49 protein-coding genes, 4 tRNA genes and 1 pseudogene (2 of these 54 cut by a window edge) are annotated in these 57,671 nt (G+C 60.7%); 32 read left to right on the top strand and 22 right to left on the bottom strand.

The genetic code is table 11. The features are described 5' to 3' along the window. The 4 genes from HMPREF1531_RS00500 to HMPREF1531_RS00485 form a co-directional block, all read right to left on the bottom strand. Window positions 1-43 carry the 5' end (the start) of a carbamoyl-phosphate-synthetase gene (locus HMPREF1531_RS00500; RefSeq protein WP_232210203.1) on the bottom strand. Its footprint begins 917 nt before the window's first position, so 43 of the gene's 960 nt are visible here — the first part of the coding sequence; the start codon lies at window positions 41-43; its stop codon lies beyond the left edge, outside the window. Between the two features lie 574 nt (window positions 44-617). Continuing rightward, window positions 618-693, bottom strand: a tRNA-His gene (locus tag HMPREF1531_RS00495). 61 nt (window positions 694-754) lie between these two features. Continuing rightward, complete coding sequence (orn, locus tag HMPREF1531_RS00490; protein ID WP_016667925.1) at window positions 755-1,366, bottom strand: oligoribonuclease; 612 nt, start codon at window positions 1,364-1,366, stop codon at window positions 755-757. Between the two features lie 58 nt (window positions 1,367-1,424). Continuing rightward, window positions 1,425-2,648 carry an MFS transporter gene (locus HMPREF1531_RS00485; protein ID WP_232210202.1) on the bottom strand — a complete coding sequence of 408 codons (1,224 nt, stop codon included), beginning with the start codon at window positions 2,646-2,648 and terminating at the stop codon, window positions 1,425-1,427. Window positions 2,649-2,685: 37 nt separating this feature from the next. On the opposite strand from HMPREF1531_RS00485, the gene HMPREF1531_RS00480 reads away from it, so the two are divergent. The 8 genes from HMPREF1531_RS00480 to ettA all read left to right on the top strand — a co-directional run bounded on the left by HMPREF1531_RS00480 (window position 2,686) and on the right by ettA (window position 12,670). Next, entirely contained in the window at window positions 2,686-3,633 is a 948-nt protein-coding gene (locus tag HMPREF1531_RS00480; RefSeq protein ID WP_232210201.1) for an alpha/beta fold hydrolase, read from the top strand. A gap of 229 nt (window positions 3,634-3,862) precedes the next feature. Further along, window positions 3,863-4,498: a GNAT family N-acetyltransferase gene (locus tag HMPREF1531_RS00475; RefSeq protein ID WP_016667922.1), complete on the top strand. Its 636-nt coding sequence runs from the start codon at window positions 3,863-3,865 to the stop codon at window positions 4,496-4,498. Window positions 4,499-4,645: 147 nt separating this feature from the next. Then, window positions 4,646-4,718 (top strand) — tRNA-Arg (locus tag HMPREF1531_RS00470). A gap of 77 nt (window positions 4,719-4,795) precedes the next feature. Beyond that, on the top strand, window positions 4,796-6,352 hold the full coding sequence (locus HMPREF1531_RS00465; RefSeq protein ID WP_016667921.1) for a PrsW family intramembrane metalloprotease: 1,557 nt from the start codon (window positions 4,796-4,798) through the stop codon (window positions 6,350-6,352). A gap of 71 nt (window positions 6,353-6,423) precedes the next feature. Then, window positions 6,424-8,310: a hypothetical protein gene (locus tag HMPREF1531_RS00460; protein WP_016667920.1), complete on the top strand. Its 1,887-nt coding sequence runs from the start codon at window positions 6,424-6,426 to the stop codon at window positions 8,308-8,310. Then, the gene (locus HMPREF1531_RS00455) at window positions 8,297-9,925 is read left to right on the top strand and encodes a GTPase (protein ID WP_016667919.1); all 1,629 of its coding nucleotides are present in this window, start codon (window positions 8,297-8,299) and stop codon (window positions 9,923-9,925) included. The genes HMPREF1531_RS00460 and HMPREF1531_RS00455 overlap by 14 nt, the downstream gene beginning before the upstream one ends. A 162-nt stretch (window positions 9,926-10,087) precedes the next feature. Continuing rightward, window positions 10,088-10,711 carry a riboflavin synthase gene (locus tag HMPREF1531_RS00450; RefSeq protein ID WP_036896872.1) on the top strand — a complete coding sequence of 208 codons (624 nt, stop codon included), beginning with the start codon at window positions 10,088-10,090 and terminating at the stop codon, window positions 10,709-10,711. Window positions 10,712-10,984: 273 nt separating this feature from the next. Next, window positions 10,985-12,670: an energy-dependent translational throttle protein EttA gene (gene ettA / locus HMPREF1531_RS00445; RefSeq protein WP_016667917.1), complete on the top strand. Its 1,686-nt coding sequence runs from the start codon at window positions 10,985-10,987 to the stop codon at window positions 12,668-12,670. Window positions 12,671-12,718: 48 nt separating this feature from the next. Here ettA and HMPREF1531_RS00440 read toward each other — a convergent pair whose 3' ends face one another. Together HMPREF1531_RS00440 and HMPREF1531_RS00435 are read right to left on the bottom strand one after the other, a co-directional pair. Beyond that, window positions 12,719-15,523, bottom strand: a complete 2,805-nt coding sequence (locus tag HMPREF1531_RS00440) for an FAD-binding and (Fe-S)-binding domain-containing protein (RefSeq protein WP_232210252.1) — start codon at window positions 15,521-15,523, stop codon at window positions 12,719-12,721. A 2-nt stretch (window positions 15,524-15,525) separates the two neighbouring features. Further along, window positions 15,526-16,041: a MarR family winged helix-turn-helix transcriptional regulator gene (locus tag HMPREF1531_RS00435; RefSeq protein WP_232210200.1), complete on the bottom strand. Its 516-nt coding sequence runs from the start codon at window positions 16,039-16,041 to the stop codon at window positions 15,526-15,528. Window positions 16,042-16,145: 104 nt separating this feature from the next. Between HMPREF1531_RS00435 and HMPREF1531_RS00430 the strand changes: the two genes are divergently transcribed. Both HMPREF1531_RS00430 and HMPREF1531_RS12620 read left to right on the top strand, forming a co-directional pair. Next, window positions 16,146-18,020, top strand: a complete 1,875-nt coding sequence (locus HMPREF1531_RS00430; protein WP_016667914.1) for an AMP-dependent synthetase/ligase — start codon at window positions 16,146-16,148, stop codon at window positions 18,018-18,020. Then, complete coding sequence (locus HMPREF1531_RS12620) at window positions 18,017-18,877, top strand: acyl-CoA thioesterase (RefSeq protein ID WP_016667913.1); 861 nt, start codon at window positions 18,017-18,019, stop codon at window positions 18,875-18,877. Before HMPREF1531_RS00430 ends, HMPREF1531_RS12620 begins: the two co-directional genes overlap by 4 nt. A 202-nt stretch (window positions 18,878-19,079) precedes the next feature. Here the strand turns inward: HMPREF1531_RS12620 and gndA are convergent, their stop codons facing one another. Then, on the bottom strand, window positions 19,080-20,522 hold the full coding sequence (gene gndA, locus HMPREF1531_RS00415) for an NADP-dependent phosphogluconate dehydrogenase (protein ID WP_016667912.1): 1,443 nt from the start codon (window positions 20,520-20,522) through the stop codon (window positions 19,080-19,082). Window positions 20,523-20,748: 226 nt separating this feature from the next. Here gndA and HMPREF1531_RS00410 point away from each other — a divergent pair, with 226 nt between their 5' ends. The 3 genes from HMPREF1531_RS00410 to HMPREF1531_RS12615 all read left to right on the top strand — a co-directional run bounded on the left by HMPREF1531_RS00410 (window position 20,749) and on the right by HMPREF1531_RS12615 (window position 24,308). Then, a complete protein-coding gene (locus HMPREF1531_RS00410; protein ID WP_036896869.1) occupies window positions 20,749-21,774 on the top strand; it encodes a LacI family DNA-binding transcriptional regulator in 1,026 nt (341 codons plus the stop codon). 390 nt (window positions 21,775-22,164) lie between these two features. Continuing rightward, window positions 22,165-23,607, top strand: coding sequence for an APC family permease (locus HMPREF1531_RS00405; protein WP_016667910.1), 1,443 nt, complete (start codon window positions 22,165-22,167; stop codon window positions 23,605-23,607). A 2-nt stretch (window positions 23,608-23,609) separates the two neighbouring features. Beyond that, on the top strand, window positions 23,610-24,308 hold the full coding sequence (locus tag HMPREF1531_RS12615; RefSeq protein ID WP_016667909.1) for a M15 family metallopeptidase: 699 nt from the start codon (window positions 23,610-23,612) through the stop codon (window positions 24,306-24,308). Between the two features lie 37 nt (window positions 24,309-24,345). On the opposite strand, the gene HMPREF1531_RS00395 is transcribed toward HMPREF1531_RS12615, so the two are convergent. Continuing rightward, complete coding sequence (locus HMPREF1531_RS00395) at window positions 24,346-25,620, bottom strand: lactate racemase domain-containing protein (RefSeq protein ID WP_016667908.1); 1,275 nt, start codon at window positions 25,618-25,620, stop codon at window positions 24,346-24,348. 149 nt (window positions 25,621-25,769) lie between these two features. Between HMPREF1531_RS00395 and uxaC the strand changes: the two genes are divergently transcribed. Together uxaC and HMPREF1531_RS00385 are read left to right on the top strand one after the other, a co-directional pair. Further along, entirely contained in the window at window positions 25,770-27,194 is a 1,425-nt protein-coding gene (gene uxaC, locus HMPREF1531_RS00390; RefSeq protein ID WP_036897842.1) for a glucuronate isomerase, read from the top strand. Continuing rightward, window positions 27,191-28,579: a mannitol dehydrogenase family protein gene (locus HMPREF1531_RS00385; RefSeq protein ID WP_016667906.1), complete on the top strand. Its 1,389-nt coding sequence runs from the start codon at window positions 27,191-27,193 to the stop codon at window positions 28,577-28,579. Before uxaC ends, HMPREF1531_RS00385 begins: the two co-directional genes overlap by 4 nt. 25 nt (window positions 28,580-28,604) lie before the next feature. Here HMPREF1531_RS00385 and HMPREF1531_RS00380 read toward each other — a convergent pair whose 3' ends face one another. The 3 genes from HMPREF1531_RS00380 to pepN form a co-directional block, all read right to left on the bottom strand. Next, window positions 28,605-28,838 carry a hypothetical protein gene (locus HMPREF1531_RS00380; protein ID WP_036896866.1) on the bottom strand — a complete coding sequence of 78 codons (234 nt, stop codon included), beginning with the start codon at window positions 28,836-28,838 and terminating at the stop codon, window positions 28,605-28,607. A gap of 232 nt (window positions 28,839-29,070) precedes the next feature. Continuing rightward, on the bottom strand, window positions 29,071-30,348 hold the full coding sequence (locus HMPREF1531_RS00375) for a dihydroorotase (RefSeq protein ID WP_016667904.1): 1,278 nt from the start codon (window positions 30,346-30,348) through the stop codon (window positions 29,071-29,073). Beyond that, entirely contained in the window at window positions 30,341-32,938 is a 2,598-nt protein-coding gene (pepN, locus tag HMPREF1531_RS00370; protein ID WP_016667903.1) for an aminopeptidase N, read from the bottom strand. Before pepN ends, HMPREF1531_RS00375 begins: the two co-directional genes overlap by 8 nt. A 124-nt stretch (window positions 32,939-33,062) precedes the next feature. Here pepN and HMPREF1531_RS00365 point away from each other — a divergent pair, with 124 nt between their 5' ends. From HMPREF1531_RS00365 to HMPREF1531_RS00350, 4 genes are all read left to right on the top strand, one after another. Then, the gene (locus HMPREF1531_RS00365) at window positions 33,063-33,674 is read left to right on the top strand and encodes a mycothiol-dependent nitroreductase Rv2466c family protein (RefSeq protein ID WP_016667902.1); all 612 of its coding nucleotides are present in this window, start codon (window positions 33,063-33,065) and stop codon (window positions 33,672-33,674) included. A 106-nt stretch (window positions 33,675-33,780) separates the two neighbouring features. Beyond that, the gene (locus HMPREF1531_RS00360) at window positions 33,781-34,572 is read left to right on the top strand and encodes a hypothetical protein (protein WP_016667901.1); all 792 of its coding nucleotides are present in this window, start codon (window positions 33,781-33,783) and stop codon (window positions 34,570-34,572) included. Beyond that, window positions 34,569-36,755: an NAD-dependent DNA ligase LigA gene (gene ligA, locus HMPREF1531_RS00355; RefSeq protein WP_016667900.1), complete on the top strand. Its 2,187-nt coding sequence runs from the start codon at window positions 34,569-34,571 to the stop codon at window positions 36,753-36,755. Before HMPREF1531_RS00360 ends, ligA begins: the two co-directional genes overlap by 4 nt. A 49-nt stretch (window positions 36,756-36,804) precedes the next feature. After that, a complete protein-coding gene (locus HMPREF1531_RS00350) occupies window positions 36,805-37,260 on the top strand; it encodes a ribose-5-phosphate isomerase (RefSeq protein ID WP_156860115.1) in 456 nt (151 codons plus the stop codon). 420 nt (window positions 37,261-37,680) lie between these two features. On the opposite strand, the gene HMPREF1531_RS00340 is transcribed toward HMPREF1531_RS00350, so the two are convergent. Further along, the gene (locus tag HMPREF1531_RS00340; RefSeq protein ID WP_016667897.1) at window positions 37,681-37,992 is read right to left on the bottom strand and encodes a thiamine-binding protein; all 312 of its coding nucleotides are present in this window, start codon (window positions 37,990-37,992) and stop codon (window positions 37,681-37,683) included. A 124-nt stretch (window positions 37,993-38,116) separates the two neighbouring features. Here HMPREF1531_RS00340 and HMPREF1531_RS12610 point away from each other — a divergent pair, with 124 nt between their 5' ends. Further along, on the top strand, window positions 38,117-38,878 hold the full coding sequence (locus tag HMPREF1531_RS12610) for a MerR family transcriptional regulator (protein ID WP_016667896.1): 762 nt from the start codon (window positions 38,117-38,119) through the stop codon (window positions 38,876-38,878). Between the two features lie 269 nt (window positions 38,879-39,147). On the opposite strand, the gene HMPREF1531_RS00330 is transcribed toward HMPREF1531_RS12610, so the two are convergent. From HMPREF1531_RS00330 to HMPREF1531_RS00305, 5 genes are all read right to left on the bottom strand, one after another. Continuing rightward, the gene (locus tag HMPREF1531_RS00330; RefSeq protein ID WP_016667895.1) at window positions 39,148-39,600 is read right to left on the bottom strand and encodes a GNAT family N-acetyltransferase; all 453 of its coding nucleotides are present in this window, start codon (window positions 39,598-39,600) and stop codon (window positions 39,148-39,150) included. Between the two features lie 109 nt (window positions 39,601-39,709). Next, window positions 39,710-39,780 (bottom strand) — tRNA-Gly (locus tag HMPREF1531_RS00325). Between the two features lie 148 nt (window positions 39,781-39,928). Then, window positions 39,929-41,293, bottom strand: coding sequence for an amino acid permease (locus HMPREF1531_RS00320; protein WP_016667894.1), 1,365 nt, complete (start codon window positions 41,291-41,293; stop codon window positions 39,929-39,931). Continuing rightward, window positions 41,286-42,260 (bottom strand): polysaccharide deacetylase family protein, encoded by a 975-nt coding sequence (locus HMPREF1531_RS00315; protein ID WP_016667893.1) that lies wholly within the window; start codon window positions 42,258-42,260, stop codon window positions 41,286-41,288. The genes HMPREF1531_RS00320 and HMPREF1531_RS00315 overlap by 8 nt, the downstream gene beginning before the upstream one ends. A 1,037-nt stretch (window positions 42,261-43,297) precedes the next feature. Next, window positions 43,298-43,903 (bottom strand): TetR family transcriptional regulator, encoded by a 606-nt coding sequence (locus HMPREF1531_RS00305; protein WP_016667891.1) that lies wholly within the window; start codon window positions 43,901-43,903, stop codon window positions 43,298-43,300. Between the two features lie 87 nt (window positions 43,904-43,990). Between HMPREF1531_RS00305 and HMPREF1531_RS00300 the strand changes: the two genes are divergently transcribed. The 3 genes from HMPREF1531_RS00300 (at window position 43,991) to HMPREF1531_RS00295 (ending at window position 47,055) form a co-directional block, all read left to right on the top strand. Beyond that, window positions 43,991-45,238 carry an MFS transporter gene (locus HMPREF1531_RS00300; protein WP_198010952.1) on the top strand — a complete coding sequence of 416 codons (1,248 nt, stop codon included), beginning with the start codon at window positions 43,991-43,993 and terminating at the stop codon, window positions 45,236-45,238. Then, complete coding sequence (locus HMPREF1531_RS13760) at window positions 45,235-45,537, top strand: hypothetical protein (protein WP_016667889.1); 303 nt, start codon at window positions 45,235-45,237, stop codon at window positions 45,535-45,537. The genes HMPREF1531_RS00300 and HMPREF1531_RS13760 overlap by 4 nt, the downstream gene beginning before the upstream one ends. A gap of 1,161 nt (window positions 45,538-46,698) precedes the next feature. Then, window positions 46,699-47,055: a hypothetical protein gene (locus tag HMPREF1531_RS00295; protein WP_156860114.1), complete on the top strand. Its 357-nt coding sequence runs from the start codon at window positions 46,699-46,701 to the stop codon at window positions 47,053-47,055. Window positions 47,056-47,479: 424 nt separating this feature from the next. Here the strand turns inward: HMPREF1531_RS00295 and HMPREF1531_RS00290 are convergent. Both HMPREF1531_RS00290 and HMPREF1531_RS00285 read right to left on the bottom strand, forming a co-directional pair. Continuing rightward, window positions 47,480-47,555: transfer RNA gene (locus HMPREF1531_RS00290), tRNA-Pro, on the bottom strand. 27 nt (window positions 47,556-47,582) lie between these two features. Next, window positions 47,583-48,182: a GNAT family N-acetyltransferase gene (locus tag HMPREF1531_RS00285; RefSeq protein ID WP_016667886.1), complete on the bottom strand. Its 600-nt coding sequence runs from the start codon at window positions 48,180-48,182 to the stop codon at window positions 47,583-47,585. A 134-nt stretch (window positions 48,183-48,316) separates the two neighbouring features. Between HMPREF1531_RS00285 and tig the strand changes: the two genes are divergently transcribed. The 8 genes and pseudogenes from tig to HMPREF1531_RS00250 all read left to right on the top strand — a co-directional run bounded on the left by tig (window position 48,317) and on the right by HMPREF1531_RS00250 (window position 54,737). Further along, a complete protein-coding gene (gene tig / locus HMPREF1531_RS00280; RefSeq protein ID WP_016667885.1) occupies window positions 48,317-49,786 on the top strand; it encodes a trigger factor in 1,470 nt (489 codons plus the stop codon). 89 nt (window positions 49,787-49,875) lie between these two features. Further along, window positions 49,876-50,982: an AI-2E family transporter gene (locus tag HMPREF1531_RS00275; protein WP_016667884.1), complete on the top strand. Its 1,107-nt coding sequence runs from the start codon at window positions 49,876-49,878 to the stop codon at window positions 50,980-50,982. A gap of 193 nt (window positions 50,983-51,175) precedes the next feature. Beyond that, window positions 51,176-51,298 (top strand): annotated as a pseudogene (locus tag HMPREF1531_RS14345) (class II aldolase/adducin family protein); the annotation flags it as partial. Window positions 51,299-51,490: 192 nt separating this feature from the next. Continuing rightward, the gene (locus HMPREF1531_RS00270; RefSeq protein WP_051123386.1) at window positions 51,491-52,060 is read left to right on the top strand and encodes a ClpP family protease; all 570 of its coding nucleotides are present in this window, start codon (window positions 51,491-51,493) and stop codon (window positions 52,058-52,060) included. Between the two features lie 8 nt (window positions 52,061-52,068). Continuing rightward, complete coding sequence (locus tag HMPREF1531_RS00265) at window positions 52,069-52,746, top strand: ATP-dependent Clp protease proteolytic subunit (protein ID WP_016667882.1); 678 nt, start codon at window positions 52,069-52,071, stop codon at window positions 52,744-52,746. A gap of 90 nt (window positions 52,747-52,836) precedes the next feature. After that, on the top strand, window positions 52,837-54,105 hold the full coding sequence (gene clpX, locus HMPREF1531_RS00260; protein ID WP_016667881.1) for an ATP-dependent Clp protease ATP-binding subunit ClpX: 1,269 nt from the start codon (window positions 52,837-52,839) through the stop codon (window positions 54,103-54,105). A gap of 24 nt (window positions 54,106-54,129) precedes the next feature. Next, the gene (locus HMPREF1531_RS00255; RefSeq protein WP_016667880.1) at window positions 54,130-54,426 is read left to right on the top strand and encodes a YbaB/EbfC family nucleoid-associated protein; all 297 of its coding nucleotides are present in this window, start codon (window positions 54,130-54,132) and stop codon (window positions 54,424-54,426) included. After that, entirely contained in the window at window positions 54,426-54,737 is a 312-nt protein-coding gene (locus tag HMPREF1531_RS00250) for a hypothetical protein (protein ID WP_016667879.1), read from the top strand. Before HMPREF1531_RS00255 ends, HMPREF1531_RS00250 begins: the two co-directional genes overlap by 1 nt. A 9-nt stretch (window positions 54,738-54,746) precedes the next feature. Here the strand turns inward: HMPREF1531_RS00250 and HMPREF1531_RS00245 are convergent, their stop codons facing one another. Both HMPREF1531_RS00245 and HMPREF1531_RS00240 read right to left on the bottom strand, forming a co-directional pair. Next, window positions 54,747-55,388 (bottom strand): hypothetical protein, encoded by a 642-nt coding sequence (locus HMPREF1531_RS00245; protein ID WP_016667878.1) that lies wholly within the window; start codon window positions 55,386-55,388, stop codon window positions 54,747-54,749. Then, window positions 55,385-55,672, bottom strand: coding sequence for a hypothetical protein (locus tag HMPREF1531_RS00240; RefSeq protein WP_016667877.1), 288 nt, complete (start codon window positions 55,670-55,672; stop codon window positions 55,385-55,387). Before HMPREF1531_RS00240 ends, HMPREF1531_RS00245 begins: the two co-directional genes overlap by 4 nt. 64 nt (window positions 55,673-55,736) lie before the next feature. Here HMPREF1531_RS00240 and thrC point away from each other — a divergent pair, with 64 nt between their 5' ends. After that, window positions 55,737-57,176: a threonine synthase gene (thrC, locus tag HMPREF1531_RS00235; RefSeq protein WP_016667876.1), complete on the top strand. Its 1,440-nt coding sequence runs from the start codon at window positions 55,737-55,739 to the stop codon at window positions 57,174-57,176. A 151-nt stretch (window positions 57,177-57,327) separates the two neighbouring features. Here the strand turns inward: thrC and valS are convergent, their stop codons facing one another. Next, on the bottom strand, window positions 57,328-57,671 hold the end of the coding sequence (gene valS / locus HMPREF1531_RS00230; RefSeq protein WP_016667875.1) for a valine--tRNA ligase. 2,236 nt of this gene lie beyond the right edge of the window; the window shows 344 of its 2,580 coding nt (coding positions 2,237-2,580); the start codon falls outside the window, past its right edge; the stop codon is at window positions 57,328-57,330.

The following is a 57,671-nucleotide window of genomic DNA, read 5'->3' as shown; positions in this document are numbered from 1 at the left end:
CTGCAGCGATCAACCAGGCCTGCTCATGAGTGGGAAGAATCACGTGATAATCCGAGGCAATTTCCCCTAATGCGTGTAGATACGCCAGTGGATCGGTGGCCGGAGCGGGTAACGCCATCATATGTCGACGCCACCTGCTGAACCGCCCGATGGTCAACTCACCAGTGGACACAACGTCCGCGCCAAGGCCACCACGACCCAGCACCGTCAACGTTTCCCGGCACGTGAGACTAGCGCTCTCCGTCAACAACAACCGCACATCACGAGCCTACGAACCAAACGAGGCGGGGCCCATCTTCGACCAGACATTCCCTACGTGTGCTCATCGGCATGTGCGTGAAACAAGCTGGTGACATGCGGAGGACTCTGGGTGGCGATCTTGCCGTCGTCCCGGAGCGGAGTTCCGCCGCCTGACCCGCAATGCCGGGAGCGTCTCGGCAGTTGACGACGACCGCAGCGGATATACCGCGCAACCAGAGCGCGTGTTCGGTGCTCACTACTGTACCGAGCGGAGCGACTCCCAGGTATCGGCCGTGCGAAGCTGCAGTGCCAGTGAAGGCGTCTGTGGGTCTTTGGAGTCGTGATGGTGATGATGCGTGCGGTGAATCCGGCACGCGTGGGGTGGCTGACGGGACTTGAACCCGCGACCACCTGGACCACAACCAGGGGCTCTACCAACTGAGCTACAGCCACCATTGCATGCCCATTGGGCAGCCCGAGTAGCTTAACGGCATCTGCGCTGATTTGTGAAATCTCAGTCTTGGTGGCCGAAGCCGGTGATCACACCTTGGTGGTGGGTGGCGATCTCACGGGCTTGGTCGGTGCTCGGTGCCTCGGTGACGAAGACGGCCTCTCGGTAGTAGCGCAGCTCCTCAATCGACTCCTGGATGTCGGCCAGGGCACGGTGGTTCCCGTTCTTGTTGGGAGCGTTGTAGTAGGTCTTCGGATACCAGCGCTTGGCCAATTCCTTGATCGTTGAGACATCTACGTTGCGGTAATGCAGCCATTGCTCCAATGTGGGCATGTCCCGGGCGAGGAAGGAGCGGTCTGTGCCGATCGTGTTTCCGGCCAGCGGGGTTTTGCGGGGCCCGGGCACGTACTGCTGGATATGGGCCAGGATCTGCTTCTCGGCCTCGGCTACCGTCAGGGTCGCGGATTCGAGATCGGCGAGCAGCCCCGAAGTGGTGTGCATTTCCCGCACGAAGTCACTCATCTGCTTCAGGGCTTCTGGTGGGGGAGAGATCAGCAGGTCCAAACCCTCATCCTTGATGTTCAACTCACCATCGGTGACGAGCACGGCCACCTCGATGAGGGCATCCTTTCCGAGATCCAGGCCGGTCATCTCGCAGTCGATCCACACCAACATGTCGTTCACGACTCTCCACCCTAATCGCGTCGCACGGCCGGTGCATCTCGTGTGGAATTCAGTCGTCGGGGGCCAAGGTGGCCAGTTGTTCTGGAGTGCGCGGCACCCAGCGGGATAGCCAGGCCACGCCCAGTATGCCGAAACTTCCCACGACCAGGGCTGCGGCACCGAGCCCGGCTATCGTGCTGGCAAGCGAGATCATCAAGGGGCCCAGCGCGCTGCCGGTATCGGCCAGCATTCGCCAACCGGCGAGGAACTGGGTCCTGCCGAAACGCGGGGCGGTATCCGCCCCAAGAGTCAGCACGATGCCGGAGGACACTCCGTTGCCCAACCCGATGAGACAGGCCACCAAGGTGATCGCCAGTTGCGTGTGAGTGAGAGGCAGCACCAGTACTCCCACCGACATCACGAACATCGACGGCACACACACGAACCATCGTCCGAAACGGTCCATGATCGCCCCGCCGGGGAAAAACAACAGGATGTCGAAAGACATGGAGATGGCATAGATCAGCGAGGTTGTTGAGGCCGAGAGCCCGGATGCCTCCGCCCACAACGGAATGACGGTCTGCCGCGAGGAACGGATGACCATCAATGCCAAACAGCCCAGCCCGATAGTCAACAAGGAATGGCGGTGTGTTCGCAGCACATGAAGGGTGCGGGGTTTGGCGGAGGCATTTTTGTCCGAGGGATTCTGCTCACCGGGTAAATCCTTCGTCGCCAGAGTGACCAGGGCCGCGGTCAGTGACATGATGGCGGCGAAGATAAAGGCATGCTGGATCTCACCGCGGGCGATGATCGCCGACGAAGCGAGTGGGCCGATGAACCAGCCGACGCGGAACACCCCACCCAGCGAGGACATGCCGCGTGCCCGGTGGCGCAGCGGCAACACGGTCGTCAGATAGGTGGACCGAGCCAGGCCGAAAACCGAACCGGTCATCCCGTGGACAAAGACGCAAACCCCTAGCAGTACCAGGGAGTGGGAAACCGAAACGATTCCGAAGATCACCACATCGGTGAGGCATGCGGCGACGATGGAGCGCTTCTCACCAAGACGCGCCGCGATCACTCCTGCGGGAAGATCAAAAGCCAGCGTGGCAAGGCCGGACAAGGAGGTGATGAATGCGGCGAGTCCAGCACCGGCCCCTAGCTCGATGGCTCGCAGGGCAATCATCGGAATCACCGCACCGAACCCGATTGAGGCCAGCAGGGTGGGGCCGTAGACGGCGGTGATGAGAGGAAACCACGTGCGCCGGGGTCCTGGAGAATCAGCTGGGCTCACCTGTCGATTCTCCCACCCGCCGCATGAAATGGATCGTGTGATCAAGGCGCGACCCGCGTTGTTCGCCTGCGTGGCATGGCGGGTGGGCTCGGTTAGGGTGGAGCCGCAGTCTCGTGCGAAGGAGCGCATCGTGGATCTGGCAATCGTCGAAAGTGGCGCCGAAGTCGACGGAGTCGTCATCGCCCTCCATGGGGTGACGGATTCGGCGGCGACCATGGCCGATCTGGCCGCCCACTGGGGATCGAGATGGAAGGTCATCTGCGTCGACCTTCCGAGCCATGGGTTGTCCCCGAGGCTCGACGCCGAAGCGTTGGCCGATCCGATTGGTTCGGCGGTCGCTGAGGTGCGTCGTGTCGTGGCCCGCTGGCTGTACTGGTCTCGCGATCACCAAGTGGTTCTCTACGGACATTCCATGGGAGGTGCCATCGCCACGGCGTTGGCGATCAAGCATCCTCAATGGGTGCGGGGACTGGTGCTTGAAGATCCGGCGATTCTCGCCCCCGAGCAGGAGGAGCGGTACCGGGCCGAGGGTGCCCAGCGCAGTGCCCGCAACGCTCGTGCTCTGGCCGACCCGATCGCCGAGGCGCGTGTCCAGCTGACCGAGCACCCGAACTGTTCCACCGCAGAGTTGGGGGGATGGTTGCAGGCGAAGGCACAGTTCGATCCCGCCTTCACCAATGCTGGCAAGGTGGGTATCACCGGGCGCGAGTTGCTGATGAAACTGACCATGCCGACCCTACTGGTCACCGGCGACCAGGCCGATTGTCTTTTCGACGAGGCCGCACTGACCGCAGCACGCGAGGCGAACCCAATGATCACCACAGCCGTCGTCCACGGCGCTTCGCATGTTGTCCACCGCGATGACCTGACGGCCTTCCTGCAGGTCTGCGACGACTTCATGGGACACCTGCCTCCGGTCATTGGGGAACAGGTGGCCGAGGCCGGGCAGAGCTCCGAGACCGGAAACCCTGCCGCCGAATCCTGATCCGCCACGCTGATCAGCTTCGGTAGGGCGTCGCAGTAGCCGCCCGGTCAGCGCCGTTATGGGAAGTCGGCGCTGCTTCGCGATACAAAAAATTTGTCGTAAGGTGTGGCGGATTCACTCACGAACTGGGATGCTTTGATGTATCGGGAGTTACGGGGTGTATCGGGGTATATCGGGTGTGCTCTGTACTCATGGAACTGTCTGCCGTTATCGGCCCCCAGGAGTAGTCATGTCTGAATTGATCATCAGGGAGTTCGTTCCTTCGGACACAGAAGCCCTCAAACGGATCCTCGATGAGTCCTTCATCGTCGATGAGTTCGTCACATCCACGCCTCCGCTGGACTCTGTACTTGAAATCTACCTGCGAGGGAAGATCATCGCATCGACTCTGGCCTTGGTCGTTGAGAAGGACGAGGAGGTCATCGGCACGATCATGCTCCGGGTCAACGACCGCCCTCGCATCCGATCCCCGTTCGACGACGTCGCGACAATCCTCCGACGGTTGCTGGGGCTGTTCATCGTCGACACCTCGGACGCAAAACTGTGGAAGGAATATCTTCGTTACGAAGCTTCCTACGCCAGACTGCGGCATAGGACGAAAGTTTCGCTGGAACACGAGATAACGCTGTTCATGATGGCTGCCGCTCACCGAGGCCAGGGCATCGGAAGCCAGCTTTTCGCCAAAGCGAAGGAACATATGAAGGAGCACGGCGCGCGTAACTTCTTCCTGATCACTGACACCGACTGCACCTGGCAGTTCTACGAGGCACGAGGAATGGACCGTGAGGTTTCGGACAGTTTTTCGATGGACCTGCGTCGTGGACAGCATGATCTGACCACTTATCTCTATTCCGGCACTTTGTGACACGAGAGACACCTCACACCCCACCGGCCCCGGTCCTGAGCGGATCAGGGGCCGGGGCGTTCCTCGTCACCCAACCGGGGTCCAGGTCTATCGATCGGTTGCGATGACCGGTGACAGGCATGGGGCAGGGCACTGTAGTGTGTACCTGCCTCCGTAGCTCAGTGGATAGAGCATCCGCCTTCTAAGCGGCTGGTCGCGAGTTCGATCCTCGCCGGGGGCGCTAACAGCCATCGGATGGTTGCCGTGCGTGGCCGCGGATGAACAGGGTGTTGACCAGTGCCGGGTAGTCTTGCGGCCATGAGTGGTGATGCGGAGGTCTGGCGTCCACCCGCGGCCGAGACACCCCGGCGTGCCCGCGTCGTCGCGTCGACGGGGCGAGGTGCAGCTGACCGGTTGGCTAGGACGCCGGAGGGGCAGGGAAGAGCTGGGGTGGACCATGCCTCGCAGCGGCGTCGCTACCGCAACGGGATGGCCATCAAGCGTGACATGTCCCTGGGCTGGTGGCAGCGCAATGTTTTGCGCTCCCGGCGCTTCTGGGTGGTCACCGTGATGACCCTGATCTACGGCGGGCTGGTCTGGATGGTGTATCGCAACATCGGTGATTCGTTGATCGCCGAGGTCGCAGCGGTCACCGAGGAAGCCTACGGTACCCCCACCAAACTGACATGGCCGCAGCTCAACGAGGCATTCATCACCGTCAGCAAACCGGCGCTGATCACCCTAGGGGTGTACGTGGTGGCGCTCATCGCCTTCGATCGGCTCCGTCCCACCACGTGGTCGATGAAGTGGCTGGCATTGGGATGGGGAGGGGCTGTTGCCATCTTCGTATCCCTGCACGTCAACACGTGGGCCGGAGAATTGATGAAGGCCGACGGCCCGGTTGATGCCGCGACATCGGCCCGGGCTGCGATCTACTCCGCACCCTTCGTGGAGGAGGCCGCCAAGGCCACCGTGTTGTTCTGGTTGGCGGTGTGGATGAGGCGCCGCATCGCGGCCATGCACCAGATGGTGACCCTTGCTGCGCTGTCCGCCTTGGGATTCGCATTCTGCGAGAACATCGTCTACTACGTGCGTACCTACATGTACGCGGTTTCGATTTACCAGACCGATGCCGACGCCGAGCTCTCGTCGCTCGTGTTGTTGCGCGGGGTGCTCACCTCTTTCGGACATCCGTTGTTCACCACTTTCACTGCCTTGGGGCTCATCGTGGCCCTGTCGAACCGGTCAAAATTTGTGCGGGTGCTGGCTCCGGCAGCTGGTTATCTGATGGCCTGCTTCGGGCACATGGCATTCAACGGTTTCGCGACCGTGGGTGCCTCATCCATCGTGATGGCGGTCGTCGGTTGGGGGGCCGTCTTGGCACTCACCATCTACTCGGTCCTGCGCTATGTCACCCAAGTGCGCACCATCAAGGTGCGACTCACCGAGTTTGTTCACATGGGATGGCTGGAGCCTTCCGACCCCGTCGAGTTCTCCAAATTCTTCGGGCGCTGGCGGATGGCGCTGTGTGCGCTGCTGCGTGGCCCACGCACCTTGGCAGCCACCTTGCACATGCAGCGGGTTCTCACCGAGCTGGCCTATTTGCGTGGCGCGGAGTTACGGGGGCTGGTTGATGCGATGGCAATCGAACGTGAGCGTGAGCTGGTGATTCAGGCAGATCAGGCCCGTTCGAAGGCCGTGTGCCGCACCAAGGGGGTGCCGGTCATTCCCGAGACCTGGGGACCCTGGATCAAGGCTCAGATGTCTAAAGCGAAAGCCTGGCGCATGCGGCGTCGCCAGGGTACCGGCCAGCAGTTGCCGCCCCCGGTCGGGGTGCCTGTGGCGGCCGGTGCTTGGGCTCCGCCACGTCCCTGACTCCCACCCGGGTGTCTCCTCGGGTCGATCCGTGCCAGAGTTGTGCCGTACATCGATGTTCGGGAGGACACATGGGGTTGGCTTATTCCCTGACGCTGCTGCGTGACGCACTGGGCGCGGCACGATTCCCACTTCGGCTCCCTGATGCCGAGGAAGGGCAGGACACGGCCCGCCAGATCGTGACCCAACTCGACGACTACATCCTCCCGCGTCTGGCCAATCTTGAGGCCCCGGTGCTCGCGGTTGTCGGTGGATCCACGGGAGCAGGAAAATCGACCCTTGTCAGTTCGCTCATTGGGAGGGTCGTCACCCGTCCCGGGGTGATCCGGCCCACCACCAAGTCACCGGTTCTGGTGCACAACCCAGAAGATGCCCACTGGTTCGAGGACGACCGGATCCTGCCTGGGATGGTACGTACCCGCACTGTCGCCAACGACCGGGCAACCCTCCAACTCGTGGTCGAACCCACCCTCCCGCAAGGGCTGGCCATTCTCGACGCCCCCGATATTGACTCGGTTGAATCCGCGAATCGGATCCTGGCAACCCAACTTCTTGACGCCGCAGATCTGTGGCTGTTCGTGACGTCGGCTGCTCGCTACGCCGACGTCGTGCCATGGGGATTCCTTCAGACCGCCGTCGAGCGAGGGGCTTCCATCGCTGTGATCTGTGATCGGGTACCGCCGGGTGCGATGCATGTGATACCCGCCGACTTGGGGCGCATGATGATCGAACAAGGCCTGGCCCAGGCACCGCTGTTTGCCGTCCCCGAGACCCTGGTTGATGCCGAAGGTCTCCTGCCGGACACGGCGGTCGCGCCGATCCGTTCATTCTTGGCCGGTCTAGCCGCCGACAACAAGGCACGTGGACAGGTGGTGCGCAAGACCCTAGACGGGGCGATCAATTCGGTGATCGAACGCACCCCTCAGGTGACCGGTGCCCTGCGATCCCAGATCTCCGCACTCATGCAACTCGACAAGGACGCCACAGGCACTTGGGCGGAGGCAACCCGCGCGGTGCAGGTTGCCTCCGCCGATGGCACCCTGTTGCGCGGCGAGGTGCTCACCCGGTGGCATGACTACGTGGGCACCGGCGATCTCATGCGGAATCTGGACAAGCGGGTCGGCATGATCCGTGACCGGATCGTCGGCTGGTTCACCGGCAATCCAGAACGCGGAGAGCAGGTCGGTGTGGCCGTCGGCAACGGATTGGAAGCCCTGACCAACGGTGAGGGCCAACAGGCCGCCGAGCGGGTCGCATCCGTGTGGCGATCCCATCCCGCTGGCCGTGAGTTGATGGCCGCCCATCCCGAACTGGCCACTCCTACCCCGGACTTCGCCGAGGCCGTGGCCCGGACCATTCGGCAGTGGCAGTCTGACGTCTTGGATCTGGTATCCGAGGAAGGCAGGGGTCGGCGTTCCGCTGCCCGCATCGCAGCTTTCGGGGTCAACGGTGTGGGGGCCGCACTGATGTTGTTCATCTTCTTCTCCACCGGTGGCATCACCGGGGCCGAGGGCGGGGTCGCCGTTGGCTCGGCAGTGGTGGCACAGCGTCTTCTCGAAGCCGTGTTCGGCGATGAGGCGGTGCGTAGGCTGGCCAAAACAGCCAAGGATTCCCTGGACGCTCGCATTGAGGGGCTGTTCGCATCCGAACTTGCTAGGTACACCAAGGTGCTCGCCGACTTCGGAATGGCCCCGGAACGCACCGATGCCATCATCTCGGCGGTGACCATGGTCCAAGCTGAGCGGGATGCGGAACTCCTTCCGGAAAATCAGGGGTCGACCACGGAGCCGAAGCGCGGGATCATTGGTGCACGTGCAGAACTGGGGGCCGGTGGGGCAGCCGACCAGCCGGTGGGGCAGGCCGAGCTGGAGCCCGGCGTTGTTGGTGATCTGCCCCGATCCGAAACAGTCGTGTACGAGGCCGAGTTCGTCGAAGGAGACAACCATGGGCAGGCGTGACTCGCTCAATGATCGGGTGTCCGATCTGGAGGAGGCGGCTGAGTTCGCCCAATGGCGGCTTGACGCCACCCTCATAGACGAAGCCTTGGCAGTGGCCTCCCGGATCGACCGGCGATTGGCCTTTTCCACAAACCACACCGTCGTCGCCTTGGCGGGGGCCACCGGATCAGGGAAGTCCTCCCTGTTCAACGCGATCTCTGGTACCAGGCTGGCGGAACCCGGCATGAAGCGACCGACCACTTCCAGGGCGATGGCGGCCAGTTGGGGATCCGGTGGTGATGTTGCCGGCCTGCTCGACTGGCTCGACGTGCCCCGCCGCCACCAAGTGAAGGGGGATGACGTCGCTCTCGACGGGTTGATCTTGATGGACCTTCCCGATCACGACTCCACCGTCGTCACCCACCGGTTGGAGGTCGACCGGCTGTTGGAACTTGTCGACATGTTCATCTGGGTGGTTGACCCGCAGAAATATGCCGACGCCATGCTGCACGACGAGTACCTGAAGCCCATGGCCGCCCATGCCGAGGTGATGTTGGTCGTCCTCAACCAGATCGATCGGCTCACCTCGGATCAGGCCTGCGATGCGATGGCCGATCTACGGCGGCTGCTCGATTCCGAGGGACTCACCAAGGCCAAGCTACTGGGAGTCTCCGCTCTTACCGGGCAGGGCGTTGAGGGTCTACGTAAGGCCATTTCCCGGGCCGTGCAGTCGAAGCGCAGTGTGGCGGCCCGGCTGAATGCCGACGTGCATCGCGTCGCCGATCGTCTCAACCAAGCCTACGGGAACGCCAAGGTGGCGGAGAAGGTGCCGGAAGCCCGGGCCCGGGCTCTCAACGAATCCTTGGCCCAGGCGGCCGGGCTCGGTCTTGTGCGGGAGGCGGTGCTTCGCTCAATGCGGCATCGCGGAGTCAGCGCCACCGGGTGGCCGGTACTGGCTTGGATCAACCGCTTCCGCCCCGACCCGTTGCGCATGTTGCGGCTGGATAAGGGGGTGACCAAGGCAGACCGGGCTGGAGAGATCGCTCCGGTGTCAGTGCAACGCACTTCCCTGCCCAGACGTGCCCAAGGAGTGCAGGATGCGCGGGTGGACACCGCACTACGAGAACTCGCCGCAGTTGCCTCGCAGGGGCTGCCCCAGGGCTGGGTTGATGAGATCAGGGCCAAGTCGTTGACGAACCGGGCGGTGCTGGCCGACAAATTGGACACGGCCGTCGCGACCGCCGATCTAGCGATGGACAGCGGACACAACTGGTGGTCGGCGGTGAGGATCCTGCAATGGGTCATCTTCTTCACCGCCGCATTCGGTGGGTTGTGGCTGTTGATTGACGCGCTGCTGGCATACATGCAATTGCCCCATCTGCCTCGCATACTGATCGGCAAGGTCCCGTTGCCCACCGTGCTGCTCATCGGAGGGGTCATCGCCGGTCTGGCGACTGCCGGATTGGCCCGGATTGGCGTGGAGGCCGGGGCCCGTGCCAAGGCACTGCGTGCCGAGCGTGTGCTCACCAAGGCGATGGCCGAGGTATCCGACGAGTTGGTGATCGCTCCGATCAACGCCGAGCTGACCCGCTACCACGAAGGTCGGTCACGCGTCAGGCGAGCAGCTGCGGGCTGACAATCCGCGCATCCGGCGGCGTCGGAATCCTGCGCGGGGAAGACATCTGGGTTGGGATCGGGGCTGGCGTTGTGCAGCACTCTCTTGATGTCCGGATTGACCATTTCGCGAGACACGGCACTGATGTCGTGCCCTGGCTCACCCTGGGAAAGGAAAACACCAGTGTTCACAGGAATAATCACCGCTACCGGCCGGGTCGTCGCCGTGCTGCCCGACCATACCCCCGGAGTTACCCGGTTGCATATTGACCCGGATCATGCTGCCGACGATCTTGTCCCAGGAGGATCGATGGCCGTCAACGGGGTGTGCCTCACCGCGCTCAGCGATCCTGGATTGCCTGCAGGTTTTGCCGCCGATGTGATGGGGGAGACCCTTGAACGCACCAACATCGGTTCCCTGAGCCCCGGTGATGTCGTCAACCTGGAGCGTTGCACCAAGCTTGGCGAACGCCTCGATGGACACATCGTTCAAGGACACGTGGATGCCACGGGAATGGTGGAAATCATTGAGCCACAAGGGGAATGGACCAGGATGCGGATCTTGGTACCTGACAGATTGGCTGATCAGATCGCCGAGAAAGGATCAATCACCGTCGATGGGGTCTCTCTGACCGTCACCGCAGTGAACCAACCAGGGACCAGCGCATGGTTCGAGGTTGGGCTGATTCCGGTCACCTTGACTTCCACCCGGCTCGGTGGGCTTCATGTGGGCGATCGGGTCAACGTGGAAACCGATGTCCTCGCCAAATACGTCGCACGTCTGCTGGCCGTTGGAGGCGCCCGATGAACGTGACCATCGAAGAGCTCCCGCTCACATCTGTGCCGGTGGGTAGCGGGCTGTTTGCCAGCAACACCGACGAACGTCATTGAACCTGGGGGATTGCCGGGATCTAGCGAGGACAAGGGATACGAGGCTGCCAGTGCCGTGATCCGGATGGCACCCATGCTGGTTGGGCCCGACCGGGCACCGGGTGATGGCATCGTCGCGGCGGGGAAGTGAACAGATGTCCGGCATAATTGACGAGGATTGTCCGGTCTACTCAAGGGAGCATGCGCCGCAATGGCAGAGTTCATCTACACAATGCACAACGTCCGCAAGACGATCGGTGAGAAGCTGATCCTTGATGACGTGACCCTGTCCTTCCTTCCCGGGGCCAAGATCGGTGTCGTCGGCCCCAACGGCGCGGGCAAGTCGACCATGCTCAAGGTGATGGCCGGCCTGGAGCCGATCAACAACGGCGACGCGATGCTGGCCAAGGACGCCAGTGTCGGGATCCTGCTGCAGGAGCCTCCACTGACCGAGGGTAAGACCGTCCTGGAGAACGTCGAGGAGGCGGTTGCCGAGACCAAGGGCATGTTGAACCGGTTCAACGAGGTTTCTGAGGCGATGGCTGATCCCGAGGCCGATTTCGATACACTGCTCGCCGAGATGGGAGAGTTGCAGACCGAGCTCGATGCCCGCGACGCCTGGGATATCGACTCGAAACTTTCCCAGGCCATGGACGCCCTGCAATGTCCCCCGCCGGACACGGTCGTCGACGTGCTGTCGGGTGGTGAGCGCCGACGGGTGGCCTTGTGCAAGCTGCTGCTGGAGCAGCCCGACCTGCTGCTGCTCGACGAGCCCACCAACCACCTTGATGCCGAATCGGTCAACTGGCTGGAGGGCCACCTCAGGACCTATCCGGGTGCGGTGCTGTGCATTACCCACGACCGTTATTTCCTGGACAATGTCGTCGGCTGGATCTGTGAAGTGGACCGCGGGCGGCTGTACCCCTATGAGGGCAACTACTCCACTTACTTGGAGACCAAGCGTAAGCGTCTGGTCATTGAGGGCCAGAAGGATGCCAAGCGGGCCAAGATCTTGGAGCGTGAACTCGAATGGGTGCGTTCCTCGCCTAAGGCCCGGCAGGCCAAGAACAAAGCCCGTTTGGCTCGCTACGAGGAATTGGCGGCCGAGGCGGAGCGCAACCGTAAGATCGACACCGCCGAGATCAACATCCCACCTGGCCCGCGCTTGGGCAATGTCGTGCTCGAGGTAAACGGGCTGTCGAAGTCCTTCGACGAGCGGGTGCTCATCAAAGAACTCACCTTTGACCTGCCACGGGCAGGCATCGTCGGTGTCATCGGTCCCAACGGGGTGGGCAAGACCACCTTGTTCAAGATGATTGTTGGTGAGGAGACCCCGGATGCCGGTGAACTCAAGCTTGGTGAGACGGTCCAGGTCTCCTATGTCGATCAGCGTCGTGGTGGGTTGGATCCAGATCGCACCGTTTGGGAGGTGGTCTCCGATGGGCTCGACCACATCAAGGTCGGCAATTTCGAGATGCCCTCGCGTGCCTATGTCGCATCCTTCGGTTTCAAGGGCCCCGACCAGCAGAAGCCCTCGGGGGTGCTTTCTGGTGGGGAACGCAACCGACTCAATCTTGCACTGACCCTGAAGCAGGGCGGCAACCTGCTACTGCTCGACGAGCCGACCAACGACCTCGACGTCGAGACCTTGCAGTCGCTGGAGGATGCCTTGCTGGAGTTCCCTGGTTGTGCCGTGGTGATCTCTCACGACCGCTGGTTCCTGGACCGCGTCGCCACCCACATCCTGGCCTGGGAGGGCGAGGATGCCGACGGGGTGCCTCGGTGGTTCTGGTTCGAGGGCAACTTCGCCGACTACGAGAAGAATAAGGTGGAGCGTCTTGGTGAAGAGGCCGCGCGGCCGCACGCATCGAAGCACCGCCGTCTGATGCGCGACTGAGCTCTCCACCGGCTCCGTGAGTTCATCGGCGCCCGGTTTTTTGGGGGCTCACCCCATGTACTTGATGAGCAGTTCGGGCAGGGTGAGCGCAGTGCGGTTTTCCAAGTCCTTGACCTGTTTGCGGCAGGAGAAACCGTCGGCCAGGATGATCGCTTGCTGCCCGGCCTCGTGGATTGCGGGCAGAAGATCGTGCTCGGCGACCTTCACCGAGGTTTCGTAGTGGCCGCGCTCCACACCGAAATTGCCGGCCAGCCCACAACACCCTCCCAAGATGATGACCTTCGCCCCGGTGCGTTCCAGCACCCGCTTGTCGGCGGCATGACCGAGCACCGAGGTCTGATGGCAGTGGGGCTGGGCGACGATGGTGAGCCCGCTCAGATCCGGTGGTATCCAGTCGTCGAGTCCATCCAACAACTCACCCAAGGTGGTGATGGCATCCCGCACCACTGCCACTCGGGGTTCATCGGGCAGCAGCTCAGCGGCGTCTGAACGCCATACCGCCATGCAGGAGGGCTCCAGGCCGATGATCGGCACCTGCTGCTCGGCGATCGGGGCAAGCACTTCCAGAGCATGTCGCAGCTGGCGGCGGGCCCCGTCCAATTGCCCGGTGGTGATCCAGGTCAGCCCGCAGCAGGCATCGCCGGAAACCACCTTCGGTTCGAAGCCAAGCGATACCAGCAGGTTGAGCAGGGCGACCACCTGACCGCCTTCGAATGCGTCGGAGAAGGAATCCACCCATACTGCGACCCGCCCACGACGCGCGGTGCCGCCAGTTAATTCGTGATGCTGGTGGGATGCAGCCGCTCCAGTGCGGAATCGAGGCATCGGGCGACGCTGGTCCACCCCCGCCACCCAGCGGGCGATGTGTTGCAATCCCGGGGTCTGGAGCACGAAATTCATCAGCACCCCGATCCGCAACCTGGTGGTTAGCCGTCCCCATCTGGGCAACCAACCCATCGCGTAGTGGCTCGTCGGTCGCAATCTGCCGCGGTACTTCTCGAACAGTACCCGTGACTTGAAGGCCGCCATGTCCACCCCGGTTGGGCAGTCTCTGCGGCATCCCTTGCACGATAGGCACAATTCAAGTGCCTCGGTGACTTCGGGGGAGGCCCATCCGCCGGTGATCAGGGTGCCGTTGATCATCTCCTGCAAGATGCGTGAACGGCCTCTGGTGGAATCCTTCTCATCCCCGGAGGCTTGGTAGGAGGGACACATCACCGAGCCCACTTTCGTCGAATCGGAGCGGCACTTGCCGACTCCGGTGCACGAGTGGACAGCCTTAGCGAATTCGGGGTGGGACATCGTCAACGGCGAATTGCGGGCCAGGAATGGGCGCACATTGTGGTTAAGGGGCTCCGGATCGACCAGCACCCCGGGGTTCAGCAGGTTGTTCGGATCGAAGATCTGCTTGACCGCCGCGAACAGGTTGAGGGCTCCGGTCGAGTACATCAGGGGCAGTAACTCGGAACGAGCCCGCCCATCACCATGCTCACCGGACATCGAACCCCCGTGGGATGCGACGAGTTTCCCAGCTTCGGTGATGAACTCGTGCAGCACTTGAGTACCGTCGTCGCGGGTCAACGGCACGTCGATACGGCAGTGGACACACCCTTCACCGAAATGACCGTAGGGCAGCCCATGAAGCCCGAATCTCTCCAACAAGGCGTCGAAATCGCGCAGATAGGCGCCGAGCCTGTCAGCAGGTACCGCGGCATCCTCCCACCCGGCCCATGCCGGTTCATCAAGGGCAACCGAGGCCAAGCCAGCGGCATCGGTGCGGATGGTCCACAACCGGGCGGCCTGCGCAGGGTCGGTGACCACCCACCCCTCGGTGCATCCGGAAACGTCGACCATGCCATGGGCGCGGGTGAGCATCTCGTCCATGTCATCGCCCACGAGTTCGATGAACACCCATCCGTCGCCATCGGGCAGATCCGGCACTGCCGATGCCCCGAGACGCTCGGCCACCACATCGGACAGCCGGCGGTCCATGCCCTCGCAGGCGGTGGGGGAGAAAGGAAGGATGAGGGGCATTGCATCGGCGGCATCTGCCATCGTCGGATAGCCCAGGGCGATTGTCAGCTTCAGCGGGGCGTCCTTGACGAGCTTCACCACCGCCCGGGTGATCACCCCCAAGGTGCCCTCGGTGCCAGCGAAGAATTTGGCAGCGTCGAAGCCTTTCTCCGGGAGCAGATGTTCCATCGAATACCCGGAGACCTGGCGGGTGAATGTGCCGAATTCGGTGCGGATCACCCCCAGCGATTCGCCCACCACCTGGCGTAACCGGTCAAGGGTCGGTCCGTGGGCGTCCTGGGTAAGAGTGAGGCATTCCCCAGTGCCGGTGATTACCTCCAGTTCGACGATGTTGTCTGCGCTGCGCCCGTATCCCAGGGCCCGGGGCCCGCAGGCGTTGTTGCCGATCATTCCGCCTACCGTGCAGCGGTTCGCAGTCGAAGGATCGGGGCCGTAGCGCCAACCGAGCGGGGTAACCGCGGCCTGGAGTTGTGATTGGATCACCCCGGGTTCGATCTCGGCGGTTCCGGAAACCTCATCAATGGAGATGATCCGGTTCAGATGCCTGGATGTATCGATGATCAGCCCAGTCCCCACCGCATTACCCGCACACGAGGTGCCTGCTCCACGAGTCGTGATGGGCAGGCCCACCTCCAAAGCGGCGCGCACTAATTCAACCAATTCCTTACGGGTCCGGGGGACCGCTACGACGCTGGGCACCAGTCGGTAGATCGAGGCATCCGTCGAGTACAGGGCGCGGGCCAGGGTCGAGGAATCCAGAATGCCCGGATCGCTCAACCGTGCGGCGAGCGCATCCAGAACCGAAGCGGTCGTGTCGATACTCACTTGTCAGAGTCTGCCACCGACAGGATTGCCCCGAGCGCACGTCCCATCGCTTCGAGGTCGGCGGGGGTAACCGGGTCGATGAAGATGCGACGCACTGCCGAGACATGGGAGCTCGCGGCGCGCTCCAGCAGGGCGAAGCCCTCGGCGGTGAGTCGTGCGATGACCCCACGACGGTCATCGGCGGCGGGTTCCCGGACGATGAGCCCAGCGGCCTCCATCCGTCCCACCGTATGGGTGAGCCGGGATCGGGACTGGTTGGCTCCTTCAGCCAATGCCGACATCCGGATCGAATGGGCTGGCGCCTCGGAGAGCACGACGAGTACCTCGTACTCGTTGAGATCGAGATTGAACGGGCGCAGATCGGCAGTGAGCAGATCATCGATCCGGGCCGTTGCGGTGAGCCATGCCCGCCACACCTCTTGTTGTTCCATGCTCAGCCACTGCGGCTCGTGGTGGCTCTCCCCATCTTGATGCGCCTCGGGCATCGTCGTTGGTGTCTCTCCCCTGGGCATGGCCCAAATATAGCGAATCCGTTGAATTCTGAAGAAAGGTCTGTGGGCTGCTTCCCGGTAGAATCACCGTGGATCACAGGGTCCATTCCCCATTGAGGAGATACATGACGTCCGGAGCACCAAGCATTGCGGCCGAGATCATGGCCGGTGGTGCCAGCAGCTACCCTGGCCTGTTTCGTAGACGGGTCGCCGATACCCCCGAGCGAGTCGCCTTCCTGACCCCTCCCGATGAGCCGGAGCAGCCTTGGGGAGAGATCACCTGGCGGCAGGTCGGGGCTCTCGCCGATGCTGCCGGGGCAGGTATGGTCGCTCTGGGACTGATACCCACACAGCGGGTCGCCATCGCCTGCTCCACGAGGATCGAATGGGTGCTCGCCGATTTGGGTATTGCATTGGCGGCCGGGGTGACGACGACTATCTACCCCAACACCAATGCCGACGACGTGCGGCACATCGTCACCGACTCGGAAACTTCCCTGATGGTGGTCGAGGATGCCGCCCAACTGGCCAAAGTCCGCTCTCTGCCCGAGTTCACCGAGCAGGTTCGTCACGTGGTGGTTATCGACGACGACCTCGACGAGGCCCAACGATCCGATCCCCGGGTGCTCACATGGCAGGAACTGCTCGACCTGGGCCGGGACCGTCTGGCTGCCGATCCCGGGTGCCTCGACGAGCGGATCGCCGCGCTGGGACTCGACGATTTGTCCACTCTCATCTATACCTCCGGCACCACTGGCGCCCCTAAGGGAGTCGAATTGCTGCACCGGGCGTGGTTGTACGAGGGTGCCTGCATAAAATATTTGAATTTCGTCTTCCCCGACGACCTGCTTTATCTGTGGCTTCCGCTGTCCCATGTCTTCGGCCGGGATTTGCTCTCGGTGCAGTTGGCCATTGGCTTCCGGGCAGCTATCGACGGGCGGGTCGACCGCATCGTGGAGGGCCTGGGCGCTACTCACCCGACGGTTTTCGTGGGGGTGCCGCGGATTTTCGAGAAGGTACGTGCCGCGGTGATGACCGCCTACCCGCAGAACGGATTGAAGGGGAGGATATCCCGATGGGCTTTCGCCGTCGGTCGTGATTCGCGTCCCTTCCGGCTCGCCGGGCGTCCACTGCCCCCGCTGTTGCGGATCGCCTATGCTATCGCCGACCGGTTGGTCTTTTCCCAGCTCAAGACCAGGTTGGGCGGCAATCTTCGAATGCTCATTTCGGGTTCGGCCAAGTTGTCGAGCCAGGTCCAGGAGTGGTTCTACTCGGCAGGGTTGACGATCATTGAGGGTTATGGTGCCACCGAGACCGCCGCCATCACCTTCCTCAACCTGCCCGACCGGCCTCGCTTCGGCACTGTCGGCCCGGTTATTCCCGGATTGGAGACCAAACTTGACGCCGACGGAGAGGTGATGGTCAAGGGGCCGACCATCGCCCAGCGTTACCACAATCTTCCCGAGGAGACAGCCGAGGCCTTTGTGGACGGTTGGTACCGTACCGGCGACATCGGCGTGCTCGACGCCGACGGCTATCTCACCATCACCGACCGCAAGAAGGACCTGTTCAAGACCTCGAACGGAAAATTCGTCGCCCCGCAGAAGGTGGAGAACACAGTGATGGCGAATATCCCTTATGTCTCTCAGGTGGTTGCGATCGTCGAGAACCGCAAATACGTCACTGCTTTGCTCGCCCTTGACCCGGCCAGCCTCGCCAAATGGGCTGCCCGGCGCGGCAAGGACGGGTTGTCCCATGCCGAGTTGGTGGCGCTGCCCGAGGTCCGGGAGTCGATCGATCGCCGGATGCGCAGCGTCAACAATCGCCTGGAGCGATGGGAACAGATCAAGCGTTACACGATCCTGCCGCATGAGCTCACCTTGGCCGACGGCACGCTGACCCCGAGTCTCAAGGTGCGCCGCGGCGCGGTCCACGAGAAATATGCCGAGGAAATCGAGGCTATGTACTCCGATGCTTCCCACTCGGACTTGGCCCAGTGAGATTCACCGCCAGGGTCCAACAGCGTTGGGCCGATATGGATGTCCAGGGCCACGTAAATAACGTGGTCATCGCCGATTACCTGCAGCAGGCCCGCTCTCAGTTTATGGAGGCGGGCGGGGCTACCACCAGCCAAATGCTGGCCGACGGGGTGGTCGTCGTTCATCATCGCATTATCCACCGCAGGGCGTTGGACTACCGGGGTGAGGTGGAGATCGAACTGTGGGTGGCCCAGCTGGGTGGGGCGCGGATTCGCATCGATTACCGGATCATGCAGGATAGCCAAGAAGCGGTTCTTGCCTCGACGGTGGTCTGTCCCTTCGATTTCGACGCTCAGGTGCCACGTCGGCTGCTTGCCGCTGAGCGGGATTGGTTCGAAATGCACCGTGACGCCAAACTTGGCATCCGTTGCCTGGACCGGGTGGAGTTGCGCGGCAGGGGATTGCCCTATTTGGTGGAACCGCGTTGGTCCGATGCCGACCGTTATGGGCATGTCAACAATGTGCGGACCTTGGACTATGTCATGCAGGCCCGGATCGTTACCACCACCGAGATCGATCCATCGATGGCCCGGATGGGAACAGGGGATGGCGATGAACTGCGCTGGTTGATTGCCCGGCAGGACATCGACTACATGGCTCAGCTCTCCGTGCGCCCGGAACCCTATTTGGTGCTCACTGCTCCGATCCGGGTGGGAACCTCCTCGGTGGTGCTGGGAACAGAGATCATCGACCGGGCGAGCGGAGCCATCTTGGTCACTGCCCGTGCGGTGCTTGTGTGCGCTGAGACCGATGGCGTGAAGCGGGCGCTCCCGGATTCCGCTCGGCAATCGCTTTCTGAATTGTTGGTAGGTGACTGAAGGGGTACTGGGAATCCCTGCGGTCACGCAGAGATGGCGGAGCAACCCCCCCTGCACATCACCAAAGACGCGATCATCTCGTCGGCTCCCGGTTCCGTGAAAGCTTGGGCCTCATGCCGGACTGGAGCACCTGCATACCAGGCCACTTATATGAAAGAGGGCAGGTCGGGAACTTTCCCTCCTGCCCCTTTCGGTTCTGGTCTCAGTCTTCGGAGATCTTTGTCTCCGAACGATCACCGGACCACTCCAGGTGATAGTGCCCAGGGGTATCGATGCGCTCGTAGGTGTGCGAGCCGAAGAAATCACGCAGCCCCTGGGTGACGGCGGCATTGTTGCGGGGCGCGCGAGCCATGTCGTAGTAGGCCAGCGAAGATGCGAAAACCGGGGCTGCGATCCCGGCCTGGGCTGCAGCTACCACCACACGACGCCACGCGGCGTTGTATTCGCCGAGCTTTGGGGCGATGGATGGGGCAGCCATCAGTGACACCAGCTGCGGGTCGGCTGAGTACTCCTGGCGAATGTCTTCGAGCAGCTTGGCGCGGATGATGCAGCCATCGCGCCAGATCTTGGCGGCATCGGCCACCGAGATGTTCCACCCGAACTCCTCGCCACCAGTGCGGATCTCGTCGAAACCCTGGGAATAGGCGACCACCTTGGAGGCCCACAGCGCTTGTCGGACATCTTCAATGAAGGACTCGCGGTCGGCGACTTCAAGCACCCGGTCCGGGCCGGTGAGCACCGAAGCGGCAGTGCGCAGGTCGTCGTGGGAGGACAAGGCGCGGGCGAATACCGATTCGGCGATGCCGTTGACCGGCACACCGAGCTCCAGAGCGGTCTGAACCGTCCAGGTACCGGTACCTTTCATGCCTGCGCGATCCTTGATCACATCAACCAGCGGGGCCCCGGTCTGCGGATCGGCTTGGGCCAGCATCTCGGCGGTGATTTCAATGAGGTAAGAGGACAGCTCGCCCTCATTCCACTTCCTGAAGGTCTCGGCGGCCTCAGCCACACTCAGCCCGGCCGCGCGCAGCAACTCGAAGGTTTCGCCGATTACCTGCATATCGGCGTATTCGATGCCGTTGTGGATCATCTTGACAAAATGACCGGCGCCATTGGGGCCGATCCAGGTGCAGCAGGGCTCGTCGCCGACATGTGCGGAGATTGCCTCGAGCATGGGGCCGAGGGTTTTGTAGGATTCCGGTGTGCCGCCGGGCATGATCGCAGGGCCGGTCAGCGCCCCATACTCACCGCCGGAGATGCCGGTGCCGACGAAATGGAAGCCCTTGGCCGAGATCTCGGCTTCACGCCGGATAGTGTCGCGGAAGTTGGAGTTTCCACCGTCCATGATGATGTCGCCCTCGTTGAGGTGGGGCAGCAACTCGGCGATGGTGGCATCCGTGCTGGCACCGGCTTTCACCATGAGGATGATGGAGCGTGGACGGTCAATGGAGTTGACGAAGTCCTGGATGGACTCGGAGCCGATGAAGGTACCCTCATGCCCGTGATCGGCGAGGACTTTCTCGGTCTTGGCATGGGTGCGGTTATGGATCGCCACGACATACCCGTGGTGTGCCAAATTGCGGGCCAGGTTCGAGCCCATCACCGCCATGCCGACGACGCCGATGTTGGCCTTGGGTTTCGTCATAGGTGCTTGTCTCCTTCGATCGCCGACACACACATCGTGTCGGATCTGCACCGCCCATCATGCCTGACAGAGCTATGAGCCAGCGAGCAGATCCAATACCCGGGCAGTTGGCCCCTTCGGTCGGAGGCATTCCGACGAGGAAAGACACCCGGTGAACGCGGTGAATCCCGGTCTTCTCCGGAGTTCCGATGCAATTTGTTGCCAAGTTGCCCTAGGATTGGTTGGCGTGGAACATCAATCACCGTCGACCAAGGCAGCCACCATCTACGACGTGGCGGCTGCCGCAGGGGTGAGCCCCTCAACGGTTTCGCGTGCCTTCTCTCGCCCAGGTCGGGTGAGCGCGAAGACATCGGCCCGTATTCATCAGGTGGCTGCGGATCTCGGCTATCGGGCGCCGCAGGTGGCGCGTGCCGACGCGGCCAAGCAGTCCAAGTTGCTCGCCATCTCGCTGACAGACATCACCAATCCGTTCTTTTTCTCCATCATCCGCGGGGCCGAGCATGTCGCAGTGTCTGAGGGGTACTCGATCTTGCTCATCGATTCCGAGGAATCCGAAGAATTGGAACGGCGTCTCTACGACCGGACCATGCCTTTGGTCGACGGAGTAATCATCGCCACCTCACGCCTGTCGGACACCGCGCTGCGTTCTGCTGCGAAGGTGTCCCCCACGGTCATCCTGAACCGTTTGGTGCCGGGAGTGCCCTCGGTCGTCACCGACTACGCGCGTGGCATGCGACGGGCTCTGGAACACCTGGCCGAACTGGGCCACCGCCGGGTTGCATATGTGTCAGGTCCTTCCGCTTCATGGGCGGAGGTCGCCCGGGCAAGGGCCTTCCGGGAAGGGTGTTTTGAGCTGGACCTTGCCGATCACCGGGTAGGACCCATCCCGCCGACGGTCAGGGGCGGTATGGGGGCCCTGCCACAGGTGCGGGAGAAGCGCGTCACCGCCGTGGTTTGTTTCAATGACATGATCGCCATCGGTTTGATGCGCGCAGCCAAAGCCACGGGGATGACCATCCCCAGTGATCTATCGGTGATCGGTTTCGACAACATCTTCGCATCCGATCTGGTGACCCCTGGGCTCACCACCGTCGCGGCCCCGCTGTCGCTGCTGGGGGAGCGGGCCGCTCGTTCGGTGATCGCAATGGCCACCGGTCAGGAACACGAACTCAACCCGGAATCGCCTTCGGTGTTGCCGATGCGGCTCATTGTGCGTGAGACGACGACAGCAGCCCGCAGGCTTCCTGCCTGAGAACTGAGAAACGATGAGGCCTTGCGAGTGATACTCGTGGGGTGCAGCGTGCTGGTTGCCGAGCTATTCTCCGCCTTGTGAGTCGATGACGTGGTCGTGCTCGGGAGTAGTCCTGGCGCTTGTCAGTGGAAATGGTTGCCAGAACTCGGTTCCCCGGACAACAAAGTTTCCTGCGACGTGATCAGAGTGGCAAGCGGCTTGCAAAAAGCTCGATTTGCCCTTGACGCCGGATGGGGGCCTCAGTAAGATGCGCAACTGACTTGAAACGGTCATTGTCTCATTGTTGAGTGCAGATCTGACCCAGACGATTCCGCTTCATGATTTGGCCCCTGAATGGTCGACGGGATCTGTTTGTTAATGTATCCTGCCTCGATTGCGTGAAGGAGCGTCATGGCAGAAATGAAGAAGAGTCTCAACTTCTTCCAACTCTTGGCCCTAGGGGTGGCAGGCGTCATCGGATCGAGCTGGATCTACACGAACTCTGCGTTCTTCGAGAAGTACGGTGCCGGGGGAATGATTTTCGGCATGGCTTTGGGCGGGCTGCTTGCAGCCTGTGTTGCCTTGGCATACTCGCAGTTGACAACGCAGTTTCCCAGAGCTGGTGGTGAGGTCGTCTACTCATACGTCGGCCTGGGACGGCGCTGGTCTTTCATGACGGGTTGGTTCCTGATTGGCGCCTATCTTTCATCTACTGCATTCTACGTGACGGCATTCGGTAGGCTCTTACAACGCATTTGGCCCAGTGTTTCGGGTGTTCAGTTGTGGGAAATTAACGAATCCTCCGTCGATTCGACGGTGCTGCTCATCGGTGTCCTGCTGACGTTGCTAATTGCTGGCATGAACTGGTTTGGAGTGAGCGTTTCGGGTCAGATCCAGACTTTGCTGTTCACGGTGATGATTCTTGTTGGCATCGTGCTCATATTCACTGCATTGCTTAATGGGAGCCCATCGAATTTCTTGCCACCCTACGCAGAGGATGTGAATGCTTTCGGTGATACCCTGCGTTTCATCGTGCCTGGGATGACCTACATGGCAGGTTTTGGCCTGGTTGCTTCGCTAGCCGAGGACGCCAGCGTTCCGGCGCGCAAGATCGGCCGGGTTACCGTGCTGACCGTCATCGTGGCCACTTCTTTCTACTGCCTGGTGCTGCTCTCTTCGGCTTGGATCCATCCTTGGCGGGAAGTTGCGACTATGGAACTGGGAACCATCGATGCCTTCACCGCGGCTGGTTTCCCGATGCTCGGCTGGGCTGCATGGAGCATCGCGATCCTCGGACTGGCTACCAGCTTCCTGGGTCTGTTCATGGCCATTTCCCGGATCGTGGTGGCGATGGGACGCGCTCGGCTCCTACCCGGATCTTTGGCCATCGTCGATGAGAAGACAGGAGCACCGCGTCGCGCTATCGTCCTGACTGCAGTGCTCACCGTGGTGTTGGGGGCACTCGGACCTGGCGCGATGATCTGGTTCCTTGACACCGGTGGCATCTACTTGGGCATGGTGTGGGTGCTGATGGTCATCGTCGCAACCGTGCTTCCCCGACGCCACCCTCACCTGAAGAGTGGTTACAAAGCTGGGTTTCTTCCCTGGATCGGTGCGGCCGGTGCGGTGTTGGTGATCGTCATGGCCCTGTGGCCGGGAACGAACCTGTCGCTACAGTGGCCCGGCGAGTACATCATTCTGGCCGTGTGGCTCGGGCTCGGGCTGGTACTGCTCGCCTTGGCGAAGCCGATGGATGAAGACGCGGCCTTGACGGAACTGTTGGGTGAGTATAAGGCGGAACTGAACGCGGGTCTCACGGGTTCAGCTGCCGATTCCGGTGATGGGAAGCAGTAAAAATGAACCGCTGGCTAGCTGATCCTGATCTGCTCATCAGGAACCGTATCCCCAAAGATCTTCCTCCGCTGCGTCCGGCTGCCTCGCAGGAAGATGCTCTCATAGTGGCCCGTGGCGAGAACGGTGAGCCCTTGGTGCCGATCACCGGAGTGGAGGTGAAAAGGTGCTACGCGGAGATTGATTTCACCGAAATGCCGCCCCAGGCCATGCTGCGTGCGGGCCTGCTCGACCGCATTCAGCGAGCGCAGACGGCACTACCCGAGGGGTTCACCATCGTGGTGCTGGACGGTTGGCGGACCAGGGATTTCCAGGGAGAACTGTTGAATTACTACCGGGACCTGTCCGGTGGTGATATGGGATTGTTCGTTTCCGACCCGTCGTGGTCGCAGCGGATGCTTCCGCATGTCAGTGGCGGAGCAGTCGATCTCACCTTGGCAGTTGACGGTGTCCCGGTCGCCATGGGGAGCGATTTCGATGTCTTTGATGAGTCGAGCTTCTTACTCGCCTTTGAGGATGTACCCGATGACGGAGACCCTGCTCGTCTTCTCGCCAAAGATCTGCGTCGTCTGCTCGGGAAGGTACTGGTTGATGCCGGGTGCGCACCCTATCCCTTGGAATGGTGGCACTGGTCTTACGGAGACCAGCTCTGGGCGGCATTCGCCGGGGAATCAGTCACGCTCTATTCTGAGATAGACGACTGATCACTAAGTGACAAGCCGGGGCCGGTGCTGGTCTTTTTCAGCCCTTGGCGGGCTGCTGCTGAGCCAAACGGTAGAGTACCTCGCCCGCGTCGGGCACCACCACGTAGGCGGGGTCTTTCATGAGCTCGGGAATGCTAGCGGGATCGCGGTACTTCACGTTGATCGACTCACACACTTCGGGGGAGATACCGGTGGCGAAGGTGAGGGTCAACCGGCAGTTCTCCTCCCCGGTCTCGGCATCGTAGACACCGGAGCCGCGGCCGTGCGTAGAATGAGCCAATACCCCCCAGGGAATTTCGGAGAACTTCTCCCACTGCTTCACATAGTAGTCGCGGCAGTGGTAGCCAATCTCATAGATCTCGGTATGGGCCTCGGAGACCTCGGTGATGTGTGGGGCATAAATGATTACCTCTCCGCCATCGGCAACGCCGGGTTCGGTTTTGTAGAAACCTTTGGCTGCGGTCCAGATATCGTGATAACGCTCGGGGATCTCCGCAATGACATTGGGCATCGGTTCATCGAGATATTCAATGTGGGTCTGTGCGGTGACTTCAGCTTGCTCGGCCCAAGCTGTCTCCGGGGTACCGAAGGAAGCCGACTCGATCTCGGCGGAGTGTGCTTTCACGACGAAGGCCAAGCAATACTTCTCGCCACCGATCAGGCTGGCTCCTTCATTTATCATTGCTCGCACTGGGGTGATGCCGGTGGTTCCGATCATTTCCGCAGAGGTTATCAAGGCTCCCACCCAGTGAGTCATGTCGATCAAGTCGTGGGCTGCGCATCCTGGGATGAAATACTTGTTGCCTCCGGATATGCCGACAACCTCGTGGGGCAGGATGGGGCCGATGATGATTTTCACATCGGCCTCGACGACCCGCTTGTTGATCAACACCTCAACACCCTTGTGCAGGCGGTCTCCGGATAGCTCTGCGATGCGGTCAGCCGGGATAGTTCCCACTGAGACGAGTTCAGCTGGGTCCTTCCACAGGTGGTTGATGATCTCCATGCCTGGGTAGGCCTCGACGACGTCAGTATCGCGATCACCGGTCGTCCATGCCGCGATCTCCGCCGGTTCCATGTACTCGTGGGTACCCAAGGCGATGATCGCTGTGGTTGATGCGGCCTTCGGGACCACTGCGCGGTGGACGGCCCCCAGAATCCGGGGCATAGGGCAGGAACGGGTGTCGTCGGGAATGATGAGCGCCACTGACTTGCCCGCCAGATCGAGCTGGTTGATCTGTCCTGCGACGAAATCTTCGAACTCCGTCGCGCCGATGTGGTAGCCCGGGCCGCCGATGGTCGGGACTTTCATTGCTTGCTCCTGGTCCGAAGGAAGATCTGCTGGGCCAAGCCTAGGACCTCCGACTGCACAGGGCGCCTTGAGCAGTGCCGGTTGGCAAAGTTGCTGCAACCAATGGCAACTCGAACAGTGCCCCCCGAGTGGTACACCACAATGACCCCATGGCCCATGAACTGACCCTCGACGATGACCGGTTGTTCCCTCCTGACGACACCACCAGGAAGATCGCCCGTCGCATCTATGCCGAGACCCGCGACCTGCCGGTCATCTCTCCGCATGGACACGTGCCACCGGCGTGGCTGGCCGACAACACCTCCTTCGACAACCCCACTCGGCTGTTGATCACCCCCGACCACTACCTCAACCGGATCATGCACGCCAACGGTGTCGAGCTATCCGAACTTGGGGTGCCGATGTCCCGCCCGGTGATGGATGAGGCCGGAAATCGCAAAGCATTCCGTACCTTGTGCGAGCACTGGGCCGATTACCGTGGAACCGCCATGCGCTACTGGCTAACTGATCAGCTGGTGAGGGTCTTCGGGGTGCGGCAGCGGCCCTCGGCCGAGACAGCCGATGCCATCTACGACACCATCCAGGCCTGGATCGACGACGAGAATCATCGGCCCCGCCAGCTGATGGATCAGTTCCGGATCTCCTTCCTCGCGACCACCGATGACCCCTGCGATGACCTGCGCTTCCACCAGAAGCTGCACGCTGATACCAAGTTCTCCGAGGCCCACACCGTCGTCCCGACCTTCCGTCCCGACAAGTACCTCGAACCGGCCCGCACCGACTGGAACACCAGCATCGACCGCCTCGCTGAGGTCACCGGCCTGGATACCAGCACTTTGGCGGGATACACCGATGCGATGGAGAACCGCCGCGCGTATTTCAGGGCCAACGGGGCTGTGTCCACTGATCACTCGCATGATGATCTGGCCGCCGAATATTTGGATGATGCTCTAGCCCAGGAGCTGTACCGCAAGGCCCGGCGCAACGAGATCTCCGGTGAGGAGGCTGTCGCTCTGCGACGTCACCTGCTGATGGACCAAGCCAGGATGGCGACTGAGGACGGTCTGACGATGACTCTTCACCCGGCTGTGTGGCGCGACCACGACCCTGCCACGGCCGAGGCCTACGGCCAGGATGTCGGCTGCGACATCCCCTACGCGGTCGAGATGACCAAGGCACTGCGTCCCATGCTCAATGCCTTCGGGAACCATCCGAACCTGAACTTGGTGCTGTTCACCTTGGACGAGGACACCTACTCTCGTGAGATCGCCCCATTGGCCGGGTTCTACCGTTCGGTGTACATCGGGGTGCCATGGTGGTTCATCGATGCACCGGAATCGATCATGCGTTTCAAGCAGTCGGTCACCGAGATGGGCGGGTTCTCCCGCATCTCCGGGATGATTGATGACACCCGGGCCTTCTGTTCCATCCCGGCTCGCCACGACATGATGCGGCGTCTTGACGCCGCCCATCTGGCCCAACTCGTGGTCATTCACCGGCTCGACGAGGACGAGGCCATTGATCAGGCCCATCGGCTGGTCGTCGACAATCCGAAGAAGGTATTCAAGCTGTGAACTTGAACCGCGCAGAACATGGCCGCCCGGCTGCTCCGATTCGGATCATCCATCTTGGCATCGGCAATTTCACCCGCGCTCACCAGGCCTGGTATACCGAGCATGCTGACGATGCCGATCAGTGGGGCATCGCTGGGTTCACCGGTCGCACTACCTTGAAACCCCGTAGCTCACCTCGCGACGATGCGCTGGACGCACAGGGTGGGGTTTACCAGCTCGACGTCCAGCATCCCGGCGGGGACAGGATCGAGGTGATCTCCTCGGTGTCGGCTTCATTCCGCTCCCACGACATCGCCTCGTGGACTAGGCTCTTCGCCGATCCCCAGGTGGTGATCGTCACTTCCACCATCACCGAGGCCGGGTACTGCCGCAATGATGAGGGAGATCTGGATCTCACCGATCATGCGGTGCTCAAGGATCTGGATCTGCTTCGGTCAGGCGATCTGGAGTCCGCGGTGTTCACCGGGCCAGCCAAATTCGTTCGTGGGCTGCTGGCCCGCCGGGCGGCGGGGGCCGGGGCAATCACCTTTGTCCCCTGCGACAACGTTCCTGGCAATGGGACAATGGCCGAACAGGTGATTCGCCAGGCGGCTGGATACGTCGATGCGAGTTTGGTTCCTTGGATTGAGGAAAATGTCGGCTTCGTTACCACGATGGTCGACAGAATCACTCCGAGGGTATCTGGTGAGGATATCCAGCGCGTCACGGAACTCACTGGGATCAGCGATCCGGGCTTGGTAGTGACCGAACCGTTCACTGAATGGGTGATGGCAGGAGAGTTCAAGGCTGGGCGTCCGGCTTGGGAATCGGTGGGTGCCCAGTTTGTTGATGACATCGCTCCTCACGAGATGCGCAAGCTGTACCTGCTCAACGGGTCGCATTCGTTGATGGCCTACTGTGCCTCGGCGCTCGGCATCGATACAGTCTGCAACGCTATCAATGATCCCCGGGTTCGCGGATGGGTGGAAGCCTACTGGGACGATGCAGTCAAACAGGTGCCGCTCAGTGATGATGAGCTCAATGCCTACCGCAGGGCTCTGGTCACGCGGTTCGACAACCCGCAGATGAAGGACCAACTGGCACGCATCGCGATGGATGGCACGCAGAAGCTGCCGATCCGCATCGTTCCCCACGTGCAGGCTTTCGGTTCACGAGCCGAGATCGCAACCGGGGCTACCCGGGCCATCGCTGGGTGGCTGCTCCACTTGCGTGGGGTCGGGGCACCGGTTGACGATGCGGCTTCCGGTCAGTTGATGACCAAGGTCTGCGGGGTTGATCTACCCAGTGCCGCAGAAATCGTTCTGGACTTCTTGGGCATCCATGACCAGCGTGTTGCTGATGTTGTCGTGTCGCAGGCTGAGGAGATCCTCGCCCTGCGTGACTGATCCGGCTCCCGGCCAGGGAGGATGATCAGGTGCTGGTAACTTGTGGCCGCTCGAAGGCTGTTGCCTTGGAGGATGCCGACTGGAAATCAGCGTCTAAAGACCGATGGAACGCAGGACCAGCCAGTATCTCCCCGCTCTCGGGGATCTGGTCGAGGATCTGCGAGATGCAGATGGTGATTGTCGTACCGGATGTCTTGGCAGCCCATTTCGCGTTGATACCGTCCGATATCTCCGAGCCTTTGTCAGCGGTCCACACCATGTGATTGTCGCTGGTCCACAGTGCTCTATATCGTCAGCCGTCTTATCCGAAATCATCGTCGCGTTGAGTTCCGCCATACGTGCATACGGTTCTGCGAGGGCCTAGACCTCGTGGTTGCAGGCCATCCGGCTCTCTCGGCGAACTTTCGGTAGGTTCTCTCAGCCATGGCATATGCTCGTCGGCGATCAGCTTCTTGGGATGGGGCCAGATCTGGTTTCCCGGAAACCGCACTTCAGCGTCGGTACAGAATCCGCCCAGCTCCCATGGTCAACTCGATCGGATCGGGCAAATCCATGCCGTGGTAGGGGTTGTTGCGCCCGGCGGATGCAGAATCATCCCGGTTGACCACGCGTCGCCGAGCCGGGTGCACCAGCACCAGGTTCGCGGGACTGCCTACGCCCAGTCCCAGGCCCTGCCCGGGGACCTGCCCGCGGTGGGCCGGGGCTGTCGACATGATGCGGGTCACATCGGTCCAGTCGATCCGACCGGGCAGCAGCAGGGATTCCATGAGGCTGGACAGAGCCTGCTCGAGTGCGGTCATCCCTGGCTTGGCCTGCGGGAATGGGAGATCCTTGAACTGTGCTTCATGCGGGGCATGGTCGGTGCCGACCAGATCAATGGTCCGATCCACCAGGCCGGCTCGCACTGCTTCCACGTCCTCGGCCGAGCGCAGCGGGGGATTGACCTTGTAATCGGTTGATCCGCTGCGTAACAGGTCGGAGGTGAGCAGCATGTGGTGCGGCGTCGCCTCAGCCGTCACATCGACCCCGCGGGCCTTGGCCCACCGGACTACCTCGACCGATTCGGCCGTCGAGAGATGACAGACATGCAGATGCCCGCCTGTGAGCTCGGCTAGTTGGACATCCCGGGCGATGATTGAGGACTCCGCAGCCCATGGCCAACCGGGCAAACCCAGTTCGCCAGCGATGGATCTCTCATCAGCACATGCATCGGCCGGAGCCAGCCTATGGTCTTGGGAGTGCTGGGCAATGACCACGTTGTGGGCAGCCGACAGTTCTAGGGCACGGCGCATCAGCACTGGATCCATCAGACACCGGCCGTCGTCGGAGAACAGTCTCACCCCGCATGCCGCCATCTCCGCGATAGGGGACAGCTGTTGCCCGGCGAGATCGATGGTTAATGAGCCGATCGGGAAGACCTCATTGTGGGCAGATGTGCGGGCCAACTTCCGCATGGATTCCACCCGCTCCACCGAATCGGTCACCGGATCGGTGTTCGCCATGGCGCATACCGCGGTGTAGCCGCCGGCAACCGCGGCCGCGGTTCCCGATGCGATGGTTTCGGAGGCCTCGAAACCCGGTTCCCTCAGATGCGTGTGGATATCGACGAATCCCGGCAACACCACCAGGCCGTCGGCCTCAATGAGTTCCGACCCCTCCGGCGCCTCCGCGACGAAGACTCCCCGGGCCACATGGAGATCGACGATATTGCCGACGGCATCCATTGCGCCGCGGATGGAGAACGCTTTCTGCTCGGCTTGTTCAGTCATCCTTGCTCGCCTCGCGTACCGCTATCGCCCGTAGTTGATTGTCCCGGTTCTGCACCAGCACCTGACGCACCTGGGCAGGCAGCTCATTGGTCGCCATCCAGGCATCAAGCTTGGCGATCCACTCGCGGTCCGCGAGCACGGAAGGCCACAGATGGTTCAGTGCGGTCTGGCGGGCGATGTGGCCACGGGAGGCCCAGGAACCGCTGGACGTGGCGATCTCCTCACACAGCTTTAGATAGGCGTCCTGGTAACCAGCGAGGATGTCTTCTTGACCATAATTCCAGAGATGCTGCGCCACCGCGATGTGCATGGCATTGGCGATCTCGGGGTCTGCGGTGGCTGCCGACCAGGCTTGGGCCTTGGTGATCGGATCCGCCAGAGCTGAGCGGGCACCTGCAGCGAACTGGGCCCCGGAGATGGTGTTGTCCTGCCGAGCCTCGGCGTCAATTTCCGGAGTGCCGATCCGACCCAGACGAGCCAAGGTAGTGATGATCGCCCACCTGCGGTCGGCGTCAATGGGGAGACCCGGAGGAACCTCCTCGCCGGCAAGCCAGCCCTCGATCAACTCCGCGCCAGCGGGGGAGTCGATGGCACGGATCATGGCGTCGGCGATGGCGAGTTGGCGATCCGAGCCCGGATCTGCGGTTGCCAGGAATTCCGCGAGGGCAGCCACCAGTCTGGCTCGCAATCCTTGGCGCTGGTCCATGGGAGCGTAGCCGGTCACTGCCAGGTGTGCCTGGGTCAAGTTATTGATGATCGCAGTGGGATGGAACTCGGCTTTCATACCTGCCAGCACGATGTCCAAGTACTCGACGGTGGGCAGTTCAGCGTCGCGCCAGGTATCCCACAGAGCCGTCCAGATCATGGCCCTGGCCAACGGGTCACCGAGGGACGCGAAGGATCTCCTCACGGTGTCCATGGAACGCGGATCGAATCTCACCTTGACGTAAGAGAGATCCCGGTCATTCAGCAGCACCAGATCTGCGGCCTTAACCCCGGCTAGAACCGCGATCGGAGTCGAGGAGCCGTGCACGTCCACCTCAAGACTGTCCCGACGCACCAAGATGTCATCCACCACATCGAACAATCCGATGGCCAGCCGGTGGGTGCGCAGCGTCGGGGCGTTATCGGCCGCCGACTGGGTGATGGCGAAACTGGTGTAGTTGCCTTCGTCATCCACATCGACCACCGGGGTCACCTTGTTTACCCCAGTGGTCTCCAGCCATTCGGTGGCGAACTGGGACAGATCCCTGCCCGAGGCCTTTTGCAGGGCATCCAACAGGTCTGCGAAGGTGGAGTTCCCCCAGGCGTGTGCCTCCAAGTAATTGCGAACCCCGGCCAGGAACTGGTCGCGTCCGACATAGGCCACCAACTGCTTGAGCACCGAGGCGCCCTTGGCATAGGTGATGCCGTCGAAGTTCTGGTCGACCGCCTCCAAATCCACCATGTCCGCGGCGATCGGGTGTGTGGTCGGCCACTGGTCGACGCGGTAAGCCCATAGTTTGCGTTGATTGGCGAAGGTGATCCATGGATCATCGCCCCCGTGGCGCTTGGCGATCTGCTCCTGGCAGAAATATGCGGACCACTCGGCAAAGGATTCGTTCAGCCATAGGTCGTCCCACCACTGCATGGTGACCAGGTCTCCGAACCACATGTGGGCCAGTTCGTGGAGAATCGTGTTGTCGCGACGTGCGTAGTCGTCGGCGGTGACCTGGGCTCGGAAGAGGTATTCGTCGCGCAAGGTTACGCAGCCTGCATTCTCCATGGCCCCCGCGTTGTACTCCGGAAGGAACAACTGGTCATAGGAATCGAAAGGGAAGGGCTGACCGAAGGCCTGCTCATAGACCTCGAAACCACGCTGGGTGGTGGTGGCCATCTGTTCGTGCTCCAAGTACTGGGCCATTGATGCGCGGCACACGAAATCGGCCGGGAGCTCACCCTTCTGCGAGACCACGGTACCGGTCTGCACATGGAATTCCCCGGCCACCAAGGCAGTGATGTAGGTGGAGATCCGTTTGGTCGGGGCGAACTGCCAAGTGGCGAATGGATCGGGGCCGGGCGTGGGAGCTACGGCAGGGGAGTTCGAGTAGACCTTCCAATGAGCTGGGGCGATGACAGCCAATTCAAAGGTGGCTTTCTGGTCGGGCTGGTCGAAACAGGCGTACATGCGCCGAGCATCTGCGGTTTCGAACTGAGAGTAGAGATACACCTTGCCATCGGCCGGATCGACGAAACGGTGCAGTCCTTCGCCGGTACGCGAATAACGGCACAACGCGGTGACGGTCAGCTGGTGTTCGCCCTCGCCAAGGGATAGGGGCAGCCGGGCGCCATTGAAACCGGAGACATCGATCTGCTCCCCGTCGCACCAGGCATCGATCAGCTGGTCTGCGATGATATCGATCCACGTGTCGCCCTTGGCCGAGGTGAAGCGGGCCGTGGATGTCGAGACGAAATGGGTCTCCGGGGTCTCGAGGGGGTTCCCGTCCACTCCGCGACCGGAGAGATCCACCTCGACGCGGTAGGCCGCGGCGGTGAGGATCTCGGAACGCTGGCGCGCCTGATCACGGGTGATATTCACGATGCTGCTCATCGATACTCCATGGAATCGTTGTCAGTGCCCATTGCCGCCTCGGTTGCGGTGCGGGGCAGTGGTGAAACCACTGTATCCCGGGGTGAGCAGTGTTCCCACTTGACGCGTCTGGTTGGCTAGTGACATGACTTCCGCCCAAACTGTCGATTTCTGGTTTGACCCATTGTGCCCGTGGGCCTGGATTGCCTCACGATGGATGCTTGAAGTGGAAAAGGTGCGCCCGGTACACACCGTCTTCCATGTGATGAGCCTGTCGGTCCTCAACCAGGGCCGGGATCTGCCCGAGGATTACCAGGCTCACATGGAGCACGGATGGATCGGCGTGCGCGCCGCCATCGGTGTGGAGAAGCAATACGGCACGGAAGCGCTACGCGACTTTTACACCGCCATCGGTACCCGCTACCACCTCGGTGGCGAGCCGAAGGGTGATATCGAAGTCGTGAGATCTTCCCTCAATGATTGCGGTTTCGATCTAGCCATTGCGGATCAGGCCACCACCGGTGTGCATGACGCTGATCTCATCGCATCCCACCATGCCGGAATGGACCCGGTAGGCGACGAGGTTGGGACCCCCGTCATCCACATCAACGGCAAGGCGCTCTTCGGGCCAGTCATCTCTCCAGCTCCCAAAGGAGAGCAAGCAGGTCGGCTGTTCGACGGCTTTGCCCTAGTCACCGAGGTTGATGGTTTCTTTGAGCTGAAGCGATCCCGCGATCGTGGCCCGGTCTTCGACTAACGTCAATGACGCGGGTGATTCGACACATCGTTTCGCGTCGCTGCACGGATCGTGTCGGTCTGGCTTCTAGAATGGCCTAAGGATTTGCCCAACCAGGAGGAGATCGGTGTCGTTGACAGTTACGGCGCAACGGGCCGCCCGGCGAGGTTTCATCGACGACGGGCCCGGCGAGGAAACCGGTCACGTTGTCCCTCGCCGTGCGATGCGTGCCGAGAACGAACTGCCGACGCTGGCACCCATCCCGGCTCTGTGCCCGCAGCAGCCCGCTACAACCGGGATGCTACCGATCGCCATCACCGAAGAGTTCCCGATCGTCCGGGAGCATCCCCGTCGTCGTGCTCCGATCCGGGCGCTGCTTGATCGGCTGCTGCTGGGCAGTGAGGGTGCGGCCCGGCGGGCATTGGTCGATCCAGACCAACTCCTTGCTGCTGAGTTGATGAGATTGTCCGGGTTGGATCCTCGATGGGGCTTTTTGCAAGCGGTCCGCTCTACTGAGACCGGATCGGAGTTCGACCACTGGGTTATCGGCCCCGGCGGGGTGTACCTGCTCAACGCCAAGCATCTTCCCGGCGCGAAGCTGTTGGTCACCGGTGACCGCTTCCTGATCAATGGTGAGGAATCTGACTACGTTCCCCGGATCCGTGGCGAGGCGCGGCGCAGTGCCGGCCAACTGGCTGCAGAATCCCGATGGAATTACGATGTCAACGGAATCATCGTTCCGGTCAACGAGCGTCGTCTGGTAATCGAGAGATTCCCGGTGGATGTCGCTGTCGTCGACCCGGGTGACGTCGCTAACTGGCTGGTGAACCGACCGGAGCAGATGGGCAAGAAAGACATCCTCGAAGCCTTTTCTGCCGCGCGTGACAGGGCTACTTGGTCTCCGAAGTTCGCGCTGTGAACGCCGCCGTATTTCAGGGGCCAGACCCCGCCGTCCGTCACGCTTGGAACGATCTGGTTCAGCGCATTGTCGAGGCTCAGCAAGCCTACTACGGCAATGATGCTCCCATATTGTCGGATGCTGCCTACGATTCCTTGATGGGTGAGCTCATCGATCTCGAACGAGCCCATCCAGGGTTGCGCACCCCCGACAGTCCCACCCAGCGGGTGGGTGCCCCCAAAATGACCGATTTCGCCTCGTTCACCCATCCGAGCCAGATGCTATCGCTGGACAATGTTTTCAGCCCCACCGAGTTGGCCGACTGGATGCACCGGACCCAGGCGGCACTCGGTGGCGAGCCAGTGAACTGGTTGTGCGAACTGAAGATCGACGGGCTCGCGGTGAACCTGGTCTATCGCGATGGTCGGCTGGTAACCGGCGCTACTCGTGGCGATGGCCGGGTGGGGGAGGACATCACTCCCAATGTCAGGACGATCCGTGATCTGCCCGGGGTACTGACAGCAGACCCCGCACCACGTGAAATCGAGGTGCGTGGAGAAGTCTTCTTCCCGACGGCGGCCTTCGGCGATCTGAATGCATCCCTGGTTGCCGACAAGAAGGCCCCGTTCGCTAATCCGCGTAACGCAGCTGCTGGGTCGCTTAGGCAAAAGAATCCCGCAATCACCGCCACCCGACCGCTGCACATGCTGGTTCACGGCATCGGCGTGCACAATGAGGCCGGAACCATGATCCGCCAGTCGCAGACCTACGAACTGCTGGGTTCTTGGGGACTGCCAACTGCCACCACCTTCCGGGTCCTCAATTCGGTTGGCGCAGTCCTGGACTTCGTCGCCTACCACGGTGAGCACCGTCATGATCTCGCTCACGACATCGACGGGATCGTTGTCAAGGTCGACGATCTCGCTGCCCAACAGCGGTTGGGTAATACCTCCAGGGCTCCTCGCTGGGCGATCGCCTACAAATACCCACCCGAGGAGGTCAACACCAAGCTCCTGGGCATTGAGGTCGGTGTGGGGCGCACCGGCCGGGTTACTCCCTTCGCCGTGATGGAACCAGTTCTCGTCGCCGGATCGACGGTGGCCCGGGCCACCCTGCACAACCCCACCGAGGTGGCGCGCAAGGGCGTGCTGATTGGTGACACTGTGGTGATCCGCAAGGCAGGCGACGTGATCCCGGAGGTCTTGGGTCCCGTCGTGGGACTGCGTGACGGTACCGAGCACGCCTTCGTCATGCCTGGTCATTGCCCATCCTGCGGTGCCGAGTTGCGCCCGGAGAAGGAATCCGACAAGGACATCCGCTGCCCCAATGCGCGTTCTTGTCCCGACCAACTGGTGGAGCGGCTGGTCGGGTTGGCGGCTCGCGATGGGCTGGACATTGAGGTGTTGGGGGAAAAGGGGGCTCGTGCCCTGTTGTCGAGCAAGGTACTGGATAACGAGGCGGGGCTGTTCGATCTGACCGCCGATGACCTTGTCGAGGCGGACCTCATCCGCCGCCAGCTCACCGATGAGTCAGGGGACGAGGAGAAATTCCAGTACGTGTTCACCCGGGCCGCCAAGAAATCTGATCCCCCCGAAATGGTGCGGGAAGGCCGAGTGCTTTCGGTGAACGGGGCAAAGCTGCTGGCAAACCTGGAGACGGCAAAGACTCAGCCGTTGTGGCGGGTCATCAACTCGCTGTCCATCCGTCACGTCGGTCCCGTCGCTGCCCGGGCGCTTGCCGGTGCCCTGGGATCCATGGCGGTGATCCGTGAGGCGAGTGTCGAGGAACTGGCCCGCATCGAGGGAGTTGGTGAGATCATTGCCGAGGCCATTGTTGAGTGGTTCGCCGAACCCTGGCATCGCGACATCGTCGAACGCTGGGCGCAGGCCGGGGTGCGGATGGCCGATGCCCCTCCGCAGACCGAGGCACGGCCACAGACCCTGGCGGGATTGACCTTTGTGGTCACTGGCACCTTGGAAGGATTCACCAGGGATGATGCCAAGGATGCGATCGTCGTCCGGGGGGGCAGGGCAGCGGGTTCGGTGTCCCGGAAAACCGATTACGTGGTAGTCGGAGCTGGTGCCGGGTCGAAGGCCACCAAGGCTGCCGAGCTGGGTGTGCCGGTCATCGACGAGGAGGCCTTCCGGAGGCTTCTTGAATCCGGCCCATCCGGGGTGGAATCCGTTTCTGGCCCGGACCGATGATTTCCGCACCTGTGTTTCCTCCAGGGTGATCATCTGGGACGATATGTGCATGCGTGTTCACATCGGAACTGACCATGCCGCCTTTGAACTGAAGGAGTTCCTCAGCGCACGATTGCGTGAGGGTGGCTACGAGGTCGTCGACCATGGCGCTCTCGTTGTTGATCCCGAGGATGATTATCCGGATTTCATCATCCCTTGCGCTCAGGCCGTGGCTGCTGAGGAGGGGAGCCTCGGAATCGTGCTGGGTGGTTCGGGCAATGGGGAACAGATAGCTGCTAATAAGGTGCCCGGGATCCGGGCGGTGCTGGCCAACAATGTCGAATTCGCCCTGCTCGGTCGCCAGCACAACAATGCCAATGTCGTGAGCCTCGGCGGGCGTTTCGTCGAGCCCGATGCGGCCTGGGAGATCGTTCGCGCTTTCTTGGAGACCGAGTACACCGGCGAGGAACGCCATGCCCGGCGCCTGGCAAAGCTCCAGGCTTACGAGCAGCTCCGAGGAGTGTGACGGGCAGCAGAAGTCAGCGAATGTGCTTGGGGTGAGCGGTGCTGCGTCGATCCGGGTTGCCGATCGTGGATGCTGCGGTTGGCATTCCGGATCCCGTTCCCCCAATCGGGGTGGTGAACGCACTGCGGACGGCTACCAGGCCAGGTGCCGCTGCAGTGCGGTTCATCACACGTGGATGACCTTGGACCTTGCCTCTAGCGGTTGTCCCGGTGAGGACCGGAAGGATGTCCGGTGATTCTGCACCCCGGTCCGAAGACTTGAAGCGAGAGTTTGAATACATCGCAGTCGACTTCCGAAGAGTCGTTCGTAGGAGGGCTTAGCCAGTTGCTGTCGGACGGTATTGGATATCGATGACTCACATGGGACTGCCGGTCGTGATGAGAATCTGTGATGGGTGCCTGCGGTAACCGATGCCCCGGGTCATTCGGATCGGAGGGTGCCGAGAGCAGCTTCGAGTCGCTCGACCTTGCCTGTCATCTCACCGCTGCGCTCACCTCTGATGTCAGCCTTCAGCACCAGGGCGACGCGAGGGGAGACAGCCGCCACGGCCTCCACCGCCTGGTGAATGACCGAGAAGCATTCCTCCCAGCTGCCCTCAATGTTGGTGAACATCGAGTTCGTCTCATTGGGAAGCCCCGACTCGCGCACAACCTTGACCGCGGCAGCCACCGCATCGTGCACTGAACCGTCCTCACCGGAGTCCGAGGGAGTGATGGAGAAGGCAACCAGCATGACCACATTCTACGGTGGTGGGCTGGGCATGAGCGGATGCGTACCAGACGCCTGGGGTCTTGATAATGATCCGGGTGGTGCGTGGGCTTGACCCTGTCACCATGTCAGGGGGCAGGGTGTGGTCATGACCGAGACCTCTGAACTGATGTCGATTGGTGAGTTCAGCTCGCTGAGCAGATTGTCGGTGCGGATGCTGCGGCACTACGACACCCATGGTGTCCTGGTGCCTGCGTCGGTGGATCCATGGACTGGCTACCGGCGGTATGCCGCCAGCCAGTTGCGGGACGCCGCCGACATCCGGAACCTGCGCGACGTCGGATTCGGCGTTTCCGCCATCTCAGCCCTCCTTGCAGCCCGCGGTACCCCCGCCTGGCCGAGTGCGTTGCAGCTTCAGCGCCGGACTTTGGTGGAGGAACTGGGCGCTGCCAAGGCGCGGTTGTCCCTCATCACACGGATGCTCGACCAAGGAGAACCAATGTCTATCACCATCGAACGCACTACTATTCCGGCGATGACCGTCGTCGCCCTGCACGGGACGGTCCCCAGCTACTCCGACGAGGGCCAATTGTGGGACCGGATGATGCCCGCTATGAGCGCCCAGCAGATCACCCCCGCAGGTCCCTGTGGGGTCATCGAACACGACGACGAGTTCATCGAACGCGACGCCGAACTTTCGGTCTTCCTGCCCGTTGCGTCCGGTACCACCGCGGAACCACCGCTGGAGATTCTCGAACTTCCACAGCGTGACTGCCTTGTGGCCAGGGTCGTCGGTCCTTATGACCAAATTTCGCAGGCCCACGACCTGATTGCCGAGCGCATGGTGGCCGACGGACTGCAACGGTTGCGGGACGGCAGCCTGCGGCCAAGTGCTTCAACAGGTATCTGATCACCCCGGATCAGGTGGGTCCGGAAGAACTCGTGACCGAGGTCTGTGTCCCGCTGGCCTGAGACATCTGGCTCGGTGCGCCCCTGCCCCCGGCAGACGATGCTTTGGGGACAGGCTCGGCGGGTGGAAGGCGGGAAACCTCTTCCCACCCGCCGGGTCAAAGACTCTGACGAGGAAGCCGGTCAGCGTTGCACACCTCCGATGCCCGGAGCTGACCGGCTTCCTGCAGGTAGAGGTATCGATCCGGTGCCGGCCTATGCCGCTCCCGGCTACTGGGGTAGGGGAGTGCCGTCCTCGGCGTTGAGGTTTTTTCCCATTGACATGATGCCTTCCTTCACCCTGAAACCGAGGTTCTCGTAGAGGGGAATCACCCTGTGGTTGTCTGCGGTGATCTCAAGACTTAACCGGGTGACTCCCTTGGCCCGGAAGCGTTCCTCGACCGTGGTGATCAGTCGTCGCGCGATGCCGTGACCCTGGTAGCTGGGGTGGACTGCCAGCCCGGAGATGACCGCCCGGCGCCCGTTCCAGGCTCCCCAGATGGTCCCGACCACCGCGTCATTCTCATCTACCGCTACCAGCAGAGTGTCGGGATTGAAGCGGTGACATCCGAGGAACTCATGGGTCAGTACCGCCTGGTCGAACGGGTGCCTGAAAGCGGCCCGCTGGCAAGAGGCTACGGCGGGGATGTCGTCGAGAGTCATGTCCCTGACTGAGATGCTCACTCATGGAGCCTACTTCGGACCAGCGTGGTGATGACTCATCGTGGACATGGGAAACGGTCACATCGGTTTCCGAGTGGACGTGCACCGCGTAGTCAGCACCAAAGATCGGAGCGGATGACGGGAATCGAACCCGCGTAGCCAGTTTGGAAGACTGGGGCTCTACCATTGAGCTACATCCGCGTGTCGCAAGCGACCTGCGGAATATTAGCCGAAATCGACAGCGGAATCGAGCCGAGTGCTCGCCGAGTGGATGGGATGGGGCCGAGGGGGAGCTTTGGCGCCGACACTCCTCGGCCCCGATCCGGTGATTCCAGGCTCGTGGAGCGGCTCACTCCTGGGCCTTGTAGGTCCGTCGGCCAATCGCGAAATAGTAGACCGAGGCTAACCCGAGCCAGATCAGACCGGCCAACAGGATGTAACGGCCTGATTCGTAGGTGAGCAGTCCCAAGAAGATCACGGCGATCAGGATGACGGCCACCCATTGGGTGATGGGGTTGCCGGGAACCTTCCATAGCAGCCGTCCTTGGGCCTCTAGGCGCTTTCGCATTCCGGGTTCGGACAGGCAGATCATCAGCCAGGCGAAGAGGAAACCGAAGCCGGACAGGCTGCCCAGCCACAGATATGCGAAATCCGGTGCCAAGACCATGAGGATGACTCCCACGAAGAGCATGCACGAGCTGACCAGGATCGCGGCGAGCGGAACCTTCCGCGTCGGGTGGAGCTTGGCGAACACCGACGGGAAGAATCCATCACGGGACAGTGAGAACAGCATGCGAGAGGTCGCATACACCCCAGTATCGATGCATGACAGGGCTGCGGTGAGCACCACGAAGTTCATGATGTTCGCTGCGGCTGGGCCGCCCAGGATGTCCATGGCATCGACGAAGGGACTCGATGAGGTTCCGGCTGTCGCCCAAGGCACCACGCAGACCAGCACTGCGATCGAGAGCACATAGAGGACGATGATCCGCAGCAGTGTGCTGCGCAGTACCTTCGGTAAATCCTGCTCCGGATGTGCGCTTTCCTCGGCGGCGGTGCCGATCGCCTCGGTTCCTCCGAAGCTGAAGATAACCATCATCATCGCGCCGAATAAGCCGACGATCCCTGCGGGCATGAACCCTCTGTCGTTCGTCATGTTGGCCAAGGTCACGTCGGTATGTGGGGCGATTCCGGTAATTGCTGCTGCTCCCCAGATGATGAAGGCCACCAAGGCAACCACTTTGATCAACGAGAGCCAGAACTCCATCTCGCCGAAGAAAGTGACACCGATGATGTTGACGATCGTCAGCAGGATGGCAACCACCAGGCAGAACACCCAGATTGGGATGTGGGGAAACCACAGGTTCAAGAAGGTTCCAGCCGCGATGCATTCCGATGCGGGTCCGATCAGGAAGGCCAGCCAGTATGTCCAGCCGGTGACGAATCCCGCCCATGGGCCCATGGTGATGGTCGCGTATTTCTGGAAGGAACCCGCAACGGGCATGCCCACCGCCATCTCGGTGAGCATCATCATCACCAGCAGGGTAACGATGCCACCGAGCAGGTAGCACAGGATGACCGCCGGGCCCGCAGTATTAATGGCAGCACCGGCCCCCAGGAAGAACCCGGCGCCGATGACACCACCGATCGCCATCATCGTGAGATGGCGGGCCTTGAGTCCTTTGGTCAGTTCGGAGGGGGTCGTGTCACTCATGGCCCTCTCCCTGCGGGGCAGGCACTTGCTCGATGAACTTGTTGGCGATGTCCAGGCGACGCATGATGACGACGTCGTCGAGGTTCTGCGCGTAGTCGATCAGCCGGGCCAGCCCGTCGGAACGGGCTGGGTGCCCGGAAATCCTGGGATGCACACCGATGGTCATCATCCGGCCGCAGTCGTCGCCATCGTTGAGCAGCCGGTCGATGGCGGCCTTGCCATAGGCAAAGAAATCATCCGGGCTGCCGAAACCGGTGCCCATGATGTAGCGGCAGTCGTTGGTGACCAAGGTGTAGGGCACAACCAAATGCGCCTTTGCGTCGACCGTAGTCCAATAGGGAAGGTCGTCGGAATAGTTGTCGGAGTCGTAGAGGAAACCGCCTTCCTCGACTAGTAGGCTGCGGGTGTTGGTGCTCATCTCGCGGCAGTACCAGCCGAGCGGCCGCTCACCCACGGTGCGTTTGATAGATGCGACGGCGGCCTCAATTGCCATCTTTTCCTCTTCGCGAGTCATCTCGAAGTGGTTTGACCAGCGGTAACCGTGCCCCACGATGTCGTCGCCGCGGGCCGCGATCTTCCGCCCGACCTCTGGATTGCGTTCGATGGCCACGGCTGCGCCGAAGATCGTCGCGTTGATCCCTGCTTGGTCGAAGACTCGGAACAGCCGCCAGATGCCTGCGCGTGATCCATACTCGTACATCGACTCCTTCGCCAAGTCTCTGGTGAGATCCTGCTCGAAGGGCAGTTCGTACATTCCGTCATTAACTCCGTCACCCATGGCATAGGTCTTCTCGGAGCCTTCCTCCTCGTTCACGACGATGTTGACGGCAACCTTGGCCTCGCCCTCCCAGCGGACCATCGGTGGATGCTCCCCATAACCTACGAGCTCTCGTGGTGGGCCATCGAAACAGGCAACGTCATCGTTGCGCAGGAAGGCGTTCTTGGCTGCTTGGTTTTCTGCGGGCATCGGTCAGCTCCCTTCGTTGGTGCCACAAAAGAGCAGCCTGCGGCCATGGGGGTTATTGTCCTTCCCGTCCACGCCGACGGTGGGACTCTGGTTTTCCAGGGCTGTGCTGCTCCTGATGCGTCCCTCCGACGGAGGGACGGCCCGACCGAACCATGGATGAGACTCTGTGGGCAGGGCCAAAGCCTGCGGTCGTACATGTTCGGTCTTGCATACACGAGTGTATCCTGCAGGAGACGGTCAGGTCGAGCCTGAACGTGAGAAAATGATCAAACCCGTGGGCTTGTGAGTCTTCCTCGTCAGGATCCTCGGCGTTCACATCGAGGTCGTCAAGTTCGCCATGGATGGGGTAGTTCTTGCCGATGGCGGCGTTTCCCATGCGCTGGCGGTCGATGACGTAGCCGCGTACGGCGAAGTCGCGCAGGACGCTGGTGGCACGGTGGGGGAACTAAGTGGCGTTTACCCGCGATCGAACTATCCGGAATTTCCGGATAGTTGTCTCACGCCCCAGCTTCCCGAGTGGCGGGCGTTCCCGAGGCGCTCACTGATAGTGCGCATGTCGACGTCGAACGGCTTGGCCATCAGGCGCTGCTTCAGCCAGATCGTTTCATTGTTGGTGCGCTTGATCCGGGGGGGGCAAGGGCGCGGATACAGCGTCACCATACGTGTATGCGATGTCTGACGGACATCGCTCAGCCACTGTAGCTGAAAGGGTAGTTGGTGGTGCTGCTGCATTCATTGATGTGCTTGCTGGCATTCCGGGCCAGTAATCGATATATTCCTGCGTCGCTCGTTGTTACTGCTGGCTTGTGGTAGCGACGCTCGCTATTGACCTCGTTTTCATATGCGTTGATGCAAGCAAGCGGAAGTCGTGCCCAGCACGCTTTTTGTCGTGAGGCTCACCTTTTCCTTTATGCTTCGCATCTTGGATCTGTTGGTTGGATTGTGGGTTAAGCGGCCTTGGATTTGTGAATTATCCTCATTTCAAGGAAATTTAATTTCATTGCGATCATCCTTCGGTAGGTCCTACCTCCGTGATGTCATTTTGCGGATCCCTCTGCTTCTGGTGCAGCCAGGCGGCGGGCAGCTTGGATGACAGCTGCCCGCCGCCTGGCATGTTCCTCCTTGGAAGGTGGCCCACATAGCATACGCGCGACTTGAGGAACAGTTGACCACCAGCCTGCGATCGAGAGTATAAACATCATCAGTTGTGCGGCATCAATATCTTTGGTGATTACTCCCGCCTTCTGACCTTCAAGGACGGCGGCAGTTTTATAGTAGTAGAATGTTCTACGCAGGTCTTCTTCTGGTACTTCATTGTCAAATACCAAAGCTTCCCAGCGAAGAAGACGGATGAGCTCAGGTCGCTCGCAATGGTAATCATAGACGCGTCCTGCGTAGTCGCCAATGTCCTCCGTCGCGAACGAGGTAGCTGGAACCGCCTGAGCAACTGTCGCCAATTCATCGCGAAGTATTGTTGCGAATAATTTATGTTTGCTACCGAAGTAGTTGTAAACACGTTCTTTGTTGACGCCAGCCTTTTTCGCGATATGCTCGACTGTGGTTCCGTCAGGTCCGTACTGCGCGAACTCAGCCGTCGCAGCTTCCTTGATCTTACGTTTGGTGCCTTCAGTATCCCAACCCATCGGGAATTCCCACTTTCATCTCCAACGTTGCGGTTGCATCTTCATTGTTTAGTATACTACACTAGTTCCAACGGTAACGTTGGAAAGGTGTTTTCAGATATGCCTCAGCAACAACCTCGTCATGGAGGTCATATCGCGGTAGGCGGACAAAAAACCGGTGATTCTCCTGTGGAATTCTATCCAGGTGATAGAGTTGCTGTCTCCGTCCTGGTTATTGCCGCACTATTTGTCTTAACTCAGTTGTATGCGGCCATTCCGTTGCTTGGCCCAGTCGAGATCGCGATGGGGGCTGATGCTACCTTCGCATTATCAACGTGCTTCAGCGTGACCTATGCTGTTGGGTTCCTGGTATGGGGGCCTATTTCAGACCGTTATGGGCGTAAAAAGGTGATGACGGCGTCGATCGGGGTGCTTGCAATGGCAACACTTCTATGCTCGGGAGCACCATCGCTTCTGATGCTGGCCGGACTGCGTGCGCTCCAAGGAGTGGCTGCTTCTGGGTTTGCGCCGGTGGCGCTGGCGTATTTAACAGAAGCTGTTGCTCCTCAGCGGAGAGCAAGAGCAATTGGCGCAATGTCGGCAGCGTTTTTGGTAGCAGGAATTTTCGGGCAGGTGCTGGCATCAACAATAGCGCTACGTACAAGTTGGTCTTGGTTTTTTGTTGCGTGCGGCGTCGCTCTCGCGATTATTTTCGTGATCATCCTTTTATCTGTTGCAGAAGCTCCCGACCGCACGCCATCGATGACGCTGATGCAGCAGTTTGGTAACCTCATCGTGCTTCTGTTTCGGCCGGCAATCGTATTGCTCAGCGTTGCCCATATTACGCTGTTGTTGTCGTTTGTGACGTTATATAGTGGCATTGGTCGCCATCTCGAGGGTTTTCATATTGCTGCGTCAAACATCATTCTCGTTCGCCTGGCTGCGCTTCCGGCGATGTTTATCAGCCTAGGAGCAGGCGCTTTAGCCAAGCGCATCGGCGCAATTCGTGTCGCACAGGTGGGCTTCGGCCTAGCTGCGATCGGCATGTTGGGAGAGACGTTCACGGCTCAGACGATTTTTGGTATCGTCGCTTCCAGTATCGTCTACGTTTCGGGGGTTGCGTTGTCTATTCCCTCAATGATTATTTTGTACGGCGAGACTGCAGCGCCGCACCGGGGAAGCGGTATGGCGATCAATGGTTTCGTTCTGTTCATTGGTGCAAGCATCGGCGCACTGGTTGGTAAGGTGATCGGTGGGTTTGGCGCTCTGACGCTTACGTTAGTTGCTCTGCTGGTCATCGCAGCAATTTCGCTCCTCACACTTGAGGTCATCCAGCGAAAGGATTTGTCGTCATGAAAACCATCCTTGTTCTTGGGGCTACGGGGCGGACTGGTCGTCTTGTCCTTAAGCATCGGCCAGATAATGTCACGGTGTATGCCGGATTGCGACAGGCGAGTTATATCGAAGGACGACGATCATTGCCGAACGGCGCCGATGCCTCGCGCATTGTCGCTATTGACGACCGAACGAGTTTATCGACCGCGCTAGAAAATATTGACGTTGTGATCAATGCGATTCGTCTGAGAGAGGATATCGCTGCGTCAGCACTGGTCGAACTGCATCAGTCTATTGTTGCTGCACGCGATACAAGCTGAGAGCTCTATGTTGTCCATGTTGGCGGCGCAGGAGCCCTGCATATGGGCGATGGGCGACGATTCTGGGAGACGCTAGGTTTCCCGGCCGTCACTTTACCACGAGGAATCGGCCACGCGCATTTGCGTGATTATTTGGAACAGTATGAACAGCAATGTCGATGGGCATATCTTATTCCGCCGCCTCGGTATGTGCCAGACGGCCCATACCGAGGACGATACAGCAAAATGCCTGCAGGGGAGCATGAGCAGGTCTTTTTAAGTGACGGTATTAGTTATGAAGACTTCGCCGTTGCGTTGACTGATGCGGTATGTGAAGAGTGGCGTGGAGTGTGGCTGATTGGAAGATAAAGAGGCTCCGAGATGATGGTGAGCATCACCTCAGCGAACTAAAATGGCTTCTTGGTGACGGTAGGAAGCGATCAGCGCAACTTGGCGCAAATGTAATCGCCGAGTTGCATTGATGCTTTTATGATAGTCCGAGGGTGCGTTGATATTGGTTTATGGAGCGCGGCGCCACTGCGCTCCTGGTAGAACTAACTTTGATGTTGAGGACAGCTTTTACCCTGTTTCTCTGCAAGTATTTGTCCGACAAAACTCCATCAATTTGAACACGATACTGGTTTACTGCTCGCTGTCGTGTTGAGCTCCAGTGTATAAAAGTATTATGCGGGCTGTGATGCCTATGGCGATGGTAGTCATTGTGTATGGTCGTGTTGCCACTGCTTGGTTGATCCGATTTTGAGAGATATGCATACAAGGTACTTTCGACTCTCGTTGCTGGTGTTATTTATTGATACCACGATTTAGGTGTAGCAAGATCCCCCGGCTCGAATATCTGGCTTCGCTGCAAGTTGAGGGTCGTGAAATCTGAAGGGATTGTTCAAGTTGTTTTCGATCGGAGTTTGGTCTAGATGCAACTACCGGATAGTTGATCTAGTGGTGTTTTTCTTTTATACACAGAGACTTCTTGGGTGTTTATGAATTTTGTTTGAATGGCATGAAGTCTATCAGGTGCATGCTCGGAATGAAATGTCCACCAAAAGTGAAAGCTTAGTCATGACAGTTTTGTTAACCTGCAGGACTTATTGGTTTTTGTGAATGAGCGTTTGTAGTAAAATATTTGTAGTAACTACAATCAATCGTGGCGTTTATCTACGCTTGATGGCCTCCTCGCCTCTCACGCAACCTCGGCACCACCTCCCTGACGCTGCTGGTGTCGTCGCGCTAGGCCAGGCGACCTCAGCACGCATTGGTGGCAAGGTGCTGGGAGACGCCCTCAGACGGCAGCTGGACGTACTGGCGGCGGAGTCGACCAAGCGGCTCACGGCAGCGAAAACCGTGCAGCGCCGCCTCGAATGCGAGCGAGAGAAACTACTGCACACCCACTACGTCGACGCCATTCCGCTCGACGTGCTCAAGCGAGAGCAGCGCCACATCAGTCGCGAGTTGCGCGGGGTGGATCGGCAGATGGCAGGGCTGGATGTCGAGGTGACAGAGCAGCAAGCCTTGGTGGGCTAAGCCCTCGACATCCCCCAGCACATGGCTGCCGTCTACCGGAAAAAGCCCCCGACCCCCATCCGGCGGATGCTCAACCAAGTGCTCTTCGACAAGGCCTACATCACACCTGAAGATGAGACCAGCCTCCTCAGCGTATCGATGTGCTACCAGCCACCGTTTGATGGAGCGCTCGGGGCGCGGGGCGAAGCACGACTGCTGGGAGCGAGAGTAATGGCGAGTGATATAGCAGTTGGCGGCGGCCTCACATTCCGTCAGGCCGACGATGTCACGTCGGGCAGGCAATGTGACATCGTCGTCTCGGCGCAAGAAGCACCAGGTTTGCAGAGACTGCCGGATGATGCCCTGGCTACCAGGAGATCCACCAAGAATAAGCAAAAACCCACGCCATGGGACTTCCATGATGTTGATTTGAGCGCCGATTTAATGGTCGGGGCGACAGGACTCGAACCTGCGATCTCCTGCTCCCAAAGCAGGCGCGCTAGCCACTACGCTACGCCCCGGTGGTCACCGAGCGACCTCGTTGCAGTCTAGTGGAAACTTCCCGGATACGCCCAAACGCTGGGCTGACCCCGTGGGCGACGGAAGATGAACTCGCGATCCCGGTGCTCACCCACCGGGAACTCGTACTCGCCGACCTTGGTGAAACCGTAGCGGTTGTAGAGCCGCTGGGCGCCGTGGTTCTGCGACCACACGCCGAGCCACAGCACTCTGGGGCCATCAGCCAGCAGCCAGGACATAGCCGTTTCGAACAGCATCGATCCGACTCCCGATCCCTGGTGCCCGGCCAGCAGGTACAGCCGCTTGATCTCGCCGTCGGCCTCGGTGACCTCGGGGTGGGGAAGGTTGCAGGGTCCCGCCAATCCGTAACCGATCACCTGGCCCGATCTCTCGGCCACCCACAGCGCCTTGGTGGGGTCAGCGATCAAGGCGGCATAGGATTCCTGGCTGTAGGCACCGGTCAGGAAACGCGCGAGATCTGCGGGAGCGTAGAGGTGCCCGAAAGCCTGGGTGAAGGCGATCGCTGACAACTCCGATAAGGTCGGGACATCAGCGGCAATAGCGCGGCGGATCGTCGGGAAGCAACTCACCGCTCCGACGCTAGTACCGGGGATTGCAGGCAGAGGCATGTCTTTGATCGCGGACTCTTCCGAGCGCGTGAGGTCCGGGCTAGGGCGGGTTGGAAGCCGTTATTCGTCCTCGCTAGAATCAAACGGTTCGTGCACTCCGTCTCGGGGTGTCCCGCAAACTTCCAGGAGACCATGTGTCCAGCACTCTCGAGCAGCTGAGCCCGACCCGGGTCAAGCTCACCATCGACAAGCCCTTCAACGAACTCGAGTCGGCAATCAAGGCCGCCTACAAGCAGATCGCCGAGCAGATCAACATCCCCGGCTTCCGCAAGGGCAAGGTGCCGCCGCGTCTCATTGATCAGCGCTTCGGTCGTGGAGTCGTGCTTCAGGAAGCGATCAACAACCAGCTCCCGCAGTTCTACGCCGAGGCCGTTAGCGAGAACAACATCCATCCCCTCGGTCAGCCGGAGATCGATGTCACCGAGTTGAACGACGGTAAGAACGTCGTGCTCACTGCCGAGGTCGACGTGCGTCCCGTTTTCGAGATCGCCGACACCACCGACTTGAAGATTGAGGTCCCGGTGGCCGAGGTCAGCGATGAGGAGGTCGAGGAGCGGGTCAATCTGCTGCGTGAGCGTTTCGGAACCCTCACCCCCGTCGAGCGAGAAGCCGAGACTGGCGACGTCGTCGTCATCAACCTCACCGCCCGCCAAGACGGCAAGGTACTCGAAGATGCCGAAGCCACCGATGTCCAGTACAAGATCGGTGCCGGCGGCATGGTTGAGGGCATGGACGAGGCATTGACCGGCATGAAAACCGGGGAGAAGAAGACCATCACTTCGACCTTGATCGGCGGTGTCAACCGTGGCGAGGAGGCCGAGATTGAGATCGAGGTCACCAAGGTCCAGAACCAGGAGCTGCCCGAGGTCGACGATGAATTCGCCCAGATGGTCTCCGAATTCGACACCGCTGAGCAGATGTATGCAGACTTGCGTGACAACCTCGAGCGGATGGCCCGCATCGGCCAGGCGAACCAGGCTCGCGAACAGGTATTGCAGAACATTGTTGACCGCACAGTCTTCGAGTTGCCCGAGGCTCTGGTCGAGAATGAGCGCACAACCCGCCGCGAGAACATTGAGCAGCAGTTGCAGCGCGCCGGGCTGACCCTCGAGCAATACTTGGCTGATGCCGAGGAGGAAGATGCAGAGACTCCCGAGCAGTTCTGGGAAACTCTCAACAACCGCATCGTGGAGGGGCTGCGTTCCCAGATCATCCTCGATAAGTACGCAGAGGATAACGAGGTTCAGGTCTCCCAGCAGGAACTGACCGAACTGATCTTTGCCAAGGCTCAGCAGAACGGTACCTCCCCCGAACAGGAGCTCCAGCACATGATGGAGCACAACCATGCTGCCGAGTGGATGGAAGAGGCCCGTCGTGGCAAGGCGCTGGGCCAGCTGGTGAGCTCGGTCACCATTGTCGATGCCAATGGCGAGGAGGTCTTCGTTTCCAGGCTTCAGTCAGATGGCACCTTGGCCCCGGCCGAGGACAGCGACGAAGCCGAGAAGGCCACCAAGCCTGCTAAGGAGGAGGCCGATGCCAAGCCTGCCAAGAAGGCTCCGGTGAAGAAGACGACAGCCAAGAAGACCGACGAGGCCGAGGCCTGATACCTCGATGACCTTGACCCAGCGGGCCTCCTGCGCATCTGCAGGGGCCCGCTGGTGATTGCGGATCCATGCTGACGAGGGGAGACTCCATGAGCGACATATTTGTTCCCGAATCCCACTCGTGGGTGCCGAGGCCACGGTTCAATACCGTCATGATCGGCCTGGCAGCCTGTTTGGTGTTGTTGTTCGCCCTGCGGGAGTTCGCGAGTGTCATCGGGCCGACCTTCTTGGCTCTCAACCTGATGATCACCATCTACCCGATGCACACCTGGATGGTCCGCAAGGGCACCCCTTCCTGGTTGTCAGCGGTCATTATCACCCTGTCGGTCTACGCCATCTTGCTGGCCATCGTCATTGGGATGATCTGGTCGATCACCGAGATGATCGACATTCTTCCCCGCTACGCTTCCCAATTCTCGGTCATGTACCAGCAGGTGATCGACCTCTCCGCAAGGCTCGGTCTGGATTCCTCGGCCTTCAATCAGTTCATCTCCACCTTTGACCCCTCACGGTTGCTGGGGGCCGCCACGACGGCAGCGACCTCGCTGCTTACCGGGGCCTCTGGCACGGTCGGAGTGATCACCGTCATCCTGGCCGCTATCATCTTCATGGCCATGGATACTCCTGCCATGGAACGTCGGCTACGGCTCCTGGAGGAGGAGCGCCCCCGGATGCTGGAAGGGTTCCTCATCTTCGCCCGAGGCGTGCGGCGCTACTGGGCGGTCACGACGATCTTTGGTCTCATCGTGGCGATCCTCGACGGCATTGCGGTTGCGGCCATGGGGGTACCACTGGCTCTGGTGTGGGCCCTGTTCAGCTTCCTCACCAATTACATCCCCAACATCGGCTTCGTCATCGGCTTGGTTCCTCCCGCTCTGGTTGCCTTATTCGCCAATGGATGGCAGACAGCCGTTGCTGTCATCGTCATCTACTCGGTGCTGAACTTCGTCGTCCAGTCGATCATCCAACCGCGGTTCACTGGGGAATCGGTGGGTATCACCCCGACAATCTCGTTCATCTCGTTGCTGCTGTGGACTGGGGTGATTGGTGCCCTGGGAACCCTGCTCGCCCTGCCGTTGACTCTGCTGTGCAAGTCGCTGCTCGTCGACATCGACCCGGATGCCAAGTGGATCGATTCCATGATCTCCAGTGACCTGAAGGGCATGGAGGCCGAAGCCGAGGGACTCCGCGACTGATCAGGATGAGTGGTTCCACCGGGCTGATCGACTGCCACTACGACGGCTGGATTGGCTGTGAGTAGACCCTCGCGGCCAGGCTTGGGTGGCTGGAGACCTATCGCTGAAGACCTTGACCGGGCGATAGGCCGATCAATGCCCGGTACGTCATGACCTGCCCGGCCCCTGATTTCATCCGGGAGGTACTGAAGTCGTCGACGAGATCACCTCCGCGGCTGTGGGCCACAAGGTTCTGGTGCTGGCCCGCCACGGCTGTCTGATGGGCGGTGGGGATCTTGACGATGCGGTCAACACCGCAGAAGAGCTAGAAAAACCCGCTCGACTCGCGTGGATGAACTGGGTGGCAGCTCACCGATTCCCAGGCCCGGGAGCTGCTCGGCTGGCATCGGCCAAGGGCGAACTGCGGCCGGTCTCCTTCGGTTTGGCACCCGGGGCTTGTAGATTCGTCTGCGTGAATCAATCCTTGAGTCCTGCTCTGGCAGCCCCTGCTGTCGGCTCCGGTGTCGGAATGACGGACAACGTCTACCAGTCGTTGCTAGCGAACCGGATCGTTTTCCTCGGTTCCGAGGTCCGCGACGAAAACGCCAATGCCATCTGTGCCCAGATGCTGCTGTTGAATGCGGAGGACCCGGAGCGCGACATCTATCTCTACATCAATTCCCCTGGTGGTTCGGTTTACGCCGGCATGGCGATCTACGACACCATGCAGTGGATCAGCAATGACGTGTCCACCGTGGCCATGGGTTTGGCTGCGTCGATGGGCCAGTTCCTGCTGTCCGCAGGCGCCCCCGGCAAGCGCTACGCTCTGCCGCACGCCCGGATCCTCATGCACCAGCCCTCCGGTGGTATCGGCGGCGCGGCTTCGGACATCGCAATCCAGGCCGAGCAGTTGGTGCACCTGAAGAAGGAGATGGCGAAGCTGATTGCCGAGCAGACCGGTCAAAGCGTCGAGCAGATCACCAAGGACTCCGACCGTGACCGCTGGTTCACCGCCACCGAAGCTCTTGAGTACGGCTTCATCGATCATGTCTTCGAACGCGCGTCGCAGATGACCAATCCCGACGCACCGAACCAGTGAGGCACACCATGATTCCCAATCCGATTGCCGGGACGAATCTGCCCCGGATGCCCTACGGCACAGCCGGTGCCGATCCAGTGATGGACTACATCATCCCCCAGTGGGAGGAACGCACCAGCTACGGCGTGCGCCGGGTCGATCCGTACACCAAACTGTTCGAGGAGCGCATCATCTTCCTCGGCACCCCGATCACCGATGAGATCGCCAATGCGGTCATGGCTCAGTTGCTATGTCTGCAGTCGATGGATTCCGAGCGTCAGATATCGATCTACCTGAACTCTCCCGGTGGCTCCTTCACCGCGATGACTGCGATCTATGACACCATGAAGTACATCAAGCCTGATGTGCAGACGGTGTGCTTGGGGCAGGCCGCCTCAGCGGCTGCGGTCATCTTGGCAGCGGGGACCAAGGGTAAGCGTTTGGCTTTGCCGAATTCGCGCATCCTGATCCACCAGCCGGCGATGGGTGGTGAGGGCTCCTACGGGCAGTCCTCCGATCTGGAGATCCAGGCCAATGAGATCCTGCGCATTCGCTCCCTGATGGAGCAAATGCTCTCCGACCACACCGGCCAGGATGTCGACAGGGTCCACAACGACGTCGACCGAGACAAATTCTTCACGGCCGACGAGGCCGTCGAATACGGACTGATCGACGACATCCTGACTTCTTTGTCTGACGCGAAGTGACCCACCTCAGAACCACCGCTCCAGCCTCATCACGCGATAAGGTTGGAGTCGGTGGTCTCCCCACGAACACTTTTTCCACGAGGAGGGGCGATGGCGCGCATCGGTGAGAGCGGTGACCTGTTCAAGTGTTCCTTCTGCGGCAAGTCGCAGAAGCAGGTCAAGAAGCTGATCGCGGGTCCTGGGGTGTACATCTGCGATGAGTGCATCGACCTGTGCAACGAAATCATTGAGGAGGAGCTCTCTGAGGGCCCCGCATCCTCGGGCCGCACCGACGATCTGCCTACTCCGGCTGGCATCCGAGCTTTCCTCGATGAATACATCATCGGCCAGGACAAGGCGAAGAAGGTCCTGTCCGTGGCGGTCTACAACCACTACAAGAGGGTTCGCGCCGGTGAGGTGCGCCGCGATGAGGATGTTGAGCTCGCCAAATCGAATGTGCTGCTGATCGGTCCGACCGGCTGTGGCAAGACCTACCTTGCCCAGACCCTGGCGCGGCTGCTCAATGTGCCCTTCGCTATGGCTGATGCCACGGCTCTTACCGAGGCTGGTTATGTTGGCGAAGACGTCGAGAACATTTTACTCAAGCTGCTGCAGGCCGCCGACTTCGACGTGAAGAAGGCCGAGACTGGCATCATCTACATTGACGAGATCGATAAGGTGGCACGCAAGGCCGAGAACCCGTCGATCACCAGGGACGTATCGGGTGAAGGGGTGCAGCAGGCGCTCCTGAAAATCCTTGAAGGAACGGTCGCATCGGTTCCTCCTCAGGGCGGTCGTAAGCACCCGCACCAAGAATTCATCCAGATCGACACGACCAATGTCTTGTTCATCGTCGGTGGGGCATTCGCAGGTCTTGAGGACATCATCGACTCCCGGGTCGGGAAACGTCCTCTCGGGTTCACCGCCGACATCACCCAGCGTGTCGAGCGGGGTGACGACCCATTCGCTGGTGTTCAGCCCGAGGACCTGCACAAATTCGGTCTGATCCCCGAGTTCATCGGACGGCTTCCGATGATCGCGACGGTGCCGCAGCTTGACCTGGCCGCCATGGAGCGCATACTCACCGAACCGCGCAATGCCTTGACTAAGCAGTTCACCAAGCTTTTCGAGATCGACGACGTCCTGTTGGAGTTCACTGATGAGGCAGTGAGTGCCATTGCTGCGAAGGCCCTCGAACGAGGGACCGGTGCCCGGGGTCTGCGTTCGATCTTGGAGGAGACCCTGCTTGATGTCATGTACGACGTCCCCGGGGACTCCGAGATCGGTCAGGTTGTGGTGACCGCCGAAGCAGTCACCGGGGGAGCCCAACCCACCCTGGTGAGCAGGGACGAGCTTCAGCGCACCGAATTATCCGCGTAGTCTGGCATGGGGAGGTGAACGGCGGTGAGGTCTGGATCCGATCGGCAGAGCGAGGCCGAGTTTGACGAACTGGCCGAGATTCTATCTCGTTGCTACGAAGCGACATCCAGGGATGGGACCGTCACCGTGCGCGTCGATGCCGAAGGGCGTCTGCTGAATGCTGAGGTATGCAACCCCGAGGACGCCTATGATTTGTCCTCATCGGCCACTGAATCCGTGCAGCGCAGCTTGGATGTGGCCCGGGACGAGACCGCTCGTGCGATGGCGGATCTTCCTGGTTTGAATCCCCAGTTGCGTGCGTTGCTCATGGGAGGTCTGTGATGCCGGACTGGCAACCGGAGCCACGAACCTTCGTTGGGCGCAGCGACGATTCGATGGTTCGTGCCACGGTCACCGAATCGTTGCGTGTGACCAATGTCAGGATGGACACCCACATCGACCCGGTCGCCGCAGGAGAGGGCATCGTACAGGCCGTCAACCGTGCCCTGAGCATTGCCCAGGCACCGGAAGATTCGGTAGATCGCATGATGGCCGAGCGCAATGCTCGCACCCAGGAATTTGATTCTCTCATCGACGGTTTCGAGGCAGACATCGCTCGCACCCGTTCTCGTATCCACAGCAGGGAGCAGTGAACCGATCCTTCAGTGAAGCCGCTCCCGCAACTGCGTCAGTTCGGAATCGATTCTCGTGGTGTCTTTGGACAACGTGTTCATCAACTCGTCCACCTCATCGCTCAGGTCCTCAACCCGGGCCACCGCCGATTTCAGCTGACCAACCAGGCGGGAGACTTGGTTCAAGTTGGAGATAACCCAGTCGGTCAGCGAGGCCCCGTTGGTCATGGCGGCCATGGAACGGGCGATGGACAGCGACCGTTCAGCATGTTTCACCGAATCCTGCACGAGATCCAAGAACAGATCATCCACTGCCTTGTGGGATTTCTGCGCGGCTTCCAGCAGTTGGTTGGAATCCTCCCCGATCTCCGCAAGCTCACGGATCCTGCGGCTCAGCAGGTTCATCGTGTTATCGAACGCGATCCGGGATGCGCCCTGCCAATCGGGAACTTCGCTCGGAACCCGGTTGAGTCCCTCGGCCAACCCGGCAAGTTGTTGGGATTGTCGTCTCACCTGTTCGGCTTCCAGTGCAGCCTGCTCGTCGTTGCTCTGCCGATCGGCCAGTTTGATGATGGTTTCCCACTGGTCGTCGTAGTCGAAGATCAGCATGACCTCGACGGTCATCTTGTCATGCCAGCGTTGCAGCTCGGTGACAAGCGGGGTGGCGGTCACTGCATTTCTTTCAAGACTTGGTTGATCATCTCGACGGCATCGGCCTCAATCCGGGCATAGTCCTCAGCGGTGCGAACCAGGGCACCAGCGGCTTCCGCGACCGTGGAATTGGCGGATTGGGCAGCGGTCGAATAGACCGATGTCACCGACGACATCGCGGTGGTGTTGTTCTTGGTGGCCTCGGGGGCAGTGGGGGACAAGGAGTCGGCTGCATCTGTGGACATGGCCTGCAGACGCTCGGCAACCCCCGACATCTGGGCCGGGGAGAAACTGATTTCGATCATTGATGCCCTCCCATCACACGACACACCCTACTCACAGAGCGTGTCAGCACTATAGGCTGCAGACGTGAAATATTTGTCGACCCGCGCCCCATCCAACGGACCGACCCATTCCTTCTGCGACATCCTTCTCGAAGGTCTCGCCGCTGACGGCGGGCTGTACCTGCCTGTCTCCTATCCGCGGGTCAACGGTGACCTGCTGGACGAATGGCGTCGGGTGCTGGCTGGGGAAGGCTATGCTGCCTTGGCCCACCGGGTCATCTCCCTCTATGTCGACGACATCGATTCCGATGATCTGCTCGGCATCTGCCGTCGTGCCTACGATGCCGAAAATTTTGGTTCCACCCAAGTGGTGGGGGTCTCGCGCATCGGCGACGGCCAACTGTGGATCGGCCACATTTCCAATGGCCCGACGGCTGCATTCAAGGATATGGCCATGGCCCTGCTGGGCGAGTTGTTCGAGTATGAACTGACTCGCAGAGACCGTCGCCTCACGATTCTGGGGGCCACTTCGGGTGACACCGGCTCCTCTGCCGAGTACGCCATGCGTGGTCGTGAGCGGGTGCAGGTTTTCATGCTGACTCCAGCTGGACGGATGACTCCCTTCCAGCAAGCACAGATGTTCGGGCTCAAGGACCCCAACATCCACAACATCGCCTTCGACGGGGTTTTCGACGAATGCCAGGATGCGGTGAAGAAGGTGAATGCGGATGTCGCGTTCAAGGCCAGGTACTCGATCGGCGCGGTCAACTCTATTAACTGGGCTCGGCTGCTGGCCCAAGTGGTCTACTACGTCGCCCTGTACCTGCAGATGACCGGCTCCAACGAGGAGAAGATCTCTTTCGCCGTGCCCTCTGGCAATTTCGGTGACATCTGTGCCGGACATATCGCCCGGGAAATGGGTCTGCCCATCGATCGTCTGGTGCTGGCCACCAACGAGAACGACGTGCTCCATGAATTCTTCTCCACCGGTCGCTACCGGGTTCGCGCCAGTCAGGAAGTCGCAGCGACCTCATCACCGTCGATGGATATATCGAAAGCATCGAATCTTGAACGCTTCGTACACGACCTCATGGGGCGCAAACCCGAGATCACCACCGACCTATTCGACACCCAGTTGAGTGCTCATGGCCGGTTCTCGCTGCGTCGCACCGAAGCTTTCCAGAACCTGGCCGAGCGTTACGGATTCATCTCGTGGAACTCGACCCACGCCGACCGGGTGCAGACCATCCGGGGACTGTGGTGTGACTGCGGCATTCTGGTTGATCCGCACACCGCCGACGGCATCCACGTCGCTCATCACCTGGCAGGACAGATTCACAGCCCGATCGTGGTGCTGGAGACTGCGTTGCCGGTGAAATTCGCCGACACCATCATTGAGGCCGTCGGGGTGATGCCCCCAGTTCCGGAGCGCTTCAAGGACGTCATGGACCAACCGCGTCGCGTTGTTGATTTACCCAATGACCCCGAGGCGGTCAAGGCCCACATCATCGAACAACTGGGCTGAACCCGGACTCAGGTACAAGGTAACAAACAACACTGCCTATGGTTGCGACTCCAGCACAGCCATAGGCAACCGGTAATGCGATGCGCCAGTAGTTGATCGGTGCACAGCCAAGAGGTTCTCCTGTGACACGGTGACCTCATGGTGCCGGGTCTCACCGAGCGGCGGGCGCCAATTCTACGTCGATATGGATCTCGCCCTCGGAGGCGACCAGGTCAAGGGCGCCGCTGATGTTGCCCACTGCCTTCAGGTCATCGAGCACAGTATGCAATCGTTTCACGCTATCCTGCGGAGCAGACACGGTCGCCCTTGTCACCTCGGTGCGCTGTTTAACCTTTGCTTGGGATTTCGCGCCGCGGATTCCCATCAGTACATTGGACACATCTGCCAATAGCGCGCTATCCCCACCGTCTGGCAACTCATCGACGGTGGGCCAGTCGGCGTGGTGCACCGATCCCGGCTGCCACCAACTCCACACTTCCTCGGTGACGAAAGGCA

Source organism: Propionibacterium sp. oral taxon 192 str. F0372, from assembly GCF_000413315.1.
GTDB lineage: Bacteria > Actinomycetota > Actinomycetes > Propionibacteriales > Propionibacteriaceae > Brooklawnia.
Note: the sequence above shows the minus strand (reverse complement) of the source record. Positions and strands in the feature narration are given on the sequence as shown.

Bases quoted from the DNA above. Each gene is read 5' to 3' on its own strand.
- HMPREF1531_RS00350 (WP_156860115.1), top strand. From the start codon at position 36,805: ATGCGTGTTCACATCGGAACTGACCATGCCGCCTTTGAACTGAAGGAG.
- HMPREF1531_RS00275 (WP_016667884.1), top strand. From the start codon at position 49,876: ATGAGCGACATATTTGTTCCCGAATCCCACTCGTGGGTGCCGAGGCCA.
- HMPREF1531_RS00395 (WP_016667908.1), bottom strand. From the start codon at position 25,620: ATGAAAGTCCCGACCATCGGCGGCCCGGGCTACCACATCGGCGCGACG.
- uxaC (WP_036897842.1), top strand. From the start codon at position 25,770: ATGGCCCATGAACTGACCCTCGACGATGACCGGTTGTTCCCTCCTGAC.
- orn (WP_016667925.1), bottom strand. From the start codon at position 1,366: ATGTTGGTGTGGATCGACTGCGAGATGACCGGCCTGGATCTCGGAAAG.
- HMPREF1531_RS00320 (WP_016667894.1), bottom strand. From the start codon at position 41,293: ATGAGTGACACGACCCCCTCCGAACTGACCAAAGGACTCAAGGCCCGC.
- HMPREF1531_RS00435 (WP_232210200.1), bottom strand. From the start codon at position 16,041: ATGCCCAGGGGAGAGACACCAACGACGATGCCCGAGGCGCATCAAGAT.
- pepN (WP_016667903.1), bottom strand. From the start codon at position 32,938: ATGAGCAGCATCGTGAATATCACCCGTGATCAGGCGCGCCAGCGTTCC.
- HMPREF1531_RS00460 (WP_016667920.1), top strand. From the start codon at position 6,424: ATGGGGTTGGCTTATTCCCTGACGCTGCTGCGTGACGCACTGGGCGCG.
- HMPREF1531_RS00285 (WP_016667886.1), bottom strand. From the start codon at position 48,182: ATGCCTCTGCCTGCAATCCCCGGTACTAGCGTCGGAGCGGTGAGTTGC.
- HMPREF1531_RS12610 (WP_016667896.1), top strand. From the start codon at position 38,117: ATGACCGAGACCTCTGAACTGATGTCGATTGGTGAGTTCAGCTCGCTG.
- HMPREF1531_RS00270 (WP_051123386.1), top strand. From the start codon at position 51,491: ATGACGGACAACGTCTACCAGTCGTTGCTAGCGAACCGGATCGTTTTC.
- HMPREF1531_RS00380 (WP_036896866.1), bottom strand. From the start codon at position 28,838: ATGGTGTGGACCGCTGACAAAGGCTCGGAGATATCGGACGGTATCAAC.
- HMPREF1531_RS00365 (WP_016667902.1), top strand. From the start codon at position 33,063: ATGACTTCCGCCCAAACTGTCGATTTCTGGTTTGACCCATTGTGCCCG.
- HMPREF1531_RS00430 (WP_016667914.1), top strand. From the start codon at position 16,146: ATGACGTCCGGAGCACCAAGCATTGCGGCCGAGATCATGGCCGGTGGT.
- HMPREF1531_RS00405 (WP_016667910.1), top strand. From the start codon at position 22,165: ATGGCAGAAATGAAGAAGAGTCTCAACTTCTTCCAACTCTTGGCCCTA.
- HMPREF1531_RS12615 (WP_016667909.1), top strand. From the start codon at position 23,610: ATGAACCGCTGGCTAGCTGATCCTGATCTGCTCATCAGGAACCGTATC.
- gndA (WP_016667912.1), bottom strand. From the start codon at position 20,522: ATGACGAAACCCAAGGCCAACATCGGCGTCGTCGGCATGGCGGTGATG.
- HMPREF1531_RS00295 (WP_156860114.1), top strand. From the start codon at position 46,699: ATGGCCTCCTCGCCTCTCACGCAACCTCGGCACCACCTCCCTGACGCT.
- HMPREF1531_RS13760 (WP_016667889.1), top strand. From the start codon at position 45,235: ATGAAAACCATCCTTGTTCTTGGGGCTACGGGGCGGACTGGTCGTCTT.
- HMPREF1531_RS00375 (WP_016667904.1), bottom strand. From the start codon at position 30,348: ATGACTGAACAAGCCGAGCAGAAAGCGTTCTCCATCCGCGGCGCAATG.
- HMPREF1531_RS00265 (WP_016667882.1), top strand. From the start codon at position 52,069: ATGATTCCCAATCCGATTGCCGGGACGAATCTGCCCCGGATGCCCTAC.
- HMPREF1531_RS00465 (WP_016667921.1), top strand. From the start codon at position 4,796: ATGAGTGGTGATGCGGAGGTCTGGCGTCCACCCGCGGCCGAGACACCC.
- HMPREF1531_RS00455 (WP_016667919.1), top strand. From the start codon at position 8,297: ATGGGCAGGCGTGACTCGCTCAATGATCGGGTGTCCGATCTGGAGGAG.
- HMPREF1531_RS00250 (WP_016667879.1), top strand. From the start codon at position 54,426: ATGCCGGACTGGCAACCGGAGCCACGAACCTTCGTTGGGCGCAGCGAC.
- HMPREF1531_RS00305 (WP_016667891.1), bottom strand. From the start codon at position 43,903: ATGGGTTGGGATACTGAAGGCACCAAACGTAAGATCAAGGAAGCTGCG.
- clpX (WP_016667881.1), top strand. From the start codon at position 52,837: ATGGCGCGCATCGGTGAGAGCGGTGACCTGTTCAAGTGTTCCTTCTGC.
- ettA (WP_016667917.1), top strand. From the start codon at position 10,985: ATGGCAGAGTTCATCTACACAATGCACAACGTCCGCAAGACGATCGGT.
- HMPREF1531_RS00240 (WP_016667877.1), bottom strand. From the start codon at position 55,672: ATGATCGAAATCAGTTTCTCCCCGGCCCAGATGTCGGGGGTTGCCGAG.
- HMPREF1531_RS00340 (WP_016667897.1), bottom strand. From the start codon at position 37,992: ATGCTGGTTGCCTTCTCCATCACTCCCTCGGACTCCGGTGAGGACGGT.
- HMPREF1531_RS00475 (WP_016667922.1), top strand. From the start codon at position 3,863: ATGTCTGAATTGATCATCAGGGAGTTCGTTCCTTCGGACACAGAAGCC.
- HMPREF1531_RS00315 (WP_016667893.1), bottom strand. From the start codon at position 42,260: ATGCCCGCAGAAAACCAAGCAGCCAAGAACGCCTTCCTGCGCAACGAT.